This window comes from Microbacterium sp. UNCCL10, assembly GCF_000746195.1.
Classification (GTDB): Bacteria; Actinomycetota; Actinomycetes; order Actinomycetales; family Microbacteriaceae; genus Microbacterium; species Microbacterium saccharophilum.
The window spans coordinates 286692-332482 of record NZ_JQKT01000009.1; the positions used below are offsets into that span (position 1 = coordinate 286692).

Annotated in this window: 43 protein-coding genes and 6 pseudogenes (1 of these 49 only partly in view); 20 read left to right on the top strand and 29 right to left on the bottom strand. The window is 65.0% G+C overall.

Annotated features, from left to right (window positions below; all coding sequences use genetic code 11):
* Positions 1-1354, bottom strand: the 5' portion of a protein-coding gene (locus tag BR85_RS11735; RefSeq protein ID WP_051526325.1) for an FAD-dependent monooxygenase. Its footprint begins 476 nt before the window's first position; only the first 1354 of its 1830 coding nucleotides appear in the window; it begins with the start codon at positions 1352-1354; its stop codon lies beyond the left edge, outside the window.
* A 105-nt stretch (positions 1355-1459) separates the two neighbouring features.
* Between BR85_RS11735 and BR85_RS11740 the strand changes: the two genes are divergently transcribed.
* On the top strand, positions 1460-1804 hold the full coding sequence (locus tag BR85_RS11740) for a DUF4286 family protein (protein ID WP_051526326.1): 345 nt from the start codon (positions 1460-1462) through the stop codon (positions 1802-1804).
* A gap of 53 nt (positions 1805-1857) precedes the next feature.
* On the opposite strand, the gene BR85_RS14965 is transcribed toward BR85_RS11740, so the two are convergent.
* Entirely contained in the window at positions 1858-3021 is a 1164-nt protein-coding gene (locus tag BR85_RS14965) for an ABC transporter substrate-binding protein (RefSeq protein ID WP_028496710.1), read from the bottom strand.
* Positions 3022-3281: 260 nt separating this feature from the next.
* Between BR85_RS14965 and BR85_RS11750 the strand changes: the two genes are divergently transcribed.
* Together BR85_RS11750 and BR85_RS11755 are read left to right on the top strand one after the other, a co-directional pair.
* Positions 3282-4124, top strand: a complete 843-nt coding sequence (locus BR85_RS11750; RefSeq protein ID WP_081782783.1) for a citryl-CoA lyase — start codon at positions 3282-3284, stop codon at positions 4122-4124.
* Positions 4121-4978 carry an SDR family NAD(P)-dependent oxidoreductase gene (locus tag BR85_RS11755; RefSeq protein ID WP_051526327.1) on the top strand — a complete coding sequence of 286 codons (858 nt, stop codon included), beginning with the start codon at positions 4121-4123 and terminating at the stop codon, positions 4976-4978. Before BR85_RS11750 ends, BR85_RS11755 begins: the two co-directional genes overlap by 4 nt.
* A gap of 62 nt (positions 4979-5040) precedes the next feature.
* Here BR85_RS11755 and BR85_RS11760 read toward each other — a convergent pair whose 3' ends face one another.
* From BR85_RS11760 to BR85_RS11815, 14 genes and pseudogenes are all read right to left on the bottom strand, one after another.
* Positions 5041-6495 carry an MFS transporter gene (locus BR85_RS11760; protein ID WP_028496711.1) on the bottom strand — a complete coding sequence of 485 codons (1455 nt, stop codon included), beginning with the start codon at positions 6493-6495 and terminating at the stop codon, positions 5041-5043.
* The gene (locus tag BR85_RS11765) at positions 6496-6930 is read right to left on the bottom strand and encodes a nuclear transport factor 2 family protein (RefSeq protein ID WP_051526329.1); all 435 of its coding nucleotides are present in this window, start codon (positions 6928-6930) and stop codon (positions 6496-6498) included.
* A 2-nt stretch (positions 6931-6932) separates the two neighbouring features.
* Positions 6933-8654, bottom strand: coding sequence for an FAD-dependent oxidoreductase (locus BR85_RS11770; RefSeq protein ID WP_028496713.1), 1722 nt, complete (start codon positions 8652-8654; stop codon positions 6933-6935).
* A gap of 59 nt (positions 8655-8713) precedes the next feature.
* A complete protein-coding gene (locus BR85_RS11775) occupies positions 8714-9559 on the bottom strand; it encodes a fumarylacetoacetate hydrolase family protein (RefSeq protein WP_028496714.1) in 846 nt (281 codons plus the stop codon).
* A 34-nt stretch (positions 9560-9593) separates the two neighbouring features.
* Positions 9594-10583 (bottom strand): VOC family protein, encoded by a 990-nt coding sequence (locus tag BR85_RS11780; protein WP_231478695.1) that lies wholly within the window; start codon positions 10581-10583, stop codon positions 9594-9596.
* Positions 10477-12189 carry an FAD-dependent oxidoreductase gene (locus BR85_RS11785; RefSeq protein WP_081782772.1) on the bottom strand — a complete coding sequence of 571 codons (1713 nt, stop codon included), beginning with the start codon at positions 12187-12189 and terminating at the stop codon, positions 10477-10479. Before BR85_RS11785 ends, BR85_RS11780 begins: the two co-directional genes overlap by 107 nt.
* Positions 12186-13607: an FAD-dependent oxidoreductase gene (locus BR85_RS11790; RefSeq protein ID WP_028496716.1), complete on the bottom strand. Its 1422-nt coding sequence runs from the start codon at positions 13605-13607 to the stop codon at positions 12186-12188. Before BR85_RS11790 ends, BR85_RS11785 begins: the two co-directional genes overlap by 4 nt.
* Entirely contained in the window at positions 13604-14395 is a 792-nt protein-coding gene (locus BR85_RS11795) for an SDR family NAD(P)-dependent oxidoreductase (RefSeq protein ID WP_051526330.1), read from the bottom strand. The genes BR85_RS11790 and BR85_RS11795 overlap by 4 nt, the downstream gene beginning before the upstream one ends.
* Entirely contained in the window at positions 14392-15129 is a 738-nt protein-coding gene (locus BR85_RS11800; RefSeq protein WP_028496718.1) for an ABC transporter ATP-binding protein, read from the bottom strand. The genes BR85_RS11795 and BR85_RS11800 overlap by 4 nt, the downstream gene beginning before the upstream one ends.
* Positions 15126-15290, bottom strand: coding sequence for an ABC transporter ATP-binding protein C-terminal domain-containing protein (locus BR85_RS15870; protein ID WP_424960592.1), 165 nt, complete (start codon positions 15288-15290; stop codon positions 15126-15128). Before BR85_RS15870 ends, BR85_RS11800 begins: the two co-directional genes overlap by 4 nt.
* 111 nt (positions 15291-15401) lie before the next feature.
* Positions 15402-16022, bottom strand: a pseudogene (locus BR85_RS15875) (ABC transporter ATP-binding protein); the annotation flags it as partial.
* Between the two features lie 48 nt (positions 16023-16070).
* Positions 16071-16946, bottom strand: a pseudogene (locus tag BR85_RS15880) (branched-chain amino acid ABC transporter permease); the annotation flags it as partial.
* 2 nt (positions 16947-16948) lie between these two features.
* Entirely contained in the window at positions 16949-17812 is an 864-nt protein-coding gene (locus tag BR85_RS11810) for a branched-chain amino acid ABC transporter permease (RefSeq protein WP_197018623.1), read from the bottom strand.
* A 110-nt stretch (positions 17813-17922) separates the two neighbouring features.
* Positions 17923-18729: an SDR family NAD(P)-dependent oxidoreductase gene (locus BR85_RS11815; protein WP_028496721.1), complete on the bottom strand. Its 807-nt coding sequence runs from the start codon at positions 18727-18729 to the stop codon at positions 17923-17925.
* A gap of 151 nt (positions 18730-18880) precedes the next feature.
* Between BR85_RS11815 and BR85_RS11820 the strand changes: the two genes are divergently transcribed.
* Positions 18881-19570 carry a GntR family transcriptional regulator gene (locus tag BR85_RS11820; RefSeq protein WP_036272842.1) on the top strand — a complete coding sequence of 230 codons (690 nt, stop codon included), beginning with the start codon at positions 18881-18883 and terminating at the stop codon, positions 19568-19570.
* Between the two features lie 9 nt (positions 19571-19579).
* Here BR85_RS11820 and BR85_RS11825 read toward each other — a convergent pair whose 3' ends face one another.
* From BR85_RS11825 to BR85_RS11850, 6 genes are all read right to left on the bottom strand, one after another.
* Complete coding sequence (locus BR85_RS11825) at positions 19580-20458, bottom strand: sugar phosphate isomerase/epimerase family protein (protein ID WP_051526348.1); 879 nt, start codon at positions 20456-20458, stop codon at positions 19580-19582.
* Entirely contained in the window at positions 20451-21023 is a 573-nt protein-coding gene (locus BR85_RS11830) for an EthD domain-containing protein (RefSeq protein ID WP_166657810.1), read from the bottom strand. The genes BR85_RS11825 and BR85_RS11830 overlap by 8 nt, the downstream gene beginning before the upstream one ends.
* A 22-nt stretch (positions 21024-21045) precedes the next feature.
* Positions 21046-22245, bottom strand: coding sequence for an ABC transporter substrate-binding protein (locus BR85_RS11835; RefSeq protein WP_028496723.1), 1200 nt, complete (start codon positions 22243-22245; stop codon positions 21046-21048).
* Positions 22242-23228 carry an alpha/beta hydrolase gene (locus tag BR85_RS11840; protein WP_051526332.1) on the bottom strand — a complete coding sequence of 329 codons (987 nt, stop codon included), beginning with the start codon at positions 23226-23228 and terminating at the stop codon, positions 22242-22244. Before BR85_RS11840 ends, BR85_RS11835 begins: the two co-directional genes overlap by 4 nt.
* Before the next feature lie 65 nt (positions 23229-23293).
* The gene (locus tag BR85_RS11845; RefSeq protein WP_028496724.1) at positions 23294-25102 is read right to left on the bottom strand and encodes a flavin-containing monooxygenase; all 1809 of its coding nucleotides are present in this window, start codon (positions 25100-25102) and stop codon (positions 23294-23296) included.
* Between the two features lie 119 nt (positions 25103-25221).
* Entirely contained in the window at positions 25222-25980 is a 759-nt protein-coding gene (locus BR85_RS11850; protein ID WP_028496725.1) for an SDR family NAD(P)-dependent oxidoreductase, read from the bottom strand.
* 140 nt (positions 25981-26120) lie between these two features.
* Here BR85_RS11850 and BR85_RS11855 point away from each other — a divergent pair, with 140 nt between their 5' ends.
* The 9 genes from BR85_RS11855 to BR85_RS11890 all read left to right on the top strand — a co-directional run bounded on the left by BR85_RS11855 (position 26121) and on the right by BR85_RS11890 (position 34033).
* On the top strand, positions 26121-26960 hold the full coding sequence (locus tag BR85_RS11855; protein ID WP_051526333.1) for an MBL fold metallo-hydrolase: 840 nt from the start codon (positions 26121-26123) through the stop codon (positions 26958-26960).
* A gap of 8 nt (positions 26961-26968) precedes the next feature.
* Entirely contained in the window at positions 26969-28618 is a 1650-nt protein-coding gene (locus BR85_RS11860; RefSeq protein ID WP_051526334.1) for a flavin-containing monooxygenase, read from the top strand.
* Positions 28615-29466 (top strand): hypothetical protein, encoded by an 852-nt coding sequence (locus BR85_RS11865; protein WP_051526335.1) that lies wholly within the window; start codon positions 28615-28617, stop codon positions 29464-29466. Before BR85_RS11860 ends, BR85_RS11865 begins: the two co-directional genes overlap by 4 nt.
* A gap of 8 nt (positions 29467-29474) precedes the next feature.
* The gene (locus tag BR85_RS11870; RefSeq protein ID WP_155947976.1) at positions 29475-30524 is read left to right on the top strand and encodes an NADPH:quinone reductase; all 1050 of its coding nucleotides are present in this window, start codon (positions 29475-29477) and stop codon (positions 30522-30524) included.
* A gap of 103 nt (positions 30525-30627) precedes the next feature.
* Positions 30628-30933, top strand: coding sequence for an IS3 family transposase (locus BR85_RS15550; protein WP_028496727.1), 306 nt, complete (start codon positions 30628-30630; stop codon positions 30931-30933).
* A 390-nt stretch (positions 30934-31323) separates the two neighbouring features.
* Positions 31324-31599, top strand: coding sequence for a DDE-type integrase/transposase/recombinase (locus BR85_RS15885; RefSeq protein ID WP_424960593.1), 276 nt, complete (start codon positions 31324-31326; stop codon positions 31597-31599).
* Positions 31600-31794: 195 nt separating this feature from the next.
* Positions 31795-32904 (top strand): IS110 family RNA-guided transposase, encoded by a 1110-nt coding sequence (locus tag BR85_RS11880; protein WP_051526349.1) that lies wholly within the window; start codon positions 31795-31797, stop codon positions 32902-32904.
* Positions 32905-32986: 82 nt separating this feature from the next.
* Entirely contained in the window at positions 32987-33217 is a 231-nt protein-coding gene (locus BR85_RS11885; protein WP_028496728.1) for an integrase core domain-containing protein, read from the top strand.
* 249 nt (positions 33218-33466) lie between these two features.
* Positions 33467-34033, top strand: coding sequence for a flavin reductase family protein (locus BR85_RS11890; protein ID WP_028496729.1), 567 nt, complete (start codon positions 33467-33469; stop codon positions 34031-34033).
* Between the two features lie 7 nt (positions 34034-34040).
* Here the strand turns inward: BR85_RS11890 and BR85_RS11895 are convergent, their stop codons facing one another.
* Genes BR85_RS11895 through BR85_RS11905 form a run of 3 tightly spaced genes read right to left on the bottom strand, consistent with a single transcriptional unit; the run spans position 34041 to position 37189 of the window.
* Positions 34041-35060: an NADP-dependent oxidoreductase gene (locus BR85_RS11895; RefSeq protein WP_051526337.1), complete on the bottom strand. Its 1020-nt coding sequence runs from the start codon at positions 35058-35060 to the stop codon at positions 34041-34043.
* Positions 35057-35917 carry a VOC family protein gene (locus BR85_RS11900; RefSeq protein ID WP_028496731.1) on the bottom strand — a complete coding sequence of 287 codons (861 nt, stop codon included), beginning with the start codon at positions 35915-35917 and terminating at the stop codon, positions 35057-35059. Before BR85_RS11900 ends, BR85_RS11895 begins: the two co-directional genes overlap by 4 nt.
* A gap of 60 nt (positions 35918-35977) precedes the next feature.
* Positions 35978-37189 (bottom strand): acyl-CoA dehydrogenase family protein, encoded by a 1212-nt coding sequence (locus tag BR85_RS11905; protein ID WP_028496732.1) that lies wholly within the window; start codon positions 37187-37189, stop codon positions 35978-35980.
* A gap of 126 nt (positions 37190-37315) precedes the next feature.
* Here BR85_RS11905 and BR85_RS11910 point away from each other — a divergent pair, with 126 nt between their 5' ends.
* From BR85_RS11910 to BR85_RS15245, 7 genes and pseudogenes are all read left to right on the top strand, one after another.
* Entirely contained in the window at positions 37316-38002 is a 687-nt protein-coding gene (locus tag BR85_RS11910) for a GntR family transcriptional regulator (RefSeq protein WP_028496733.1), read from the top strand.
* Entirely contained in the window at positions 37999-38415 is a 417-nt protein-coding gene (locus tag BR85_RS14970; RefSeq protein WP_051526338.1) for a nuclear transport factor 2 family protein, read from the top strand. Before BR85_RS11910 ends, BR85_RS14970 begins: the two co-directional genes overlap by 4 nt.
* Entirely contained in the window at positions 38412-39257 is an 846-nt protein-coding gene (locus tag BR85_RS11920; RefSeq protein ID WP_028496734.1) for a fumarylacetoacetate hydrolase family protein, read from the top strand. Before BR85_RS14970 ends, BR85_RS11920 begins: the two co-directional genes overlap by 4 nt.
* A 64-nt stretch (positions 39258-39321) precedes the next feature.
* Positions 39322-41313 carry an acetoacetate--CoA ligase gene (locus tag BR85_RS11925; protein WP_028496735.1) on the top strand — a complete coding sequence of 664 codons (1992 nt, stop codon included), beginning with the start codon at positions 39322-39324 and terminating at the stop codon, positions 41311-41313.
* Positions 41310-42215, top strand: a complete 906-nt coding sequence (locus BR85_RS11930; protein WP_081782778.1) for an NAD-dependent epimerase/dehydratase family protein — start codon at positions 41310-41312, stop codon at positions 42213-42215. The genes BR85_RS11925 and BR85_RS11930 overlap by 4 nt, the downstream gene beginning before the upstream one ends.
* A gap of 223 nt (positions 42216-42438) precedes the next feature.
* Positions 42439-43601 (top strand): annotated as a pseudogene (sucC, locus tag BR85_RS11935) (ADP-forming succinate--CoA ligase subunit beta).
* 65 nt (positions 43602-43666) lie between these two features.
* Positions 43667-43831, top strand: a pseudogene (locus tag BR85_RS15245) (succinate--CoA ligase subunit alpha); the annotation flags it as partial.
* Here BR85_RS15245 and BR85_RS15720 read toward each other — a convergent pair.
* The 4 genes and pseudogenes from BR85_RS15720 to BR85_RS11950 form a co-directional block, all read right to left on the bottom strand.
* A pseudogene (locus tag BR85_RS15720) lies at positions 43831-43938 on the bottom strand (succinate--CoA ligase subunit alpha); the annotation flags it as partial. The pseudogenes BR85_RS15245 and BR85_RS15720 overlap by 1 nt on opposite strands.
* A gap of 43 nt (positions 43939-43981) precedes the next feature.
* Positions 43982-44134 (bottom strand): annotated as a pseudogene (locus BR85_RS15890) (integrase core domain-containing protein); the annotation flags it as partial.
* Positions 44135-44147: 13 nt separating this feature from the next.
* A complete protein-coding gene (locus BR85_RS11945) occupies positions 44148-45224 on the bottom strand; it encodes an IS110 family RNA-guided transposase (RefSeq protein WP_028496739.1) in 1077 nt (358 codons plus the stop codon).
* 343 nt (positions 45225-45567) lie between these two features.
* Positions 45568-45791, bottom strand: a 224-nt coding sequence (locus BR85_RS11950) for an IS30 family transposase (protein ID WP_156106815.1), incomplete at its 5' end; no start/stop codon positions are given.

Consider the following 45791-nt stretch of genomic DNA (forward strand, 5'->3'; position numbering starts at 1 on the left):
CGGAGTACTCGAATCCGAGCTCCAGATCCGTCGCTCGCGACTCGAGCCGCAGTATGTTGAATGTCTCGCGAAGGCGCACGTGGCGAGTTGCCCCGTCCTGTGTGTCGGAGAAGAGCCGCTCGAGGATGTCGCGGTTGAACTCGGCAGGCGCGTCCGGGACCATCCCAAACCCCGAGGCCGCCGTCAGGTGGTTGAAGAATGCAAAGGTCGCGAACTCGACATTGCGTCTTGTGACAGGCTGCCGTTCGATCTCGTACGAATCGAGCAGTCGCGGGTCTGCCTCGCCGCGGACGACGGCGGCGAGCTTCCAACTCAGGTTGTGCGCATCCTGGATTCCGGAGTTGAGACCGAGTCCTCCCATCGGCGAGTGACGGTGCGCGGCGTCTCCGGCGAGGAAGACACGGCCCGCGGCGAAATGCTCCGAGTAAACCCCTTCGACCTGCCAGCGGGTGAAGCGGAGCACGTCCAGCTTCAGATCGGGCAGATTGAGGCGAGCCCGCACAGCGTCTGCCGCGGCCGCTTCATCGAACTCTGTCGCCTGTTCCGCAGCCGTCAGGGTCACGGTCGCGACCCACTCCGAACTGTGCCGACCCCAGGTGTCCGGACCCATCGCGATGAGTCCGGTCCGCGTCCACTCGCCCGCCGGATCCGGCCGGATAAAGGACCGCACGCACGCGTCGCCGTTATCCAGATGCGGCGAGAGATCCGCCTGGAAGTAGACGCTGATGGTCGTCACGAACGGTTTCGGTCCGATCATCGGAATGCCGAGAAGCGGGCCGACGGTCTTTCCTCCGTCGGCGGCGATCACATAGCGGGCACGGACCAGATAACGCTCCGCAGTGTCTCGGTCCAAGACGTGCACGTGCACGTCGGACTCTCTCACCTCAAGGTCGACAACTTCGTGATGGAAGTGCACCAGCCCGGGGCTGCGTTCCTCCGCGTGCCGGCGCAGTACAGGCTCCAGCAGCTTCTGAGGGAGATTCCCGTGGCGCGACGCGGTCACTTCACGGTAGTGATCGGCCAGCGCCCCACCGCCCCACGCATCCACCGTGTGCAGTGGTTGGCGGTCCCATGGCTGGTCGCCCCCCAGGCTGGTGAGCCACCGCATGGCCCTGTTCTCCTCCGGCTTTGCGCCACGGGCATAGACCTCCTCCGCGAGCGCGTGCTGCGCGAAGATTTCCATCGTGCGTGGGTTGAGGATGTGAGCTTTCGGCATGATCGCGGTCCCGGGGTGGCGCTCGACGAGGTAGGCGTGCACGCCGGCGTCGGCGAGGAAGACGGAAGCAGATAGACCGCAGCCGCCTCCCCCGATGATGAGGACGTCGGTGTCGATGGTGCGAAGGGGGTGGGACATCAGATCTCCAAAATCTACTATCCACAGAATAACGCATTACGGCTCGGAAAGGTACTAGACAGGTAGTAATAGTGAACTCGGTGAGTTCCCGGTCAAGGAGGATTCATGTCCAATCCCATCTATGTTGTCCAGACCAATGCCGTTCCCGGCCGTGAGGAGGAGTTCGAGGACTGGTACTCTCACCAACACCTTTCCGATGTCCTCGCGGTGCCGGGCTTTCGTTCGGCGCAGCTCTTTGGCATGTCGACGGTGCAGCGTGATACAGCGAATGCTGCCTACCCGTATCGTCATCTCGCTCTCTACGAGTTGGAAGAAGACCCGCGGGCGGCGTTGGATGCCCTGGCTGCGGCGGTCGCAGGCGGGCTCTATCTGAGTCCTGCACTTGCCGCCGATCGCAAGATGGTGGTGTTCGAACCCACCACGGAACGGCTGCTCCGACGCGACACCTAAGAACGGAGGTGCCCGAGGCATGCTTTCCTGCGCGCATGCCTCGGGCTCTCGTATCACTCCACGGACTGAATCACACCGTCCACGAGGGGGCCGGGACGCACGTAGGTGAAGACGACATCGCCGGGAATTTCGAAGAAGTGTGACTCGGGCGACCACCGCATGTACTCCACGGGGAACGTGATCAGCTGGCTGTCAACCTCGGCGTTGTCCTGCAGATCCTCGAGTGCCGCCTTTACCGCGTCAGGGTCCATCGAGCCCGCCTGCTCGAACGCCTTCTTCATCAGCCACAGAATGTCCCAGTAGAGGGAGTAGTAGTGCGCCGACTGTGCGACCGGGTCGCCCTTCGCCTTCACCTGTGCGATGAGGTCGTTGAACACCTGGTCGTTTTCGATGGTTCCCGCCGTCACATCGAACACCCCGAGGTAGAGGTTGTTCCAGTCCGCCTCGGTGCTGATCTCGGCGAGGTTCTGGCCGAGTCCGATGCTCGAGTGCCCGAGGGTGGGGACGTCCCAGCCGAGCTTGGTGCGACTGCTCAGGATGTGCGATGTTGCTGCGCCGAATGCCTGGATGACGAGGACGTCAGGATCCGCGTCCTGCAGGCGCTGCAGCTGCGATGTCATGTCGACGTCCGTCGGTGTATACGTCTCGGGGGTCGTGGTGATGCCCGCCTCGGCGAAGGCCTCGGTCAGTCCTTGCGCGGCGCTCTGGCCGTTCGCGTCGTTGGCCGTGAGCAGCGCGGCGCTCTCGTAGCCGTTCGCTTCCATCTCCGCCACGAGCGCGGCGGCGTCGGCCTTGCTCTCAACGTAGGGGATGAACGCATACGGGTAGAGGTCCGGCTGATTGATCTCGCTCGATTGCATGAGAGCCGTCGAGATGATCTGGTTCCGGGTGAGCAGCGGCAGCATGGCCAAGCCGGTGTTGCTGGTCGCGCCCATGAAGACGAGATCTGGCTTCTCCTCGTCGATCTGTTCCTGAAGGAGCGTGACTGCCCGCGTCGTGTCCAACTGGTCATCGGCGACGATCAGCTCCACCTGCTGGTCCAGAATGCCGCCTGCCTCATTGACGGCGTCAATCGCTACCTCAAGGGAAGCAACGTTCGCTTTCGCGGCGTTGGAGAGCGCCCCCGTCAGCGGGGTGTTCATGTAGATCGTGAAGGCGCCTCGTTCTTCCGGCTGCTCAGCCTCGCCTGATCCCCCTGCGCAGGCGGTGAGCGCCATGAGAACGGCGACCGCGGTGACTGCGCCACCCAGTCTGTGTGCCCTGCGTGAAACCACGTTGTTCCTCCTTCGTCTGCCCACCGCAGGCGCCCGTCGGGTGAGGGCGCGCTCGCCACGGTGGTGTAAGCGTTCCTTGCTGTTGCGGTGACCACATCTCTGTGATCCCACCGTAGATGTATAGTACACTGGCTTCATAAGTGTGTATATACCTCTAATAATGCACTTTACCGTGACATCGTGGACCCAATGGAGGATTACGCATGACAGGTGACCCGAGACTCCCCGAGGACAACCGACCGCTGATCCGCGGGACCCACACCGGGACATCAATAGCCAGGTCTACTCCCGACGCAATCTATGTCCGAGACAACGATCTCGTCGCGGATCTGATGGGCCGGATCGACTTCACCTCGATGCTGTTGCTTCATCTCACGGGTCGACGACCGGAGCCACGCGAGCGGGCCGTGGTGGACGCTGTGCTCGTCGCGTTGATGGAGCACGGGTTGACGCCAAGCTCGATTAGCGCCCGGTTGATCTATAGCAGTGCGCCCGACGCGATGCAGGGGGCTGTCGCTGCCGGCCTGCTGGGTGCCGGAGGTGTCTTTCTCGGGTCGATGGAGGAACTCGCCCACCTACTACAGACGGGCTGCCAGGCGATCGACGATGGCACCGCGACGGCGGAGGAGTACTCCCGCGACCTCGTGACCCGCCGCCTCGCCGACGGCGAGACCATTCCGGGATTCGGTCATCATATTCATCGGCCCGACGACCCGCGCACCCCCCGGCTGATCGAGATCGCTGAAGAGAATGGAGTCGCCGGCCCGCATGTCGCCCTGCTGCGCACCCTCTCTGCGACCGTCGATGAGATCAAAGGGCGGCACGTAACCGTGAACGTGACGGGAGCAGTGGCAGCGGTGCTCTCCGACCTCGGCTACCCCTGGCAAGTCATGCGAGGCTTCTCGATGGTGGCGCGCACGGCCGGTCTCGTCGGCCATCTCCGGGAGGAACAGGAGAACCCGCTGGGCCGGGAGCTCTGGGATCTCGTCGAGCGCGCAGTGCCCTATCACGGAGCCGAGGCTTCGCCTGCCGAAGAAGCACGATGACACTCCTGAGCGGGCGCGTGGTCGCGGTAACCGGTGCCGGGCGAGGACTGGGAGCAGCGTATGCGATCGATGCCGCCGCGAACGGGGCATCCGTCGTCGTCAGCGATCTGGACGGTGAACTCGCCGAGGCGACGGCGCGCATGATCCGGGAACGGGGCGGGGATGCCGTCGGTGCCGCGGGTGCCGTCGATGAGCCGGGATCGGGTGATCGTCTTGTTGACACTGCGATGAACGCTTTCGGCAGGCTTGACGGTGTCATCGCCAACGCCGGTGTGATCGCGCCGCGCTCTGTGTTCGAGGAGACGCGGGACAGCGCGGCTCACATGATCGACGTGAACATCACCGGGGTGATCGAGACCGTTATCCCGGTCGTGCGAGCGATGCGCGACAGTGGACGTGGTGGATCAGTCGTGCTCATCACGTCCGGGGCGCGCAGCGGTATTGCGGGGATGGCGGTTTACGGTGCGACTAAGGCCGCTGTCGCCTCGCTGTGCTGGGGGTGGGCGCTCGAGTGCGCACCCTACGACATCCGTGTGAACGCGTTGTCTCCCGTCGCCAAGACGGCGATGTTCCCTCAGCCTGGTGACACTCTATCGAAGCCGGCGGCTCCCGAACAGGTGGCGCCGGCCGCGACGTACCTGCTCAGCCCGCTCTCCCAGCGGATAACGGGACAGATCGTCCGGTTCACGGGAGAGACTCTCGCGCTCTCTCCCTCGCCGGCCTTGCTGTCCGCTCACCTCGATGGGCAGGAGTGGACCGTCGAAAAGATCGCGGAGGCGATCGAGGGGCCGCTGCGTCCCGGTCTGGCCGAGGTGGGTGCGGCTGAAGACCTGCCCGTGCCTCTGACGATCTGACCGCCGGGCAAGGGAGGGTGTGTCCGCCTGGCACCACCGCATGCCTGCCTCGCAAGGCTCTACTACACTTCGGGCGTCGTCCCCCGTCGCTGCTCCGGTGATCGCTGCCGGTCCAGCAGTGACACCGCCAGCGCGACGGCGAAGAACCCGACGGCCACGGCCAGTCCGCCACTCACGGCGGATCGGTAACCCTCCAGCCGGGAGCCGTCATCGATTCCCGCGAGCGTGGAGAAGTACGAGGAAACAACAGCAGCAACACCGATGGCGGTTCCCGTCCGCTGTCCGACTTGCCCGAACGCTCCGGCCACCCCGCCTCGTGCGATCGGAACGTGCTGCAGCATCCGCGTCTGATTGGCGGCAGCGACGATCCCCCCACCGATCCCCGCCAGCGCCAGCGCGGCGGACATCCCCCAGGTGACCGAGCCTGCCGGTAGGGCGCTGGATGCGGCCAGTACGAGGAGGAAGCCGCCCGTGGCGATGCCGAGTCCCGCCCAGACGAGTTCTCGGCTCCACGTCGGAAGGAGCCGCGCGATGCCGACGGCCGCCAGGGCGGATGCGAGGGGAAAGGGCACCACGGCCAACCCGGCGAGGCCAGCCGGCACCCCCAACCCCTGCTGGAGGAAGAGCGTCACAACGATGAACACGGCGGGCATGCCTGCGTAGTAGATCGACCCGACGAGAAGGCTGTAGCGGTAGGTTTCAATGCGAAGAAGCGACAGGTCGATGAGCGGATCATTCCCCCGGGCACTGTAGCTGCGCTCCCAGCACAGGAATGCGACTAAGGCGACGGCGCATCCCAGCAGCGCCCACCAGCGAGCGGAGTCGTCGCCGCCTCGGCCGCTTGTCAGGACGAACGGAATCATCAGGAGGGTCACGCTCGCACCGAACAGCATCACACCCACGACATCGATGGTCATACGGTGCGCGACGGTGGGCGCTGTGCGGGGAAGCAGGGTGGCAGCGAAAGGGAGCAGCGCGAGGAGCAGAGGCACGTTGATCCAGAACGTCATCCGCCAGCCCAGCTGTGTTCCACCAAGCTCGATGAGCACGCCGCCCAGCACAGGGCCGAGGGCGGTCAGGAAGCCGGTGATCCCTCCGAACAGACCGAAGGCGCGGCCGCGTTCCGCGGGCGGGAACAGGTGCTGGATGAAACCGATCACCTGCGGCATCAGAATTCCGGCCGCAACCCCCTGCAGTGCACGGAAGGACACGAGTGCCGAGGCGCTGGGCGCAAGCCCGCACAGGAGGCTGGCGGCGCCGAAGAGCACAAGGCCGATGAGGAAGAGGGGCTTTCTGGCGCCGAGGTCGCCGAGCCGGCCACTGGGAACGAGGACCAAGCCGAATGCAACGGCGTACGCCGCGATGACGAGTTGCAGCTCCACGGGCGACGCGCCGAGCCGTGTCTCCAGGGACGGCACGGCGACGTTGACCTTCGTCAGGTCCAGCACCGACAGCGCGGCCCCCGCGACGCAGACACCGAATGCCTTCCACCGTCGAGGATTCGCGCCGTCTTCCATTCAGTGGTCGCGGACGGTTTCCCGGGAAGAGACGAGCCACCGCCCGGAGACGCGGCGCAGCTCGTCGTGCATGACCAGACTTCGATCGATGCGCGTCCCTGTCTCGCTGGTGGCGATGATCATTAGGTACGCCTTGCTGTCGATACGTCCGTCGGACACCGGCGTAAGCATGACGGCGGTGACGACGTGGCGAAACTGCTCCCCGCGGGCCAGCGCGGCGTCGTTGGATGACCGGGCGAACTCGGCCAGTTCGTCGGGCCCACGGGCCGTGAGGTTATAGGTCGGGGACGTGAACACGCCGTCATCGGTGAATGTCGCCGCCCACCCCGCACCATTACTGCTGTCGACGGCATGTGATTGCCTGGCGTAGAGATCCAGGATGTCCAGACGGTCGCGGACACGAATCTGCCAGGCTCCCGGAAGGATCGGGTCCATAGTCACACCTTTCCGAGTGTTGCGTGCAAAGCACGCTCGAGGCGAGCCGCCGCGTCGGCGGCGTCCCAGATGGGTGATGAGCATCGCCACGCGATGTACCCGTCGGGACGGACGAGGAGCGCACCGGCATCGTGGATCTCCCGTAGCCGCTGCCAGGAGCGGTAGAGGTCGCGGGCGTCGGGAGCGCCGATGACCGCCGCTTCCAGATGCGGCGCGTCGATCCGCTGGAGCGCTTCCAGCCATGCCGTCCCCGACAACCCGGTGACCAGGGTGAGCATGCCGCGGCCCACGATATCCAAGGTGGAGGTGCGCGTTCCGCTGCGATCGACCAGCCACGCGTGTGGGAGTTTCGCTCCCGGACGGGTGCTGGGTTGGAGGTACAACTCGCGGTCGCGCGCGAACACCTCCGGTGGTGACGCGTCGCCTGCGACGGCCGAGGAACGGTAGCGCTGGTTCATCTCGACGCCCTGTGCGTTGAACTCATAGTCCTTCACATGAAGCGCGTCACCGAGCGCATCCCGCGCTGCCGCGCCCTCCAGGCTGGGATCGACCAGCGTGCTCAACGCGGAGCCGACCCGGTCCTCGGCATCATCTAAGCTCAGGGCCGCCCGGAACTGCCCGAACTCGATCCGCGACTTGTTCGCCCGCAGCACGATCTGACGACCTATCGGAGCCCGCTCCTGACTGTACGAGTCGAGGAGGGCAGGCGACGCGTGGCCTTTCACCACGAACGCGAGCTTCCATGCAAGGTTGAAGGCGTCTTGGACGGACGTGTTCGACCCGAGACCCCCTGACGGGGGATGCCGGTGCACCGCATCTCCGCCGCAGAACACCCTCCCCTTCGAATACTGCGTCGCGTAGGCCTGATTCACCTGCCAGGTGGACGTCGACTCGATCGTCAGCTCGAGGTCGGGATCGCCGACGAACTCGCGGATGCGGGAGGTGACGGACTCGGCCGACAGGTCAGGCTCTCCGCGCTCCGGGTCAAAGCCCCAGCCCGCGATCCACCGATGCCAGGGATGCACGGCCCGCAGCAGGCCCATCCCGATCTCGCCGTGTGCGCCACCGGCCGAGAGGACCCAGTAGAGGATGCTCGGGCGATGACGAACATAGCGGGCCAGGTCGGCGGTGAACTGCACATATGCAGTGTTCGCCCGACCCATCTCTCCCTCGACAGGCAGCCCGAGCTCCTCCACAATCTGCGACCGTGCCCCATCCGCGCCCACAAGGTACCGCGCGCGGGTCTCGTACTCGCGTCCCGTCAGACGATCACGCAGGCGCACGGTGACACCTTCGGCATCCTGCACGTGGGACAGATACTCCGTGTCGAAAGAAAGGCGCGCGCCCCGCTCCGCCGCCGCACGGACGAGTTCCGCCTCCAGTGCGGGTTGTGGCACGTCCAGCATCGGCTCGGGGCTGCCGGCGACGTAGTCTCCGTGTCGCTCATCGCCGGTGCCCCACGCCCTGATCCGGGCGATCTCCTCGCCGGCGAAGCTTGTGGTGAACAGCGTGTCACCCATGAGATGCCAAGGTGACGACTGCCTGGCGATCGCCTCGCTGACGCCCAGGTCGCGGAACACCTCCATGGATCGCTGATTGGTGATGTGGGCCCTGGGGGTGTTCGACAACCAGCCGTACCTAGTGACCATGTGCACCCGAACGCCGTAGGTCGCCAGTGCGAGCGCGGTGGTCGCCCCCATCGGGCCGGCGCCGACGACGAACACGTCGGTGTCCGGTGTGGGTGGTTCCCCAGCCGGTATCCGGCTTGCAGAGTCCACCGGCATCACCCCTGCACGACAGTGTTCGTGAGCACGCCCAATCCGGTGATCTCCACGTCGACCACGTCGCCCGCCGACAGGAGCCCTGTCGGGGTCATGAACAGTCCAACTCCGCCCGGCGTCCCGGTCACGATCACATCGCCAGGCGACAGCGGAGTGAAGGCGGTGATGTACTCGATCAGTTGAGGAATGGTGAAGACCAGATCCGCGAGAGTCGCGGACTGCCGGATCTCACCGTTCACACGCGTTTCGAGAGTGAGAGCGGTGATGTCCGGAATGTCGGCGGCGGGAACGAAGTACGGGCCGAACGCACCTGTGTCGGGAAAGTTCTTTCCCGGTATCCACTGCGTCGTGGCACGCTGCCAGTCGCGGACACTGAAGTCGTTGTACGCTGCGTAGCCCGCGATCACATCCCATGCGTCTGCAGCATCCACCCGATGCGCCCGCGCGCCGATGACCAGGGCAAGTTCGCCCTCGTAATCGAACTGTTCGGTCGTGGCCGGTCGAACAGCCGGCTGAAGGTGTCCCATCTGCGAGTCGGCGAATCGCGTAAAGACCGTGGGGGCCGATGGGGCCCCACGGCCGGTCTCCTCCTGATGTGCCCGGTAGTTCACGCCGACGCAGATGATCTTGGTGGGGTCGACGATCACCGGCAGGAACTTGACGGCGTCCACCGGCGTCGACGGTGCACCGTCGATGTCCGCGGCAGCGGGGAGCTCTCGGCCGTTGAGGGCGTCCTTCAGGGTGCTCGCGAATTGTGTGCCGGTCGGCCCGAGATCGTAGAGCACACCGTCGATCTCGGCGCCCCACGTGTGGGAGCCGGACGGTGTGACAAAGCTGGCATATCTCACTGCTGTCGTCCTTCTTGCCTGGTGCAGGCGGTTCTCAGCGGTTCCGCGGCGCGGGGAACAGCCCATGGGTTCGGAAGTCCTGGCCGCGATATACGCCCCAACGGCTGAACCATCTGTTGTCGTCGCCGTTCCATACGACAGGCGGCCGATTGTCGTCATAGATCTGCTCGAGGTCGGCGTAGAGCTCGATCACTCCACCGGACGGCTCGACAAAGTACGCCGCGATGTTGTGACCGGCGCCGTGACGGACCGGGCCCCAGATCATCTGTCGCCGCAGCCGATCCAACCGGTCTCCGAGCTTCCCCAGGTCGACGATGCTCTGCGCCTGCCAGGCGTGGTGATGCATCGTGCCTCTTCCGGCGATGAGGGCGATGCCGTGGTGGTCGGCGTTGCACCGCAGGAAGTAGGCGAAGTCGTCTCCGATGACGTCGGAGATGCGGAAGTCGAGCACATCGGTCAGAAAGGTCTTGTACGCCTCGACATCCTGAGGATGGATGTTGATGTGACCGAAGCGGTCCGGACCGAATCCGAGCTGAGGGGCGTCCTGCCGGGCCATCCCGACGTAGACCTCGTAGATGAACCCTTCCGGTCCCTCGAACGCGAACCCTTCCTCGATTCCCTCCTCGAGAGGCGATTCACTGACCACTTCCCAGCCGCCGGCATCGATCCTTCGCCGCACCTCGGCCAACGCGCCGCGATCGGCGGCGACCAGTCCGATGTGGTCGATCCCGTCGTGCTCGCTCGCCTGATACATGAGCTCATGATGGACGTCGGCGGCAGCGAGGAAGACGGTGTGTTCATCGCGTCCCGTCTCGCGAAGTCCTAGCACTTGAGTGGCATCAAACACGGAGTCCTCGAGCCGGGTGGTCTGGATCGCTACATGACCCATTTCGGAGATCAGTCCCCAAGACACAATTTCATCCCTTCGTGATTGTCTTCGCGGGCCGCCCGGATTCTTCCGGGTCCCGATCCGTCGATTGCGCCGCCGGCTCGCTCCGGGAGGCGGTGCGCGTCCGCGCGGCATCGCGTCCGGCGAGGAAGCCGAACACCATGGCCGGACCGATGGTGCCGCCCGCGCCACCATATGCGAGCGCGGTGACGCCTGCCATCGCGTTTCCCGCCGCATAGAGCCCTTCGATGGGGTGTCCGTCCACGTGCAACACTTTGCCATTGGGGTCGGTGCGCGGTCCGCCTTTGGTGCCAAGAGCACCGACGGTGACCGGAACGGCGTAGAACGGCGGTGTGTCAATCGGCCCCAGCGTGCGCGCCGCCGGAGTCTCTCCGGCCCAGTCGCCCCACCAGCCGTCGTGCACGCTTTCCCCGCGATGGAAGTCGGGGTCGCGTCCTTCCGCCACGTTCGTATTCCAGCGCTGCACGGTCGACTTCAGTGTGCTGAGGCGAATGCCCGCCCGTTGGGCGAGTTCATCGAGCGAGTCGGACGCGTTGAACCAGTCGAGGGGCTCACCCCCGGGCGGTACTCCGAGGAATCCGTAGCGGCGCAGATGCACGTCGTCGATCACCAGCCACGCGGGGATATTGCGGTACGCGAATTCCGTGAGATCGAACTCGTGGAAGGCGGTGCCGAGCGAGTTGTAGTTCATCGCCTCGTTCGCGAAACGCTCCCCCCGGACGTTGACCATGATGCTGCGGGGGCGGGTGCGTTCGAGCCGGATGCTGCGACTTCGTTTGCGGCCGAGGAACTCGTCGTCGGGTACCTGGATGATTGGCACCCACCAGGCGTCGCCCATGGTGCCGAGATCTGCGCCCGCCGACATCGCCATGCGTAGTCCGTCGCCCGTGTTGAACGGCGGGGACACCGCGCCGTTCATCGGCCCCCGAAGGAATGTCTTGACGAAGTGGTCGTTCCACTCGAACCCACCGGTTGCGATGACCACGCCTTTTCGCGCCGTGACGCTGATCCGCGCGCCGTGCTGTTCGACAAGGACGCCGCCGACGCGACCGTCGGTCACGATCAATTCGTCGGCGGGCGAGTCGAGATGGGGGGTGATGCCGCGGTCGAGGAGGGCGCGCAGGAGTCCGCCGATCAGACCCGCGCCCATGAAGCGGCCATCGACCGCAGCCAACTCCTCGACGACGCGCTCGGATGTTTGCAGGCGCAACCGCTGCTGCGTCTCCACGTCGAATCCGAAGGTCATCGAGTCGACCGGGAACGCCGTGACCTTGTTCGCCCATGCGCCGAGTTCGGCGAACGCGAACGGGCGTGGGTTGAGAGATCTGCCGCCGTGCGGTCTGCCTCCCGGCTTCTCGGGATAGTAGTCGGGAAAGCCGTCCGCCACATCGAAGCGGACAGGGCTGTTGGCTTCCACGAAGTCGACCATCGGCTGGCCTTCGTCGACGAAGGTCGAGATGAGCTCGTCGTCCATCAGTCCGAGCGAGAGTGAACTGAGGTACCGCACGGCGTCCTCGCGAGTGAGCGGTCCGTGCGCATCGGGTTTGTCGTGAAGCGGCAGCCAGACGACTCCTCCCGAGACGGCAGTGGTGCCACCGACGGTTGGCGCTTTCTCGAAGATGCCGACCGATGCCCCGTGCGCACTTGCCGACAGTGCGGCGGTCAACCCCGCCGCACCGGTTCCCAGCACGACCACGTCGTAGGTCAGCGTGTCAGTCATGAGCGTCCCGACGCGGCGCTCCGGCCGGCGACACGTCCCATGGTGAGCGCGTTGGAAACGGAGTTGCCACCGCCGACGTAGCTCTCACCGAGCACCCCGCCGCCCGCCTCTCCCGCGGCGTATAGGCCGGGGATCACCTCCCCGAACCGGTCGCGGACAGCCGCTGACCCGTTGATAGCCAGACCGGTGTGGGTGCAGATCAGTTCGCTCGGCCGGATCTTGACGGCGTAGAAGGGCGGCTCGGCGATCCGGTCCGGCTCACCGGTCACCCCTTTTGCCTTCATCGTCGCCTCCCGCTGGTATTCGGAGTCGACGCCACCCATCGGCAGTTCGGAGTTCCATCGTTCCACCGTCTTGACCAGCGCCTTCTCGGGCACGTCGATGAGCCGCGCCAGCTCGCCCAGACTGTCCGCGCCGACGGCGGTGATTCCCTTCTCGGCTTCCCGCCGCACCACGTCCGGAGTCCACTCCAGGAACTCCCCGGTCGGCAACGATCGCAAACCCGCTTCGTCGAACACGGCCCAGCACCAGCCGCCGGCCCGGTCGAAGATCCCGGTCGACACGGAGTATGAGACATCTTCGTTGGTGAAGCGTCTCCCGTCGCGGCCGACGTAGATGCGCGATTTCGGGGGGAACCCGGCCTCCCAGTGATGGTGACGCTGGAAGTCGGCGGCCAGGAGTAGGAGACCGCGTCCGTGACCGCTGAGCGATGCGTCCACCTGTTCGGCGAATGCAATGTGGTCACCGCGGCTTCCGGGTGCCGCGACCCGGAAGAGGTTGGGCGACTCAAGAGCGCGAGGATAGTACTCCGCGAGCAGTTCGTCGCTGTGCGAGAAGCCGCCGCTGGCGACGACGACGGCATCCGCCCAGTGCTCCACGCCATCCACGAGCACACCTGTGACACGCCCCTCGGACATCAGCAATCTGTCCACATGTGCCTGCAGCGCGACGTGGACTCCTCGCTCGGAGATCGCGTTCTCGAGAACGCGAACCACGCCCTCCCCCTCGCCCGCCGGGACGTGGGCACGCCAGACATCACCGACACCCGCCTGGTTGAGCCCGGGCTCACGGGCGTTGTACGAGATGGCCGCAGGCACCTCCACACCCAGGCCCAGCAGCCACTCGAACGCGGGCGCGGCCTCCTGGCAGAACGTCGTGATCAGCGCGGGCTCCAGGCGCCACTGGTTCAGGTCCATGTAATGCTGGAAGAACCGCTCCGGGCTATCGTCGACCCCGAGTGCACGCTGGACGCTGGTCCCGCCGGCGCTGATGATTCCCGACGACAGTTTCGTCGAGCCGCCGACAGCATTCTCCGACTCGAACAACTGCACATCGGCGCCCTGCTCGGCCGCCATCGCTGCGGCCGACAAGCCGGCGCCGCCGCCGCCAACGACGATGACCTTCCGCTGTCCGCTCATGCCGAGGCCGAGAAGTTTCGCGAGCCGCCGTCGACGAAGATCGTCGACCCGGAAATGTAGCTGGCACTGTCGGACAGAAGGAACAGAACGGCGGCGAAGATGTCGTCCGTGGTGCCGATGCGTCCGAGGGGGACGGACGCGACCGCCTTCTCCAGCAAGCCTGGCTGATCGTGCAGCCACGCGGTCATCTCCGTGTCGATGAAACCCGGGGCGATGGCGTTGACACGCAACCCCGTGGTTCCCAGCTCGAGCGACAAGAACCGTGTCAGATGATCGACCGCGGCCTTCGAGGCGGAGTACACCGCTCGGGTGGGGCGCACGCGGAAGGCCGAGACGCTGGACATGTTCACGACCGAACCGCCTCTGTCGCCGATCGCCCGCGCGGCGGCCTGGGTTCCGAAGAGCACGCCGTCCACGTTCACAGCGAACGTCGAACGCATCTGCTCGGCGGGAATCTCCAGGACGGCGCCCTGGGGGAACACGCCCGCGTTGTTGATCCAGTAGTCCACTTGCCCGAAGCGTTCCAAGGCGATGTCGGCAAGCCGGGTGTGTTCGTCCGCGATGGTGACATCGATTTGAGCCGCCACCAGTGCTGCGTTGCCGTCGGTCTCGCGGTTGACGGCGTCGGCTGTCGCGCGCATGCCTTCGGCATTGATGTCGCCGCCGACCACATTGACACCACGAGAGACGAGCCCCTGGGCGAAACGAGCACCCATGCCTCGGGCCGCACCGGTGACGACGGCGACCTTGCCGGCCAGTTCAGGGTAGCTTGCGGATGGCTCTGTCATTCGTTGGTCTCCGTTTCCGATGTCGTTCCGAGGTAGCTCTCACGCAGGACGTCCCATGATGTGAGCGCTTTGACCTCGGTGTCGATGGTGATTCGGCCGTGATCGAGCACCGCTACGCGGTCCGCGATCGCGAGCGAGTTGTCGATCAGTTGCTCGACCAGCAGCACGCACAGGCCTTCGGTCTTCAGTGAGGTGATCTCGTTGAAGACCTCTTCGACGATCGATGGTGCCAGTCCCGCCGATGGTTCATCGAGCATGAGAACCTTCGGGTCCGCCATCAACGCCTGGGCGATGGCGAGCATCTGCTGCTGCCCACCGCTGAGCATCCCGGCCGCTTGATTGCGTTTCTCCTTGAGAATCGGGAACCGTTCGTAAGACCGCTCGATCCCGGCGTCGAGAAAGCCGGAACGTCCACGGTGGACGAATCCGCCGAGTCGGAGGTTCTCCTCCACGGTGCGCGCGCGGAACACGCGCTTGCCCTCCTGGACCATGCTCAGCCCGTTGGCAACCCTGCGCGCCGGTGGTCCGGTCTGCACTTCGCCGTGTATCGCCACCGTTCCCGCGTTCGTCGGTAGCAGCCCCGCGATCGCGGACAGCGTCGTGGTTTTGCCTGCACCGTTGCGTCCCAGCAGCGCCGTGATCTCACCGACGTTGCAGGAGAGGGAGAGACCGCGGACGACCCGCAATTCCCCGTAACCCGTCTCCAGATCGCGTACCTCCAGACCCACGGTCATTCCGCGCCTCCGTTCTGATGACGCTCGAGCTGTTCCCGGGCTGCCTTGCCGAGATAGCTCTCCACCACCTCGGGGTCGTTGCGCACCGCATGAGGCGGCCCGGACGCGATCATCCTGCCCAGGTGCAGCACATTCACCCGATCCGCGATGCTCATGACCATCTCGAAGTTGTGCTCGACGATCACGATCGTCGCACCGGCGTCCTTGAGGCGCAGGATGACCTCGCTGAGCGCGACGACCTCGCTCTCGTCCAGGCCGGACGCCGGCTCGTCGAGAAGGACCACCGCCGGATCGCCTGCCAGTGCTCGCGCCACCTCGAGGATTCTCCGCGTCCCCAGCGGAAGCTCCGACGCCGGGCGATCCGCGAGCTCGACGATTCCCATTGTCGCGAGCAGGCGCAGCGCTTCCTCGCGGTCCCGGCGCGCGGCATGACGCCCACTCGGCAACCGGAGCATGGCCGCGGCGACGCTATTTCGCGCGCGAGTGTAGCGTGCGCTCGCGACAACCTCCGCGGCCGTCATGCTCTTGGGCACCAGAGGCGTCTGGAAGGTGCGCGATACTCCCGCGCTCGCGATCCTGTGCGGCTTGAGACCGATCATGTCGGTCTCTCCGACGCGGACGGTGCCACCGTCGGGCTTGTAGAACCCCGAGATGATGTTGAGCAGAGTGGTCTTGCCCGAGCCGTTCGGGCCGATGAGGGCAGTCACCTCGCCGGGATTCGCGGTGAGGTCCACGCCCGCTAGAGCGCGATTGCCGCCAAACGACTTCTCGATGCCTGAGGCTGCGAGCGGGGCGCCGTCGATCCTCACGACCGCCGCAGGAGCGCTCATCGCCGCGCGGACATCGGGCAGCAATTCGTCCTTCACCAGGAATCTTCGTACCGCTTTGCGCATGATGCCAGCGATGCCGCCGGTAAAGAACAGTCCCCCGACGACCAGGAGCAGTCCGAAGAAGATCAGCGAGTACTGCTGGAAGCCCGCGGTGCGCAACGGACCGATCACGAGGATGGCCGCCCCAATGACCGCCCCGTAGATGCTCTCACTGCCGCCGATGATCGAGGCGGCGAGAATGGCCACGGCCATCTGGAACCCGAAGGAGAGCGGCGAGATGTAACCGTCCTGGTAGGCGAACAGCGCCCCGGCTGCGCCCGCTGGGGTGGCGCCGATGACGTAAGCAGTCAGCTTCAGTCGTGGTACCGAGTATCCGAGCGACCGGGCAAGGACCGGCGACTCGCGCATCACCTTGAGTGCCGCGCCGTGCCGTGAGACCGCGTAGTTGCGCAGAAGCGCGAAGAAGATGATCGCGACGGCGATGACGACCATGAAATAGGTGTCGCTGCTGAGCTGCACGCCGAACACCGAAGGAAGGGGGATGCCAGGAAGTCCGACGGCACCGCCGGTGGCTGCGGGGAAGAGGTTCACCACGTCCGGGATCAGCAGCACGAGAAAGAACGTCACCATGCCGAGCGACCAGCTGCCCAGCCGGATCCCGGGAATTCCGGTGAGAAGGCCGACCGCCGCTCCGGCGAACAGCGCCACGACGAAAGTTACGGGAAGGTCCAGACCGTCGACGGCGAGGATGCCGGCGGCATAGGCGCCGACGGCATAGATGGCTGACTGACCGAGTGCGAGTTCGCCGGCATACCCGAAGGTCATGTTGAGCCCGACCACGAGCATGGACATGAGCGCGACGCTGATGATCATGCGCAGGAAGCCGGCATCGCCGACGTAGAGCGGCATCAGCATCACCGCCACTCCGAAAGCTAACGGAATCAGCCAGAATGGCCCGCGCTGGAACGCGGTCTGAGAGATGCGCATTTTCACACCACCCGTTCGTTGCGTCGGCCGAAGATTCCCTGCGGCAAGACGAGTAGGACGACCAGCAGGAGCGCAAACACGGTGATGTTCTGCCACTCGGTACCGAGGTAGCGTGCGCCGAACATCTCCAGCAGGCCGACGACGAATCCGCCGATCAGCGCCCCCCGGTAGCTTCCGAATCCGCCGATCGCGAGGGCCACAAACGCCTTGACAGCCAGCAAATCGCCGAGGTGGTAATGCACCAGCGTCTTGGATGCGACCAATGGCCCGACAGCGGCGACGAGGGCCCCAGCTATCACGAAGGCGATAAGCGCGAGCCGTTTGACGTTGATTCCGCGCAGCATCCCGGCGTCGCGGTCCTCCGACGTCGCTAGGCTCGCCAGGCCGATCATCGACTTGCGGGTGACAAGGCCCACGATGCCGGCGAGCAGGATCGCGACGAGGATAAGCAGCAGGTCCACCATGACCACTCGGCCGCCGAGGAATGAGAATGCGGTCTCGTCGAAGAATATGAGCTTCTGCGGATCCGATCCGAAGATCGCCAGCGCCGCCCCCGACATGAGTACGCCGACGCCCAGTGTGGTGACCAGCTCGTTGTGGGCACCGCGACCGGCAAGACGGCGAATCGCCAGGATTTCCTCCAACGCCCCGATGATCCCGCCGCTTGCCGCGCACAGCAGGATCGCAGCCCAGAGGGGCAGATCGAACTGGCGAGCGGCCACCAGGGCGACGAAGGCGCCGACCATGAGGAACTGTGCCTGGGCGAAGTTGAAGACGCGGGACGAGATGAAGACGATGTTGTAGCCGATCGCCACCATCGTGTAGACGGCTCCGATCGACAAACCCGCGAGGATGGTCGTCATCATGTTGAACACTCCTGTGACCAGATGAGTGAATCCACGGTGATCCTTTCCAGATCCTCGGCGCTGAGGGCTCTTCTAAACCGGCTAGTACACAAGTCTACACAGAATGCACTTTACCGTGCACTATCTACACGCGGTGCTTCATACACACCGGTGCTCAGGGCGATCGATCGAAGAGCTGCGCCCGCGCTGAAGCCGCCGTCAATGGGGATATCTGCGCCTGTGACGTATGACGCCTCGTCCGACGCCAGAAACAGCACCAAGGTTGCGATCTCCTCCGCACTGGCCGGCCGTCCGAGCGGGGTGAGACCCGTGACAAGGCGGTTATGCTCCGCCATCGTCACCATTGGCGTCTCGACGAGACCAGGATGGATGGCGTTGACGCGAATCCCCCAGCTCGCGAACTCTATCGCCGCTCCCTGCGACAGCCCTCGCAACGCCCACTTGCTCGCCGAGTATGACGCTGCAGGATAGCCGCTGAGCGCGGCGATCGAGCACACGTTCACGATTGAGCCGCTGCGAGATCGCTGCATGATGGGAGCGATAGCCCGGATGCCGTGAAACGCTCCGGTCACGTTGACGTTGAAAACCTGTTGCCACACCTCGTCGCGGGTTTCGAGGATGGACCCCCGGCCGACGATGCCGGCGTTGTTGACAAGGACATCGATTCTGCCGTGCCGTGCATCGATCCGCGAACTGACGGCCGCCCATTGTGGCGAGTCCGTCACATCGAGATGGACGTACTCGGCGTGCAGCCCCTTTTCACGTAGGCCTGCCGCGAGCGCATCACCGTCGGCATCGAGCACATCGGCGAGGTAGACGTGGGCGCCGTGTGCGGCGAACAACTCGGCTTCCGCGGCCCCCTGGCCGCGTGCGGCGCCGGTCACGAGACACACCTTGCCTTCGAGTCGTCCGGTCACTGTCCGTGCCCCTCCACGTCATTGCGCAGCGTACGAATTGTACACTTGCGATCATATTATGCACTATTCTCGCGCCGACGCATCCCTTCTTTCACAGACTCTGCGTGTCCGCTTCTCGAATGCATTTCGTTGAAGGTGCTATATTTCCGACATGGACGTGCTTACCTCTCGTGGGAAACGGATTCATGATGTTGTTCGCGCGGACATACTCGGCGGGAAGTGGATGCCCGGTGAGCGGCTGCAACCGGCGGTGCTGGCCACCAGCTATCAGACCAGCACCACCGTGGTGCGGGAGGCGCTGACCCGGTTGGCTGGGGAGAACTTCATCGACATCCAGCCCAACCGCGGCTTCTTCGTCCCGCGCCTGTCGCTTGACGTTCTGCGGGATCTCACGGAGGTCCGTTGTCGTACGGAGAGCCTCGCAATCGAGCTTGCCGTCGACCGCGGGGACCTCGCCTGGGAAGCGGAGCTGACCGCCGCGCATCACACTCTCGCGCGCACGCCGCGGCGCGGCGCCCACGACCCGCAGCATGTTTCCGAGACCTGGGCAGAGGTTCACCGCGCGTTCCATATGAAGCTGATTGATGCCTGCGATGTGCCTGTACTCATCGACTTCTCGCGCCGCCTGGCCGATGCGACCGAGCTCTACCGACGGTGGGCGGCCCCGTCGACTGCGGCCACAACGCGTAGCGCTGAAGAAGAGCACGCCGCAATACTCGCTGCGACGCTGAGCAGAGACGCTCAGCTCGCCTCCGAGCTCCTTCGTCAGCACTACGAGCGCACCGTTCAAGTCGTCCTCGAGAGTGGGCTGGTGGAGGGAATTGAGTCGGCGAAGGTGTGAGTTCCGAGATCATTCAGGCAACGGAATCGACGAACGAAATGCCGCCACACAGCGCCGGACGACGTTGAAGCTGGGCATTTCCCACAGCGGTTGGTTGAAGATCTCGACTTCCACGTCGCCGTCATAGCCTGTCTGCACGATCGCCCGCGTGAGGGGCGCGAAGTCTATGTGCCCGTCGCCCATCACTCCTCGGCCGAGCAGCACATCGGCGGGCAGAGGCGTCATCCAATCGCTCACCTGAAACCCAGCGATTCGTGCCGAGGCACCTGCGCGGGCGATCTGCTCCAGGATCGAGGGATCCCACCAGGTGTGGAACGTGTCGATCATCACCCCGACATGCGGGCCGAACTGCTCCGCCATATCCAGCGCTTCGGCCAGGGTGGAGATGACTCCACGGTCGGCGGCGTACATCGGGTGCAGCGCTTCGATCGCTAACGTCACGCCGGCATCTGCCGCGGTGCTCTCGACGCAGGCGATGGCCTCACGTGTGCGCTCGCGCGCTGCGGCAAGGTCGCGTGAGCCGGGCGGGAGGCCGCCTGCGACGATGACCAGGACGGCCCGAGATCCGGGCGCGCCGGCCGCGGCGAGGTCGGCGGTCTCCTCGATCGCTCTCTGGCAGTCCTCGATTGCCGCCGACCAGGATGCCGTCTCTGGTGACGTGACGTAACCCGCGCGGCAGATGCTCGACAACCGCAACCCGGAAGAGGATAGGCGCCTGGTGGCGTCTCTGAGTCCCCTCTCGGCCACCTGTTCACGCCAGAGGCCGATGCTTGCCACGCCGCACCGCTGCGTCACGTCCAGCGCTTCTTGCAGGTTTGTCCGACGAATCGTCGCGTGGTTGATCGACATCCGTGGGTGAGCGCGCGGCCGCACGCCGGTCTCAGTCATCGAGAGCGCCATCCGTCGCGGTGAAGAACACGAACTCACGAGCTGGCAGTATCGTCGCGTCTGGGTCGGCACGGCGCAGTCGGGCAGCGTCCCGCGCGCGCTCTGTCGTCGACGGATACCAGGCCTCCGCGATCTGCGGCCCGGGCAGGGATGCGATCGGCGTGGACAGCCGCAGCCCGGCCGTGTTGTCCAACACGGGCAACGTCCGCGACGCGATGACAATCAGCTTCGCGGCGTCCGGCGGTTCGTGCCGCACCAGTCGCCGGACGGCGAGGATGAACGATGACGTCGCCATGTCGAGGAACGTCCGTTCGTCGGCGCGTGCGTATCTGTAGTCGGGCTCGCGGAAGAAGCTCTCCCCCAGGTAGTCCTCGCGAGGCGTCTGGACCGTGACGGAAATCCCGTCGAGGGCGGCGTCGGCGTCCGGGTGGTTCTGTGAGTAGGCCGCCGTCCATCGCCGGAAGCCCGGTAGCCCGCTGACGAGGGGACCGTGGACATTCGCCCAATGCGATGAGAACTCCCGCGAGGACATGCCCGGCCGGCGACGCAGCAGCCCGAATCGCACCACCTCCTCCGTTGCGGGCATGTCAGTTCGCCGGCTGTAGAGTTCCGCGGTCTGTCGGGCCGGCAGGCAGGTAGATGAAGGCCTCGTCCGCCTCAAGGTTGAGGAAGTGATCGTCCGGGGTGTACCGCATGGTCGGGAAGGTGAGGAACGGCGATTCCCCGTCGACGGGCTGGAGCGACTCCATCGCAGCAGTCACCGCTTCGGCATCGGTGGTGCCGGCCTGCTCGACCGCAGCCTTGTAGAGATGCAGCGCGTCCCAGGGATATGTGTACAGCTGCATCGACTGGTCGAAAGCCGAGCCCTGCTCGTCCAACGACGATACGAGAGTCTCGAACGCCGCGGAGTCACCCGTCGTCCGTTCCGCGGTGTTGATGGGGTGAATGATCAGTTCCAGGTTGACCCAATCGCGTGGATCGCTCACCAGGCCGAGATTCACGCCGTTGCCGATGCTGTTGGTCGCGCGCGTGGGAATGTCCCAGCCGAGTTTCGTACGGCTCTTCAGCACGTATCCGCCGGGGGCACCGTATCCTTCGACGAACAGCACCTCCGGGTTGGTGGCCTGCAGCCGCTGCAGTTGAGCGACCATGTCGATGTCCTGCGGCGTGTAGTCCTCGTATGCGTACTCGATGCCCGCGGCGTCGAACGCCGCCATATACGAGGTCGCCGCGTTCTGCCCGTTGGCATCGGAGTTGGTAATCAGGGCGACCCGACGCACACCCTCCTCGACCAGGCGCGCGACGGCCGCTTCAGCGTCCAGTTTCGCCTTCGCCTGCGTCGCGAACGCGTAGGGGTACATTGCCGGATCGTTGATGGCGTCATTGGAGGGTGTGCCCATGGAGAACACGCCGTTCCGAGTCAGGGCCGGGAGGATCGCGAGTGCGACGTTGCTGGAGACACCGTGCCAGACGAAGTCGGGTTTGCGTGTGTCGAGCTGCTCCTGCAGGAGAGTCAGCGCCTTGGTCGCATCGAGCTCATCGTTGACCACCTTCAACTCGAGCTGCCGGCCCTCAATGCCGCCCTGAGCGTTGATACTGTCGACGGCTGCGGTGAGACCTTCCACCTGTGCCTGCGAGGATCCGGCAAGTACTCCGGTCAGCGAGACATCCGCGTAGACCAGCAGCGTCTCCTGATCGGTCGCCTCGCCGGCCGGCCCTGCACAGCCCGCCAGTGCAAGGGCGAGCGCACCTGCAACGATGCCGGTGAGTTTGCGTGTGAGCGTCATTCTGTCTTCTTTCCTGCCGTCGGTCGTCCGTCTGATGCGCGCCGGAGTCGATCATGGCCGGCCGCACCCCAGCGATCTATGAGGTAGACCGCCATCTCGGCGAGTGCGCTCCGGGCGTCGGGGGTGATGTCGGTCATGGCGACAAACCCGTGAAGCTGTCCGCGGTACCGGGAGATCTGCACAGGCACGCCCGACTCCTTGAGGAGCCGCCCGTAGGCCTCGCCCTCGTCACGGAGCGGGTCGAGTTCCGCGGTGATGATCAGTGCGGGCGCGAGCCCGTGGGCGGTGTCCAGGTGGAGCGGCGACACCTCGGGATCGCGTCGCTGAGATGCGGGATTCGCATAGGCGCGCCAGAAGAACCGCAGTTGGGATGCGGTCAACGTATAGCCGGTCGCGTAGTCCCGGAACGACGCCGACTCCGACGCACCGTCGGTGACGGGGTACATCAGCAGTTGCGCGCGCAGCGGGATCCCCGCGTCTCGGGCTCGGATAGCGAGTGCGGCGGCGAGGTTTCCTCCTGCGCTGCTGCCGGCCACCGCCAGGCAGTCGGGGTCGCCGCCCCACGACGGCGCTGTGTCGTGGGCCCAGGTGAGGATCGACCAGCAGTCGTCCAGGGCGGCGGGATAGGGATGCTCCGGGGCCAGCCGATAGTCGACGCTGACGACCGCGCATGATGCGTCTGCCGCGAGCGCACGGCAGATCTCGTCGTTGAGGTCGAGATCGCCGCCGATCCATCCGCCGCCGTGTGCGTAGATGAGGACGGGCAGCGTTTCACGCACGTCGCTTTCCACGGGACGGTAGAGGCGGGCGGGTACGCCGCCCGGAGCGATCTCCTCGATCCGGGCGGGGGTTTGCAGCTTCGCAGCCGGGCGTCGCATGCCGTGGCGTAGCGCTTGCACAATCGCGCGCAGACCGTCCTCGTCGAGGCGGTCGATGTCGACGCCCGCGGTGATGTCACGCTGAGCGGTGATGAGCGGCCGCATCTCGGGTCGGATGGAGCCGTCCTCCCCAGCCTCGGTGCGATCCGCTGCCGCTCCTCCGCTTCGGTTCACCCGACGAGGACGGTTTGCGGGGTGCGGGAGATGTGTCCGGGCTGCTTGAACTCTGCCGGTACGACACCGTCGATTTCGGCCTTGATTTGCAGAGCGACGAGCGGCGAATACCATCGCGCTTGCGGCACCCCTCCGATCATCATCCAGAGGCCAGGCTGCGCCGTCGGCTTCCAGCCGTTGTTGATCTCGCCCCCCGGGTCGAACCCCCATACGTCGCCGACGCGGTCGGCGATTTCCTTGCCGAAGTAACGCTCGAGGCCGGTGCGCTGATTCTTGTACCCGGTTCCTAGGAGCACCGCATCGAACGGCAGCGTCTGGCCGTCCTTCATCCGCAGCCCGGTCGCGACAAACCGGTCAATGTCCTCGGCCTGCCGAACAGTGATGTCGCCTCGGACGATGGCATCGGATGCTCCCACGTTGATGTAGTAGCCGCCGCCGGTACGGAAGTACCTCATGAACCAGCCGGTCTCGTCCGGCTCGGAGGTGAGTCGCATGCCTGCCGCCTCTAGTCCGGCGTGCAACTCCGCGTCCGCGGCGTTGCCCGCCACAGTGAAGCCTTGGAAGTTGCGGACCATAACCGGGTAGACCAGTCCTGCCAAGTAGCGTGTGTCGACCAGCTCCGTCGGAACGGTGCGACCGTTGTAGTCGCCGTACAGCTGATTCGCGGTCTCCAGGTTGACGACGATGACGGGGTTGCGCTGCAGCATGATGGCGGTGCCGCCGTTGTTGACGACATCGAGTGCCATGTCGTGGGCGCTGGTTCCGGTGCCGACGACGAGTACGTTTTTTCCTGCGTATTCGGCGCCGGAGTAGTACTCCTTGGAGTGGATGACCGGTCCCTGGAAGTCGGCGAGCCCGGGTAGGTCCGGGACATGTGCGGTCTCACTGCCCCCGGTTGCCATCACGATGTGCTTCGGGTGAAGCGTGCGCACCGTGCCATCTATCAGGCGCACCTGCGCATCCCAGCGTCCCGCGTCCTCGTCGTAGGTTCCGCCGAGGAACTCGGTCGATGTCCAGAAGTTGAGGTCGAGGCTGGAAACGTAGGCTTCGAACCAGTCGGCCATTTTGTCCTTCGGGATGTACTCCGGGAAGCTCTCCGGGTAGCGCATGAAGGAGAAGTAGAGCATGCCGTGCGGTTGGTGGAGGATGAGCGACTCGTAGCGCGAGCGCCATGCGTCTCCGATTCTCGGATGCTTATCCACGATGAGGGCGTCGACGCCGACCCGCGCCAGATGCGCGGCCGTCATCACGCCGTGCTGGCCGCCGCCCGCGATGAGCACCTCCGGTTCACGGTCTTCGAAGGACCGAGCGGCCATGATGTGGTCGCTCCAGCGCACACCCGGGTGCGCCACGTCGAACCTCTCGGTCTTGGGCCACTGCGGCGCGACATGCTTCAGCGTATCCAGCCGCGTGAAGAGGGACTGGGCGCGGGCGCGGGTCGGCGCGGTCTGGTCAGACTGCAGCAGCACGAGGCCCGAACCGAAACCGGCTTTGGTCTCGAACCGGAAGAAGACCTCGACGGTCGGGATATCGCCGTAGGGAAGCAGTGAAGGAGCTGGCTTGCCAGGATCGAGGCCGAAGTCGCGGGGGCGGATCTCGTCGAGCACCTCGGCGAAGATCGCCTCGATCGCGTCTCGGTCCGGAGCCTGGCGGAGGTTCCAGGTGAAAGCGACCAGATCGCGCCACGTCGCATCTTTCAAGAAGAGGTCCGACAGCGCCCCTTCGTGGTAGTCCGTTAGAGCCCGCTCGAATGCGTCGATCCAGTCTCGTGCGATCTCGGCTGGGGTGTGGGTGAGTTCGTCCATCTTTCGCACATCCTTGTGTCATCGGCCGCTGCGGTGCGGGCCGCCATCCGACTTCTGACAAAAGCGTAGATGGCCGCAATGCGCTCGTCAACAATGAATACATTATTCGCCCAATAATGTTATTGAGCGGTGTAGCCACCGTCGGCCGGGTAGAGGGCGCCGGTGACGAAGCTCGCATCGTCCCCGAGGAGGAATCCGATCACGCTCGCGATCTCCGCTGGACGTCCCAGCCGACCCATTGGGGTCTTTTCAATGAGTCGAACCTCGTGTGCAGACGTCTTGACGCGGGCGCGCATCATCGGCGTCTCCACATAGCCGGGTGCGACGGCATTGATCCTGATGCCGGAGTCCGCGAACTCCAGTGCGGCTGTTCGCGTGAGTCCGAGCACGCCGTGCTTGGCCGCGGTGTAGGCCGCCGAGCCCTGGACGGATACGGTGGACATGATCGATGCGACGTTGACGATCGCTCCCCCGCCGCTTGCCACGATCGCCGGAATCTGGGCCCGCATCCCATAGAAGACCCCGGACAGGTTGACGTCGAGGGTGGAGTGCCAATCCGCGTCGGAGTGCGCGGTGAGATCAACGCCGCGCGAAGCGATCCCGGCGTTGTTGACGGCGAGATGAAGATGACCGAAGGCGCCGACCGCGCGCTCGACCATTTCTTTCGCCGCAGCGGGATCGGAGCTGTCCCCGACATGGGCGAGGACGGAGCGTCCTTGTGCCGACAGTTCACGGGCGACCCGTTCGACGCCCTGTGGATCGATATCCGAGACGACCACCTGCGCGCCGCGTGTGGCGAGATGGGCGACCGTCGCGGCGCCAATTCCAGACGCACCGCCGGTCACGACCGCGACGCGGCCCTCGAACGACATCGTCATCGTCAACCTCCCCTTTGCCGGACACTGTGTTATCCACACCCGTCAAAATGTATCATCGGTTGCAGAATGTAGTACCGTATGGCTAATTGGCGAGGTTCTGCGGCTTGCCTGCTCGATGACGAGACGATGAGGAGCGCTACATGCAGATCGGCAGCATGAAGATCACCCCCCTGCTCGACGGTGAGATACTCGCCGAACCGAGCGGGTACTACACCAACGTGGACGACGAGGACTGGGAACCGCACAGTCACCTGCTGGACGAGTGCACGGGCAAGCTCGCCGTCACGGTCGGTGGTCACCTCGTTCGCCACGGGAACCGTGTCATCGTCGTGGACACCGGCAACGGCCCGCAGCCGGTCTTTCCGTTCGTCGGTGGTGCGTTCCGGTCGGCTCTGGCGGCGGCGCATGTCAAACCGCACGAGGTCACGGACGTGATCTTCACACATTTGCATCTGGATCACATCGGATGGGCCAGCCTCGACGGCAAGCCCTTTTTCCCGAACGCGACGTACCGCGTCGATCGCCGAGACTGGGACTTCTTCATGGACCCGGACTACGACATGCCCGACTGGGAGGAACAGCTGTCCGTGCCCAGCCGGGACGCGGCAGCAGTGCGCCTGGCCCCCATCGCGGACCGGATCGAGTTCTTCGAAGGCGACGACGAGGTCCTTCCCGGCATCCACTCGATCGAAGCCGCCGGCCATACACCCGGCTCGGCCGTCCTGGAACTGGTGTCCGACCGCGAACGGGGGGTGCTGATCGGAGATCTCGTCCACGCGCAACCCGAGCTCATCGCCGAGAAGGGCTGGGACTTTTTCGCACACGTCGATCCGAAGGTTGGTCTCGACTCGACCCGGAGGATCAGCAAGTGGCTTGCCGACGAGAAGTTGCCGTTCGCGGGAGCGCACTTCACCGGGATGACCTGGTGGAGAATTGACACCGCCGATGGTCGCCGCACGCTCACAGAGCTGCCCGAGTGAGGCCCGAGATGACCGAGCACACACCTAAGGTCTGCGATGTCCTGGTCGTCGGCGCAGGAATCGGCGGGATCTATGCGGTACACCGGTTCCGACGCCAGGGGCTGAGCGTCGTCGGACTGGAGGGGGCGCCCGAGCTCGGCGGAGTCTGGTACCACAACGCCTACCCCGGCGCCCGCGTCGACATCGAAAGCGAATACTACTGCTACCTCAACGACCCTGACCTGTACTCGGAATGGAAGTGGCAAGAGCGGTACGCATCGCAGGGCGAAATCCTCGCCTACCTCAACCACGTTGCCGACCGATGGGACGTCCGGCGGCACTTCCGGTTCAGCACCTGGATGGTCGACGCGACCTGGGATCCTGAGCAGGAGCGCTACCTCGTCCACACCGACGACGGCTCCACCTACCTCGCACGCTATCTGGTCATGACCTCCGGCCAGCTGTCAAAGCCTCGCGATCCCGGGTTCCCGGGACTCGAGGAATTCGAGGGCGAGTGGTACCAGACATCGCATTGGCCGCATCGCGACGTGGAGCTGGCAGGTAAGCGCATCGGCATCATCGGGACCGGATCCTCCGGCGTGCAGGCCATCACCGCCCTCGGCCCGATCGCGCAGGAGCTCTTCGTGTTCCAGCGCACCCCCAACTACTCAGCTCCCGCACACAATCGTCCCGTCGACACGGAACGTTTCAGTCGGCTGGGGCAGGACCTGGAGGCAACCTGGCGAGAAGTGCTCGCGGCTCCAGCCGGCAACCTCTTCCCGCCGACCGCAGGGCCCGCTGACGACTACTCTCCCGAGGAGCAGCAGAAGCTGCTCGAACAGCGATGGGCATTCGGAGGGCAGCCGATGCTCTCCGCCTTCTCCGACCAAGGCATCGACCGTGAGGTCAACGCGATCGTCTCCGAATTCGTCCGCTCCAAGATCCGCCAGAAAATTGACGACCCGGAGGTCGCCGCACTTCTGGAGCCGACCGCCTACCCCATCGGCGTGCGACGACTGTGCGTCGACACCGGATACTACGAGACGTTCAACCGCGACAACGTCACCCTGGTCAGCCTCCTGCGAGAACCGATCGGACGGGTCACCACGACAGGGATCGCCACGAGCGCGCGGCACATCGATCTGGACGTCATCATCCTCGCCATCGGCTTCGAGGCGTTCACCGGCGCTCTGGACGCGGCCGGCATCCGCAACGAGAACGGGGAGCAGCCCAGCGACCGCTGGGACCACGGACCCCGGACCATGCTGGGCCTGATGACGCCCGGATTCCCCAACCTCTTCCTGGTGACCGGGCCCGGCAGCCCCTCCGTGCTGGCCAACATGAATGCCGCCAACGTTCAGCACATCGACTTCGTCGCCGATCTGATCACCGAAGCGCACCGCAGGGGCGCTGACACGATCAGCCCGACAGAGGAAGGCGTCGAACGGTGGACCGCGAGGGCCGCTGAGGTCGCCGAACATCTCATCAGACGCCAGGTCGACAACTATATGGTGCACAAGAACGACGACGGCACCCGCGTATTCATCCCCTATGCCGGCGGCTTCGGGGACTACGTGCGGCATTGCGTCGCCGAAGTCGACGCAGGATACCCAGGGTTCCGGTTCACACCGACACCCGAGCCCGCCGAGGTCGTGGAACGACAGGTGCTGGCGCGATGAGCACAGAGTTCCAGGAATCGGTGATCGAGGCCAACCGGAGGATCCTCACCACAGGCCCCCTTCAACCCGGCATCGGCGGAGCACTCATCACGACGGTAGAGGTCTCACCCGGATTCGAGCACTCCTACAACCGGTGGTATGACGACGACCACTTCTACGCCGGGATGATGTCCATCCCCTGGTGCTTCTCCGGCTCTCGCTGGATCGCCACTGCTCGGCTGCGCGCGCTCCGGCAGCCGACCGCCTCCGCCTTCGTGGAGCCGATCTCGGCAGGAAACTTCCTGAACATGTACCTGGGCACGCGCGGACGAATGGAGGAATTCTCCGACAACATCCTGACCGCCCTGCATCGCCTGCTCGATGAGGGCCGCATGCATCGGGACGGCGGTCGCCGCCAGGTCTTCACCGCACATCAGGACTACGTCGGCGCGGTGTACCGGGACCGGGGCGGGCCGCGCGACTTCCACGCCTTCGACTATCCCTTTCCGGCCTGCATCCTGGAGGTCGTCGACGCACCGAGCCCGGATGCGCGGGACGCCCTCGAGAAGTGGCTCGTCGAGGAGCACCTTCCGGCCCGCATCGTCGGCAGCGCCGCAGCAATGGCGCTGGTGTTCCGCACACGGGAGTACCGCGGATCGTCGTATGTCACCGCCGAGATGCCGACCGATCGTTTCACCCGCCGCGTCGTCGTGCTCTGGATGCTCGAACGGGACCCTGAGGATGTCTGGGACCTCGTCGCGCACGAGAATGAGACGATCGCAGAGTCGGGACTCGGCCGCCTAGAGTTCCTCTCCGGTTACCTCCGAATGATCGCGGGCAGCGACAAACACCTCGACGAGCTCTACTAAAGGTTTACGTGCGCGCAGCGTGGTACTCGCGAAACGGCGGCCCCGAGGTCCTTCAGATCGTCGAACGGGATCTCCGCGCACCCGGCCCCGGCGAGGTCCGTGTGCGCGTCGTGCTCTCAGGCGTGAACCCCAGCGATACGAGGGCGCGAAGGCACACGCCCGTCGGGGTCACCGGGCGGATCCCCCACCAAGACGGCGCGGGATTCGTCGACGCCGTCGGAGCAGGAGTGGCCGGCATTTGTACCGGTGACCGGGTCTGGCTGTGGGAAGCCGCGAAGCGAAACGAGCAGGGCACCGCGCAGGAGTTCGTGATCGTGCCCGCTGAGCATGCTGTTCCGCTTCCAACGCATGTATCAATGGAAACCGGCGCTGCCCTGGGTGTGCCCGTCCTCACCGCGCACGCCCTGCTCACCCGGGGATCCGGATCTCCTACATTGCGCCCGGGCTCGCTCGCCTCCTCCGTGGTGGTCGTCCGGGGGGCATCGGGGGCGGTCGGCCACGCCGCCTTGCAGTTGGCGGCTTGGGCCGGCGCCCGCTGCATCGCGATCACAGGATCGCAGACGCTCGATTCAGCGCTTCACGCCGGCGCCGCTCAAGCAGTCGACAGAACCGATCCCGACTTGGTCGAGCGCGTGAGAGCGGTCGGATCCGCGGACATCGTCCTCACACCGGACCCATCGAGCACGATAGGCGAAGACATACAGCTGCTGACGCCTGGCGGGAGCCTCGTCGTGTACGCCTCAGCCGGATCCGACGCCGTCTCCGTCCCGATCTTCGAGGCCATGCGTGCGAACGTTGCCGTGCACTTCGCCTACGTCTACACGGTCACACGCGCCGCGAAGGCCCAGGCCGTCGAAGACTTGTCTCTCGCGCTGCAGGCGGGTGCGTTGAGTGTCGGAGCAGACCACGGGCTGCCCGTACGCCCCTTCCCGCTGGAAGCGATCGCCGCCGCTCACCGCGCGGTCGACGACGATCAAAGAGGAAAGGTCGTCATTCAGATCTCCGATCTGGACGGGCGCACGAGTGGCCTCATCGCAGCGCACACCGCCGCAACCTAGACACCGCGCCAGATTTCGAGGTGTTGGAGAGTATGGCCGTGAGGAACGAATCGGTGACAACTGATCGTTAGTGCCGGGAGGCGCTGGCGGGGAGGATGTCATCATGCCCGGTCCCTATCCCAGAGAGTTCCGCGAGGACGTTGTCGCGGTCGCTCGGCGTCGTGAGAGCGGCGTCACCATCAAGCAGATCGCCACTGACTTCGGTATCAGCGAAGCGACGCTGCAGAACTGGCTCCGCCAGGCCGATGTCGAGGACGGCAACCGTCCCGGTCAGACTGCCGCCGATGCTGCCGAGGCTCGGGAGTTGAAGAAACGGATCCGGCTGCTCGAGCAGGAGAACGAAGTGCTTCGTCGTGCGGCGGCGTATCTGTCGCAGGCGAACCTGCGGCTCGGTGGCTCCCCAAAATGACGTACCCGCTCGTATCTGAGCTCGCCGACGCGGGGATCCCCGTGACGGTGTCGTGCCGGGTTCTCAAGCTCGCCCGCCAGCCCTACTATCGGTGGCGAAACGACCCGGTCCGCAGCGCTGACGTGCTCCGCGCGTATCGGCTCAACGCGCTCCACGACGCTCACGTGGAGGACCCGACGTTCGGCTACCGATACCTGGCGGACGAGGCACGCCGGGCTGGGTGGCGGATGAGCCGAAGGACGGCGTGGAAGCTGTGTTCCCAGGCCGGGATCCTCTCATCCGCGCAACGCCGCCGACGCGGGAAAGGCAAGAAGGCCGGGCCGCCCGTGTTCGACGATCACGTGCAGCGGCAGTTCCGCGCCGACGCCCCAAACCGGGTCTGGCTCACCGATATCGGAACATCGGACGAGCGAAGGCAAGCTCTACTGCTGCGCGATCAAGGATGTCCACTCCAACCGGATCGTGGGCTACTCGATCTCGGATCGGATGACGGCGAAGCTCGCCGTCGACGCGCTCCGCAACGCCGTGATCCGCCGCGGCGACGTCGCCGGCTGCATCCTGCACGCCGACAGTGAGACTGCTTGTGCTGGTGTTCTCAGGGGTCCTGACCCTCACAGCGATGGACGCGCAAGGATGCTGGTGCCGGGTGTTCTCAGGGGTTCCTGACCCTCACGCCGATCGACAACTGCTGTCTTTCCACGGATCTGTCGGTCCCCTGAGAACACCCGGTGAGGCGTCACGCCTCGCCGCCGGAGTGACCTAAGGAGAGCCTGCGCCAACAGGTGCTCATCACTGTCTTGTCCGCCGGTCTGGTGGAGCGCGGTGCCGTTCCCCGCCCATGCGAACAGATCGGAGCACGACATGACCATCATCCCCGACGCCGGCAAGCAGCCTCAATCGCGAACGTTGGTGTTCGCCGGCGTCGACACTCACAAGGAGATCCACGTCGCCGCGGTCGTCGACGAGACCGGGACGGTTCTCGGGACGCATAGCTTCTCCACGACTCGCGCGGGCTACCGGGCTCTTCTGGCATGGGTGCGCAGTCACGGCGTGTTGGTGCGGATTGGGATCGAGGGCACCGGCTCTTACGGCGCAGGCCTCACTCGGTATCTCGCCAAGAACGACGTGACGGTCCTCGAGGTCGACCGGCCGGATCGATCAGACCGCCGCCGAAAAGGCAAGGATGATGATCTGGACGCGATCAACGCTGCCCGCGCCGCGCTTCACGAACGGCGCACCACGATCCCGAAGTCCCAAGACGGTGCGGTCGAGGCCCTGAGAATCCTGCGTGTCGCGCGCGCTCAGGCTGTCCGTGAACGACGCAACACGCTGCAACTGCTGCGGATGTCGATCGTCGCCGCACCCGACGAAGTCCGCGACCAGATCCGTAACCTCACCCGCATGCAACTGATCCGTCACCTCGCCGCATGGCGTCCCGACGTCTCGAATGCGACCGATCCCGTTGTCGCCTACCGGGTTGCGTTGAAGTCGTTCGGCCGCCGATACCTCGAGCTCACTGACGAGATCGTCGATCTGGACGACCTGATCACTCCCATCGTCCAAGCCCTCGCCCCCCAGCTCCTCGAACGCGTCGGGATCGGCATCGAGGTCGCCGGGCAGCTGCTGGTCACCGCCGGCGACAACCCCGAGCGCATGAAGTCCGAAGCCGCGTTCGCGATGCTCTGCGGCGTCTCCCCTCTGCCCGCCTCATCCGGGATGACGCAACGACACCGACTCAACCGGGGCGGCGACCGGCAAGCCAACCGCGCACTCCACCTCGCCGTGATCAGTCGCCTCAGGCTCGACCCGAGGACAAAGGCCTACGCAACGAAGAAGACCGCCGAGGGGCATTCCAAGATGGAGATCATCCGCTGCCTCAAGCGCTACCTCGCCCGCGAGGCCTACTTCCTCCTAAACCCCGGCATCGAACACATCACCCCGAACACGAAACCGAGGAAAATCGCCGCTTGACTCTTAGGAGAGCATCAGGGGAGCGCAATACACCAGCTGGCTCTTCGGTCACCGGCGCCGCCAAGCAGGGCTCCTCGGCTCGATGGGCAGGGTCGCGTCGAGCGTGGACAACGCGCTCATCGAGAGCTTCTGGTCCACGATGCAACGCGAGCTCCTCGACCGTGCCAGCTGGGACTCCAGGACCCAGCTGGCGTCGGCCATGTTCGAGTGGATCGAGGGGTTCTACAACCCCCGCCGCCGGCACACCAGCCTCGGCGACCTCAGCCCCGCCGACTACGAAACACTTCACACCGCGACCGAGATCGCGGCATGATCAACACACAAGAACCGTCCGGGAAAACGGGGCAGGCTCCACCCCAATACATCCCGGTACCGCGTTCTCCCCCGTGTCACGAACAAGCGACCACACCAGGATCCCGCGAACGCGAGCGGTTCGTTCCGATCACGACCGACCCGATGTTCCACGGGGCGGAACAGGTCGTTGAGCTGGATTTGCTGGTCTGGTGTGCTGGCCTCATCGACGCCGGCCGGCGCCGTCGCCCCGGAAACTCCAGGAACAGTCATGACGAACACGAACGAGGGGACAGGAGATCTCGCGCCCGCCCTCGCCACCGCGGACGAGTTCGGCGAGAGCATCACGCCCGACGAATTGAAGTCGCTGTTCCGCGGCCACCCAGCCGGAGTTGCCGTTATCACCGCTGACGCCGGGGACGGCCCGGTGGGTATGACGGCATCGTCCGTCTTCTCCGTGAGCGTTGCGCCGCCGCTGATCGTCTTCTCGGCTTCCGCCTTGTCCTCCAGCACGCCGACGCTGCTAGAAGCGGACACCATTGTCGTTCACATGATCGGCACGCAAGAACGTGACATCGCGGTTCTGTGTGCGACGAGCGGTATCGACCGATTCGCCGACACGAGTCTCTGGGACCGTCTCCCGACCGGCGAACCCTATTTTCGAGGCGCGTCGAGACGATTCCGTGGGCGGGTCGTCAACCGGCTCGCAGCCGGCGCCTCGACGTTGTTCGTGGTGAAGGCCATCGAGTCATGGCACGATGGTGCGGTCGATTCGCAGCCGCTCGTCTACCACGACCGGACGTGGCACGCGTTGGGCGAATCGTCTCGCATAAGTTGACGACGGGCTATCCGCCCGCGACTTCGACGACTCGCTTGCCCAAATTGTCTCCGACGAACAATCCTCGGAATGCATCGGGGAAGGCTGCCACACCTCCGGGCACGACCTCTTCGTGCGCTACCAGGTCGCCGTTGCGGATGAGCAGCTCGATCTCGCGGCGCGCAAAGTCGAATTCGGCTTCATGGTCGAACACCAAGAAGCCCTCCATGCGCGCCCGCTTGATCAGAAGCTGACGGTGGTTTCGAAGGCCCGCCCAATCGGACATGCCCCACTGCGAGACAGTCCCGCTCAATACCACCACGCCGTTGATGGCCAGCGATTCGAGGACGGTGTCGAGGAGGGATCCTCCGACGTTGTCGAAGTACACGTCGACGCCGTCGGGGGCCATGACCCGCAGCGACTCACCCACGTCCGCGTTCTTGTAGTCGATCGTCGCGTGAAACCCGAGGGTCTCGGTGAGCCAGGCGCACTTCGCGGCGCCCCCAGCGATGCCGATCACTCGGCAGCCCCGGATTCGTGCGATCTGGCCAGCGAGACTCCCCACCGATCCCGCGGCACCCGACACCAGCACCGTGGAGCCGGGCTCCGGGCGGGCTACGCCCACGAGGCCGAGGTAGGCGCTGATACCTGAGATCCCCAACGCACCGAGCAGGCGCGGAAGGGGGACGTCAGGATAGCCCGTCTCGGACACGTCATCCGCGTCAAGCACGGCATACTCCTGCACACCGAGCAGACCTGTCACGATTGCACCCGGTTTGACCTTCTCGACGGTCGATCGGATTACGCGACCCACGCCGAATGCCTTCATGACGCTGCCCAGGGGGACAGCGTCGACGTAAGACCCGCCCTCCGAAATCCATCCTCGCAGCCCGGGATCCACCGACAGGTAAGCGACTTCGACAACGACTTCGCCGGGCTGCGCGAGGGGGACGGGTTCGTCCGTCACATCCCAGCATTCAGGACCCGGCAGCCCGGCAGGGCGCCTGACGAGGCGCACCTGCCGGTTGATGAGTGCCGGTTCGGTCACTGACCCTGTCGGCCCAGGACGGGGAGGCCCGCTTCCATCAGCGGCCAGGGCACGTGCCCATCCCACTGGTTGACCCAGTAGAGGTCGTCTTCAGCCCACCTAACGGCTTGTCGATCACGGTCGAAGATCTGCTCGAGATCGGTGTACAGCTCCACGATCCCTCCGCTGGGATCGGAATAGTATCCCGCGATGTTGCTCCCCGCTCCGTGTCGGACGGGACCCCACGCGAGTCGCGAGCCGCTGCGCGCAAGGCGGTCACCGAGTCGTCCGATGTCGATGATGCTCTGAGTCTGGAACGCGTAGTGGTGCAGCCCGGCAGCGGGGGCCTTCATGACGGCTACGCCATGATGGTCGCTATTGCAGCGAAGGAAGAACGCTGTGTCATCGCCGATCTGTTCAGACAGTCGGAAGTCGAAGACGTTGATCAGGAAGTCGCGCATGCCGATGGAGTCGACTGCCTTGATGTTGATGTGACCGAAGCGGTCGGGCCCGACACTCCCGGACTTGAAGTCATGGCGCGCGATCGGCAGGTACACGTGCCAGGTGTATCCCTCCGGACCGACGAAGGCGAACCCCCGCTCGATGAAGTCCTCGATCGGCTCTTCGGAGACAATGCTCCAGCCACCTCGGGCTACTTTCTCCCTGATCGCCGCGAGCTCGTCCGCGTTGCCGGCGACGAGACCGAAGTGATCGACTCCGTCAGAGTCGCTCTCGGTGTAAACGAGTTCATGATGCACATCCTGTGCGGCAAGGAAGGCCTTCTTCGAACCGTCATCGTTGAGACGCAGGCCAAGGATGTTCGTCGCGTGCGTTATGGAGGCAGAGAGGTCGCGGGTGCGTAGTGCGACGTAGCCCATCTCCGTGATGGTGCCTGTTGCGGGCATAGTGGGTGGTCTCCTTCGAGAGGTGCGTAAGAGTCAGAGGATGGGGGTGATCTGGGCGTCGACCCCTAGGAGAGCCTTTCCATAGCTCTCATAGGAGATGTCCGGCAGCACGAACGCGTGCCGCGCAGCAACATTCGAGTCACGCCAGAGTCGCTGCAGCAGACTCGACTCCGCGAAGCCGCCAGAGCCGTGCGCCGTGAGCAGCTCGTCCAGGGCTGACGTGATGCTCTCGACGGCCCAGGAAGTCTGAGCCCGGATCTGCGCACGCTCCTCGATCGAGGCTACGTGGCCCTGTCGTGCCCACTCATCAATCGTGTCGGCGGCGTCGTAAGCGTGCAGATGCGCTGTCTTGATGAGTGTGGCCGCCTTGGCCACGCGCACCTGGAACGCGACGGACTCCTTCTGAAGTCCGAATGTGGTGTAGGCGATCCCCTTCTTCTGCGCCTGCGCAATGACGTAGGCGAGCGCAGCGCGGCCGATTCCCAGCTGCGGGCCGGCAAGGACGACCGCCGCCGTGGAGGAGAACGCTGCGCGGTAGAGCCATTCGTCGCGATGCTCGGTCGGGTAGTCGTAGGTCGCGACGGCACGAGGGATGTCGAAGACGCGGTGCGAGGGTACGAAGACGTCGTCCCAGACGATGCAGTTGCTCCCGGAGCCGCGCATGCCTGCCACATACCAGGTGTCGTCGATGGACAGATCAGCGATCGGCGCGAACACCATGGCCTGGCCCGCAGGGTTGCCCTGGTCATCGAGGAGGATGGCGCCGTTGCCGGCCCAGTCGGCATGCAAGGATCCGGATGCGTAGAAGCCCTTACCGGTGACGCGCCACCCGCCGTCCACCGGTTTGGCAGTCACGCTGGGAGCGAGGACGCCGACGGTCCGGGCATCCGGATTCTGTCCGAAGATCTCCTCCTGAAGCTGCTCGCCCTGCAAGCCGACGAGCCACGCGCCGATGTTCGTCAGCGTGGTCACCCAGGCGAGACCGCCATCAACTTCTCCGACCTTCGACGAGACCTCGAGCTGATTGCGGATGCTCGTCTGATATCCCCCCCAGCGCGCAGGCACTCCGATCCGGAATACGCCCGCATCCTTGAGTGCGTCGACCGACTCTTGAGACGATCGCCGCTCACGATCTCCGATCGTGGCGTTGCTCGCCAGCAGAGGCAGGATCTCGTCGATTCGTGCGACAACATCCTCTCCGCTGACTACCGCCGCTTCCTGGACCACTTCAGTGGTGTTGGTCATTTGGTGCTCCTTCGCACATCTTGGGCTCCAACTATTGTCGCGAATATTGGAATTATCGCAAATCTGCGAGATATGTCAACGATGTCGTATCGTGTAGAAGCGGCCCGACGACGAGAGTGAGACGCGATGCCAACGAAGCAAGCACACACGGCGGCGGGAACGTCCGTACACGATGCGATCCGGGCGGACATCTTGCGAGGAGTTCACGCCCCGGGCGCGCCGCTGCGTCTGGCAGCTCTCGCCCGTCAGTTCGACGTCAGCATGTGGGTCATCCGTGAGGCGCTGGTCCGGTTGAGCGAACAGCACTTGGCAGTCCGCTCTACGAATCAGGGATTCCGCGTGGTGTCCATCTCCAAAGAGGATCTCCTCGACCTGACCGAGGTACGCGTCATGATCGAGGGGCGTGCCCTCGTGGATTCGATCCAGCGAGGGAACATCGACTGGGAGGCATCCGTCGTCTCAGCTCACCACGTGCTAGAGCACGCGGAAGAGACACGCGAAGGGCAACCGGGGTCGACTGTCGAGTGGAGTCTCGCGCACGAGCGCTTTCATGACACCCTGATCGCCGCATGCGGTAGTCCTCGCCTCGCGACCATAGCGCGCAATCTGCGTGCCAGCGCAGAGGTCTACTTGCAACTCTCCGCTGACGCGACCAGCACCACGCACGAACGTGATCCGCGATCGGAGCATCACCAGCTCATGGAGCTGGCGATCACCAGACGCTCGGACGATGCGCGCTCGGCCATCGAGAACCACATCCGATTGACCACAGAACTCGTGTTGCGTGCTCCGATCCCCGCGGCCGGGCGATGAACGCCGATGAAGCCCTGCGGCTCGCCGCTTCGCTAGAAGAACGTCGGATCGACGCGCTCGTGCAAGGCGACTGGGCTGAGATCGAGCGGCTCTACTCCGACGATCTCACCTACGTTCACTCGATCGGCCTCCGAGAGACGAAAGAGCAACACCTCACGTTGCTCCGTTCCGGTGCCCTGGTGTACCACCGCATCTCGATTCAGCTCGACTCAGCTGTCGCGTCTGCCGCCACTGTGTGGGCGACGGGCAGCACGACCTCAGAACTGACCGGCGGCGGTACGACCCGGCAGCTCACGTCGTTCGTGTCGGTCCTCTGGCAGAACGACGACGCTCGTTGGCGACTGCGCGCCTTTCAAGCGACCGCGGCCGTCACGGCCAACCCCATCACCATCGAAGAAAGTGAAATCGCATGAAACTCGCCACCCTGAACGCGAGAGCCGTCATCGTCGACGGGACCTCGGCCATCGACATCGAACGCGCGAGCGAGGGACGATTCCCCTCGACGTTGCGCGGAGTTCTCGACGTCTGGGACGAGTTCACGGCGTGGGCTGCCACGGCCGAACTCGGTACACCCGATCGGTTCGAGGAGACCGAACTCGATGCGCCGATCTCCGACCCGCGCCAGATCTTCGCGATCGGCCTGAACTATCGGGATCATGCCACTGAGGCGGGACTGCCCTTCCCGGATCACCTGGTCGTGTTCACGAAATTCCAGTCCTCGATCGGTGCCCCCTTTGCTGAGGTGGACCTGCCGTCGGAAGATGTCGACTATGAGGTCGAGCTCGTGATCGTCGTGGGACGTGTCGCCCACAAGGTCAGCGAAGCGGACGCCTGGGACCACGTGGCGGGATTCAGCGTGGGGCAGGACCTGAGCGAGCGCGTCGTTCAGAGAAGAGGTCCAGCCGCACAATTCTCGCTCGGCAAGTCGTACCCGAACTTCACCCTGTTCGGACCGGTCGTAGCGACGGTCGACGAGTTCGAGGACCCTGACGCGCTCGGCATCTCTGCAGTGTTGGAGGGTCCGGAAGCCGGGCAGCGCCTAGTCGTCCAGGATGGCACCACCGCTGACCTCATCTTTCCGGTGAGCCGCATCATCGCAGACCTCAGCCAGATCGTGACACTCCTCCCCGGTGACCTCATCTTCACGGGTACCCCGGCGGGCGTCGGGCTGTCTCGAGGCATCGTCCTCCAGCCGGGGCAGACCCTCACCAGCACGCTCGAGGGCGTCGGGAGCATCCGCAACGTATTCCTCTGAACCCCGACCGTCAAAGGAGACGACCTTGGCCGAGTTGTCCACTGTCACGCCTGATCAGTATGTATTGCCGCCCGTCACGTGGGCCCCGACTCCCGAGCAAAGAGAATCCAGCAGGATGCACGACTTCCTGTCGTGGTTGGACGTGCATCGCGGTCTCCGGTTCAGCCATTATCGGGACCTGTGGGTCTGGTCGACCACCGAGGTATCGGAGTTCTGGGATGCGGTGCGGGAATATTTCGAGATCCTCGGCGAGGGATTCTCCGGGCCAGCTCTAGCGGTCGACCAGATGCCCGGCGCGGTGTGGTATCCACAGGCGAGCCTCAACTACGCCGAGAATGTGCTTCGTCCGGCCTCCGATCCGCTCCGCCGGGACGACATCGCCGTCACGCAGGTGACAGAGGACGACCGCAGCAAGACGATGACCTGGGCGGAATTGGCGGACGAGGTCGGCGCCGTCGCGGGGGGCCTGCGGGAGCTGGGCGTGAAGCCGGGTGATCGCATAGTGGCGTTCATGCCCAACATACCTGAGGCCATCGTCGCGCTTCTCGCCGCTGCCAGCATCGGCGCGGTCTGGAGCATCTGCTCCCCGGAACTATCCGTCGATGCCACCCTGAGCAGGTTCCAGCAGCTGGAGCCCGTGGTCTTGTTCGCCACACCGGGGTATCGATTCAACGGTCGCGATTTCGATCGGTCTGCGCAGCTCGATCGGATCGAAGCAGGGCTCCCGACTCTCATCCGGACGATCGTCGTCGACGAATCCGCCCCTCGTGCCTCGTCGACCACGGGGTCCCGGTTGGCCTATGACGAGTTCGCGCGCGGCGGTCAGCACTGCGAGCCTTTGCGTCTCCCGTTCGCGCACCCGTTGTGGGTGCTGTTCTCTTCCGGTACGACGGGAGCGCCGAAGGGCATCGTCCATGGGCACGGCGGCATGACGCTGGAGGCCGTGAAGATCATGGGCCTGCACCAAGATCTGGGGGCTGGTGACGTCTATCACGTCGCCGCGAATACCTCATGGATGGTGTGGAACAGCCTCGTCAACGCGCTCGCTACCGGAGCATCCGTTCTCTGCTACTCGGGGTCACCGACCTACCCGCGCAAGGACCGCCAGTTCGAGCTGTGCGCAGCCTACGGAGTGACCATGCTCGCGACCGGAGCAGCGTATCTGTCTCTGCTCGAGAAGGAAGGGGCTGTTCCTGCGAATGAATGGGATTTGTCAGCTCTGAGGAACATCATGTCGACGGCATCGCCGCTACCGGACTCGACGTGGCTCTGGGTTCACGAGGCCGTGGCCCGGGGAGTTCATCTCGGCTCCGATTCCGGAGGTACTGACATCTGCTCCGGTTTCATGGGATCGAACCCGTTGGAGCCTGTGCGACTCGGAGAGTTGCAGGGTCCGCAGCTGGGGGTGAAGGTGCAGGCCTGGAGCGACGACGGGGATCGCCTCATCGGCGAAGTCGGCGAGATGGTCGTTCTCCGGCCCATGCCGTCGATGCCCTTGTACTTCTGGAACGATGAAGAGGGCGAGCGGTACGAGGAGGCCTACTTCACGACCTTCCCCGGGGTGTGGACTCACGGCGACTGGATCACAGAGACTCCGAGCGGTGGCTTCCAAGTGCACGGTCGCTCCGACGCAACACTCAATCGTGGGGGGATCCGCCTCGGCAGTGCCGAGCTGTACAGCGCGCTGCAACACGTACCCGAGATTCTCGACGGACTGGCGGTCGGGGTGGATCGCCCGAACGGCGAGTATTACTTCCCGCTGTTCGTCGTCCTCGCTCCGGGGGTGAGCCTCACGGAGGACCTCAAGGATCGGGTTCGCGCGACCATCCGGGAATACGCCTCTATCCGGCACGTTCCGGATGAGATCATCGAGGCTCCCGCGATTCCCGTCACGCATGCGGGAAAGAAGGTCGAAATTCAGGTGAAGAAGCTTTTTGCGGGAGTCGATCGGAAGAAGGCCGTCAATCCTGAGGCTCTCGCCAATCCCGAGACGATCGATTGGTTCGTCGATCGGGCGAACCAGTTCAGAGTGAAGAAAGTGGGGGACGTGGAATGAGAGTGTTCCTGATAGGCGGAACCGGATACATCGGCCGCGCCGTCACGGCGGTACTCGCCGAGCACGGGCACACCCCCGTGGTGCTCGCGCGGTCGGCACAGTCACGATCAAAGGTGGTCGAACCGAGGGCGGAGATCGTCGATGGCTCGATAGCCGATCTCGACGTGCTGCTGCGAGAGGTCGCCAAAGCGGATGCCGTCATATATTTGGCGGTTGCAGGGATGCAAGGTGCGACCTCGGACGACGACGCCGCGATCGACGCCATTCTCGGCGCGTACGAAGGCACGGGAAAGTCCTTCATCCTGACCAGCGGACTCGCCGTATACCTCGGGGTCGATACACCCATCGTGACCTCGACCACCGACACGTCGAAGACGTCACCCTCGCAAAGCTGGCGCGTGAGCTTGGAACATCGCGTCCTCTCGGCGGCACGCCAGGGTATCCGTACCCTCGTTGTGCGCCCGCCCATCGTCTACGGCCGGGGCGGGGCCAGCGCTGTTCTGCTCGGCTACCTCGATTACGTCGCCGCGGGTAACCCCGCGTTCTTCGTCGGCGACGGTGACAATCGCATTCCGACCGTGCACGTCGATGACCTCGCGCGCGCCTACGATCTCGCATTGGCCGCCGCCCCCGCCGGGTCGAGCTACAACGTGGCGAGCGGCTCGATCTTGGGGTACGACCTAGCGAAGCTCGCCGCAGTCCGGGCGGGATCGACAGCAGAGCCGAAGGGTGTCTCGTTCTCGGAGGGCCAGAGCGCCATCGGCCCTGCAGTCGGCGCCCTGGCCATGAATCTGAACATCTCAGAATGGCAGCTGGCCACCGTGCTGGGTTGGTATGGCGGGGAGCCGACGCTCGCCCTCACACTCGCGCAGGGTGGCCTCCCGGGCACGGTGTCGGTCTAGTTACACCACCCCGGGACGTGAGGTGAGGGCGGCGCTCGAGAGTTCGTCCCCGTCGTTCCGCGTGTCGCATTCGTTTCGGGCCCCCCGAATGACACTGCCTGTTCCGGCACGCGGCACGCGCGATGACGCCACCGCGTTGGCGTCGCCAGGCTTGAGGCGAGCGGATGTCGGCCCGACACATCCGCTACATTCTCCGGCCGTTACGTTCGGCGAAGGATTGCCCGTGGATCTGTACGAGTACCAGGCACGTGATCTGTTCGAGAAGTATGGGGTTCCGGTGCTCGCCGGCATCGTCGCCGATACGCCTGATGAGGTGAGGGCGGCCGCTGAGAGGCTCGGCGGCGTCGTGGTCGTGAAGGCTCAGGTCAAGACCGGAGGTCGCGGCAAGGCCGGCGGCGTCAAGGTCGCGAAGAACCCGGATGAGGCGTACGAGGCCGCGGAGTCGATCCTCGGCCTCGACATCAAGGGACATGTCGTCAAGCGGGTGATGGTGGCCGCGGGTGCCCGTATCGCGAAGGAGTACTACTTCTCCGTGCTGCTGGATCGCGCGAACCGTTCGTATCTGAGTCTCGCGAGTGTCGAGGGTGGGATGGAGATCGAGGAGCTCACGGTCGAGCGTCCGGAGGCTCTCGCCCGGGTCGAGGTCGACCCGATTGAGGGCATTACCCCCGAGAGGGCGCTGGAGATCGCCCAGGCCGCGCGTTTTGACGACGAGCTCGCCCCGAAGGTCGCCGATGTCTTCGTCAAGCTGTTCCAGGTTTATCAGGGTGAGGATGCCACGCTCGTCGAGGTGAACCCGCTCATCCTCTCCGAGGACGGCGACATCATCGCCCTTGACGGCAAGGTCTCGCTGGACGAGAACGCCGGCTTTCGTCATCCCGAGCATGAGGCGCTCGAGGATGCTGACGCTGCCGACCCGCTTGAGGCCAAGGCCAAGGAGCATGACCTCACTACGTCAAGCTCGACGGTCAGGTCGGCATCATCGGCAACGGTGCGGGTTTGGTCATGTCGACCCTTGATGTCGTCGCGTACGCCGGTGAGAAGCACGGCGGCGTCAAGCCCGCCAACTTCCTCGACATCGGCGGTGGCGCGTCGGCGACCGTCATGGCGGCCGGGCTGGATGTCATCCTCGGCGACGAGCAGGTCAAGAGCGTGTTCGTGAACGTGTTCGGCGGCATCACCTCGTGCGTCGCGGTGGCCGAGGGCATCGTCGCGGCTCTGGGGATCCTCGGCGACACGGCATCCAAGCCGCTCGTCGTGCGTCTGGACGGCAACCAAGTCGAAGAAGGCCGCGCCATCCTCGCCTCGGCGAACCACCCGCTGGTCACGCTCGCCGCCGGTATGGACGAGGGCGCCGACAAGGCCGCCGAGCTGGCGAACGCCTGACCCCTTCGACAAGCTCAGCGACCGAACGCTTCGACAAGCTCAGCGACCGATAAAAGGATTTAGGAATGTCGATCTACCTCAACAAGGACTCGAAGGTCATCGTGCAGGGCATCACCGGCGGTGAGGGCACCAAGCACACCGCCCTTATGCTGAAGGCCGGCACCCGGGTCGTCGGCGGTGTCAACGCCCGCAAGGCCGGCACGACCGTCGCGCACACCGACAAGGACGGCAACCCCGGGCAGTTCGGGCCGATGATGCGGGTCGTGCCCTTCGCCTTCGCATACGCCCACGACTCGGCGGTGTCCCCCACGGGCACGCCCTCGGTGATCACGACCAGTGGCCTGGCTGGCGGTTAGGCGTGCCATGGTTTCGGCTGGTGTGGCGTAGCCGAGGGCTTGGTGGCGTCGGCGTTCGTTGAAGTAGCGGACGTAGTCGGCGACCTCGTGGGTGGCTGCGTTGCGGGTGGCGAAGCGTTGCCAGCGGAGGCGTTCGTTCTTCAGCTTCGAGAAGAAGGATTCCGCGACGGCGTTGATGCTCCTATATCTGTCAAGCGGCGATCTGAAGGGGTGGGCGGGCTTCGCGGATGGGCCGCATCGCGGCCCAGAGCTCGCGGGCGAGGAGCCTCTTCAGGCAGCGGATGATCTCGGATTTCGTCTTGCCTTCGGTGATCCGTCGGGCGACGTAGGCCTTGGTCGGCTCGTGGTGCTGCATGCGGACGATGACGACACGGTAGAGGGCGGCGTTTGCTTGCCGGTGGCCGCCGCGATTGAGTCGGTGCCGTGTCGTCATCCCTGACGATGCCGGGATGGGGGCGACACCGCAGAGCCTCGCGAACGCGGCTTCTGATCGGATGCGTTCGGGGTTGTCGCCGGCGACGATGAGCATCTCCGAGGCGGTGTCGGGGCCGACGGCGAAGGCCTTCGCGAGGTCAGGTGCGACCTGCGAGGTCAACTCTGCCAGCAGCTTCTCGTGCTCGGAGATCTCGGCGTCGAGCACCTCCCAGCGTCGAGCGATCGACCGCAGCGTGTGTTTCGTCGACGCGATGATGCTCGTCACTTTTCCGGGGCGGAGGGCCGCGCACCGGTGGATGAGCGCCATCTTCGTGAGGGGTTGCAGCTCCTGGCGCAGGTCGTCCGGCGCGTTCACGAGGACCTGCTTGAGGCTGATCATCGCTGAGGTTCGCGCCTTGACGGCGACGTCTTTCGCGACCTTGATCTGGCGAATCATCTCCACCGTCCCGTCGGCTGACTTCGGCACCGCGGTGGCCAGCCCTGCGAGAACTGCTCTGGCGGCGTTCTCCGCGTCGATCGTGTCTGACTTGCCTCGCAGCCGCCGGTCACGACGGTCGGTGCGCATCACCTCGAGGGTTCCGATCCCGCGGCGACGGACTGCGCCAGCGAGGCCCGCACCGTAAGAGCCGGTGCCTTCGATCCCGAACGTGAGCTTCCCGCCGAAGGACTCACCCCAGTCGATCAGCTGGGCGTAGCCACCGGAATCAGCGGCGAACGACCGGCGCTCCAGGACCGCGCCGAGTTCGTCAACGGCGACCGCGACGTGGACGTGTTTGTGCGTGTCGACACCGACGACGACTCGACGGTGAGACGGGACGTGCTGCATGCTCATAGTGCTCGCTCCAACCAGACAGGGTGAGTGACGCTGGCCGGTCGGGTGGACGGGACTGTGATGGGACTGTTGCGATCAGGCTCCTATGAGGTCACGCCCGCCCGGCCAGCACCACGAGGGTGATGCGCCTCCCGGCGGACGACAGATCAACAGCAAGGACACCCAAACTTCGAGGTCAGTCGTCAGCAAGAGTCAGGCCGCCAGGAGGCACTCGACACTCTCACAGTCAACGCTGGACGCGACTCTGCCCATCGATCCGAGCAGGCCTGCCTGGCGGAGCCTGTGTCCGAAGAGCCAGCTGGTGTATTGACCGGATTCAACCGGTCGTTGCAACACCGGGTTGTTACAGCAACAGTAACTGCTCGTTGAAGGCTTCAGCGGGGGTCTTCCAGCCGAGTGCCTTGCGGGGCCTCGTGTTGAGTGCGTGAGCGACGGCGTCGATCTCCGCGGCGGACCAGCGGGACAGGTCGGTGCCCTTGGGGAAGTACTGCCGGAGGAGGCCGTTCGTGTTTTCGTTCGTTCCGCGCTGCCAGGGCGACTGCGGGTCGGCGAAGAACACAGGGATGC

Coding starts and splice junctions, on each gene's coding strand:
- BR85_RS11850 (WP_028496725.1), bottom strand. CDS start 25,980: ATGACGATGTCGTTCGAGGGCCGCGTCGCGGTCGTGACCGGCGGTGCG.
- BR85_RS11845 (WP_028496724.1), bottom strand. CDS start 25,102: ATGGACGAACTCACCCACACCCCAGCCGAGATCGCACGAGACTGGATC.
- BR85_RS11865 (WP_051526335.1), top strand. CDS start 28,615: ATGAGCACAGAGTTCCAGGAATCGGTGATCGAGGCCAACCGGAGGATC.
- BR85_RS15870 (WP_424960592.1), bottom strand. CDS start 15,290: ATGGTCATGAGCATCGCGGATCGGGTGAATGTGCTGCACCTGGGCAGG.
- BR85_RS14970 (WP_051526338.1), top strand. CDS start 37,999: ATGAACGCCGATGAAGCCCTGCGGCTCGCCGCTTCGCTAGAAGAACGT.
- BR85_RS11945 (WP_028496739.1), bottom strand. CDS start 45,224: ATGAGCATGCAGCACGTCCCGTCTCACCGTCGAGTCGTCGTCGGTGTC.
- BR85_RS11920 (WP_028496734.1), top strand. CDS start 38,412: ATGAAACTCGCCACCCTGAACGCGAGAGCCGTCATCGTCGACGGGACC.
- BR85_RS11930 (WP_081782778.1), top strand. CDS start 41,310: ATGAGAGTGTTCCTGATAGGCGGAACCGGATACATCGGCCGCGCCGTC.
- BR85_RS11760 (WP_028496711.1), bottom strand. CDS start 6,495: ATGGAAGACGGCGCGAATCCTCGACGGTGGAAGGCATTCGGTGTCTGC.
- BR85_RS11885 (WP_028496728.1), top strand. CDS start 32,987: ATGGGCAGGGTCGCGTCGAGCGTGGACAACGCGCTCATCGAGAGCTTC.
- BR85_RS11840 (WP_051526332.1), bottom strand. CDS start 23,228: ATGCGGCCGCTCATCACCGCTCAGCGTGACATCACCGCGGGCGTCGAC.
- BR85_RS11880 (WP_051526349.1), top strand. CDS start 31,795: ATGACCATCATCCCCGACGCCGGCAAGCAGCCTCAATCGCGAACGTTG.
- BR85_RS11860 (WP_051526334.1), top strand. CDS start 26,969: ATGACCGAGCACACACCTAAGGTCTGCGATGTCCTGGTCGTCGGCGCA.
- BR85_RS15550 (WP_028496727.1), top strand. CDS start 30,628: ATGCCCGGTCCCTATCCCAGAGAGTTCCGCGAGGACGTTGTCGCGGTC.
- BR85_RS11740 (WP_051526326.1), top strand. CDS start 1,460: ATGTCCAATCCCATCTATGTTGTCCAGACCAATGCCGTTCCCGGCCGT.
- BR85_RS11785 (WP_081782772.1), bottom strand. CDS start 12,189: ATGACTGACACGCTGACCTACGACGTGGTCGTGCTGGGAACCGGTGCG.
- BR85_RS11905 (WP_028496732.1), bottom strand. CDS start 37,189: ATGACCAACACCACTGAAGTGGTCCAGGAAGCGGCGGTAGTCAGCGGA.
- BR85_RS11765 (WP_051526329.1), bottom strand. CDS start 6,930: ATGGACCCGATCCTTCCGGGAGCCTGGCAGATTCGTGTCCGCGACCGT.
- BR85_RS11890 (WP_028496729.1), top strand. CDS start 33,467: ATGACGAACACGAACGAGGGGACAGGAGATCTCGCGCCCGCCCTCGCC.
- BR85_RS11900 (WP_028496731.1), bottom strand. CDS start 35,917: ATGGGCTACGTCGCACTACGCACCCGCGACCTCTCTGCCTCCATAACG.
- BR85_RS11780 (WP_231478695.1), bottom strand. CDS start 10,583: ATGCCGCGCGGACGCGCACCGCCTCCCGGAGCGAGCCGGCGGCGCAAT.
- BR85_RS11795 (WP_051526330.1), bottom strand. CDS start 14,395: ATGACAGAGCCATCCGCAAGCTACCCTGAACTGGCCGGCAAGGTCGCC.
- BR85_RS11800 (WP_028496718.1), bottom strand. CDS start 15,129: ATGACCGTGGGTCTGGAGGTACGCGATCTGGAGACGGGTTACGGGGAA.
- BR85_RS11825 (WP_051526348.1), bottom strand. CDS start 20,458: ATGACTGAGACCGGCGTGCGGCCGCGCGCTCACCCACGGATGTCGATC.
- BR85_RS11755 (WP_051526327.1), top strand. CDS start 4,121: ATGACACTCCTGAGCGGGCGCGTGGTCGCGGTAACCGGTGCCGGGCGA.
- BR85_RS14965 (WP_028496710.1), bottom strand. CDS start 3,021: ATGGCGCTCACCGCCTGCGCAGGGGGATCAGGCGAGGCTGAGCAGCCG.
- BR85_RS11750 (WP_081782783.1), top strand. CDS start 3,282: ATGACAGGTGACCCGAGACTCCCCGAGGACAACCGACCGCTGATCCGC.
- BR85_RS11820 (WP_036272842.1), top strand. CDS start 18,881: ATGGACGTGCTTACCTCTCGTGGGAAACGGATTCATGATGTTGTTCGC.
- BR85_RS11855 (WP_051526333.1), top strand. CDS start 26,121: ATGCAGATCGGCAGCATGAAGATCACCCCCCTGCTCGACGGTGAGATA.
- BR85_RS11810 (WP_197018623.1), bottom strand. CDS start 17,812: ATGATGACGACCATCCTCGCGGGTTTGTCGATCGGAGCCGTCTACACG.
- BR85_RS11790 (WP_028496716.1), bottom strand. CDS start 13,607: ATGAGCGGACAGCGGAAGGTCATCGTCGTTGGCGGCGGCGGCGCCGGC.
- BR85_RS11835 (WP_028496723.1), bottom strand. CDS start 22,245: ATGACGCTCACACGCAAACTCACCGGCATCGTTGCAGGTGCGCTCGCC.
- BR85_RS11910 (WP_028496733.1), top strand. CDS start 37,316: ATGCCAACGAAGCAAGCACACACGGCGGCGGGAACGTCCGTACACGAT.